This window comes from Micromonospora sp. DT46 (assembly GCF_049841735.1).
In the GTDB taxonomy this organism is placed as follows: domain Bacteria; phylum Actinomycetota; class Actinomycetes; order Mycobacteriales; family Micromonosporaceae; genus Micromonospora; species Micromonospora reichwaldensis.
On record NZ_JBNCKW010000007.1, the window covers coordinates 346,029 to 403,699 of the forward strand.

At 73.6% G+C, this 57,671-nt stretch carries 31 protein-coding genes, 1 tRNA gene and 4 pseudogenes (2 of these 36 cut by a window edge); 18 read left to right on the plus strand and 18 right to left on the minus strand.

Translation table 11 applies throughout. The annotated features are described in order from the left end of the window. The 6 genes and pseudogenes from ACLQ20_RS21440 to ACLQ20_RS21465 all read right to left on the minus strand — a co-directional run. A protein-coding gene (locus tag ACLQ20_RS21440) for an acyl-CoA dehydrogenase family protein (RefSeq protein ID WP_225851870.1) crosses the window boundary here: on the minus strand, positions 1–653 show its 5' portion. It extends 499 nt beyond the left edge of the window; only the first 653 of its 1,152 coding nucleotides appear in the window; its start codon is at positions 651–653; its stop codon lies off the left edge, out of view. A gap of 7 nt (positions 654–660) precedes the next feature. Next, positions 661–915 (minus strand): acyl carrier protein, encoded by a 255-nt coding sequence (locus tag ACLQ20_RS21445; protein WP_151452356.1) that lies wholly within the window; start codon positions 913–915, stop codon positions 661–663. Between the two features lie 10 nt (positions 916–925). Continuing rightward, entirely contained in the window at positions 926–1,771 is an 846-nt protein-coding gene (locus ACLQ20_RS21450; RefSeq protein WP_151452357.1) for a 3-hydroxyacyl-CoA dehydrogenase family protein, read from the minus strand. A 94-nt stretch (positions 1,772–1,865) separates the two neighbouring features. Next, entirely contained in the window at positions 1,866–10,910 is a 9,045-nt protein-coding gene (locus tag ACLQ20_RS21455) for a beta-ketoacyl synthase N-terminal-like domain-containing protein (RefSeq protein WP_425857424.1), read from the minus strand. Positions 10,911–10,957: 47 nt separating this feature from the next. Beyond that, positions 10,958–16,405: pseudogene (locus ACLQ20_RS21460) on the minus strand (type I polyketide synthase); the annotation flags it as partial. 37 nt (positions 16,406–16,442) lie between these two features. Then, positions 16,443–24,068 (minus strand): type I polyketide synthase, encoded by a 7,626-nt coding sequence (locus ACLQ20_RS21465; RefSeq protein WP_425857426.1) that lies wholly within the window; start codon positions 24,066–24,068, stop codon positions 16,443–16,445. Between the two features lie 510 nt (positions 24,069–24,578). Here ACLQ20_RS21465 and ACLQ20_RS21470 point away from each other — a divergent pair. Further along, complete coding sequence (locus tag ACLQ20_RS21470) at positions 24,579–25,943, plus strand: condensation domain-containing protein (RefSeq protein WP_425857428.1); 1,365 nt, start codon at positions 24,579–24,581, stop codon at positions 25,941–25,943. 86 nt (positions 25,944–26,029) lie between these two features. On the opposite strand, the gene ACLQ20_RS21475 is transcribed toward ACLQ20_RS21470, so the two are convergent. The 3 genes and pseudogenes from ACLQ20_RS21475 to ACLQ20_RS21485 all read right to left on the minus strand — a co-directional run. Beyond that, on the minus strand, positions 26,030–26,365 hold the full coding sequence (locus ACLQ20_RS21475) for a hydroxyisourate hydrolase (protein WP_151452362.1): 336 nt from the start codon (positions 26,363–26,365) through the stop codon (positions 26,030–26,032). A 646-nt stretch (positions 26,366–27,011) separates the two neighbouring features. Beyond that, positions 27,012–30,182, minus strand: coding sequence for an AfsR/SARP family transcriptional regulator (locus tag ACLQ20_RS21480; protein WP_425857431.1), 3,171 nt, complete (start codon positions 30,180–30,182; stop codon positions 27,012–27,014). 867 nt (positions 30,183–31,049) lie between these two features. Beyond that, a pseudogene (locus ACLQ20_RS21485) lies at positions 31,050–31,252 on the minus strand (IS5/IS1182 family transposase); the annotation flags it as partial. 465 nt (positions 31,253–31,717) lie between these two features. Here ACLQ20_RS21485 and ACLQ20_RS21490 point away from each other — a divergent pair. From ACLQ20_RS21490 to ACLQ20_RS21510, 5 genes are all read left to right on the plus strand, one after another. Continuing rightward, positions 31,718–32,089: an ArsR/SmtB family transcription factor gene (locus ACLQ20_RS21490; RefSeq protein WP_151452385.1), complete on the plus strand. Its 372-nt coding sequence runs from the start codon at positions 31,718–31,720 to the stop codon at positions 32,087–32,089. A 153-nt stretch (positions 32,090–32,242) separates the two neighbouring features. Continuing rightward, positions 32,243–32,740: a hypothetical protein gene (locus tag ACLQ20_RS21495; protein ID WP_425857432.1), complete on the plus strand. Its 498-nt coding sequence runs from the start codon at positions 32,243–32,245 to the stop codon at positions 32,738–32,740. 282 nt (positions 32,741–33,022) lie between these two features. Next, positions 33,023–33,244: a T6SS immunity protein Tdi1 domain-containing protein gene (locus tag ACLQ20_RS21500; RefSeq protein WP_225851872.1), complete on the plus strand. Its 222-nt coding sequence runs from the start codon at positions 33,023–33,025 to the stop codon at positions 33,242–33,244. Positions 33,245–33,522: 278 nt separating this feature from the next. Continuing rightward, positions 33,523–34,122 carry a HEAT repeat domain-containing protein gene (locus ACLQ20_RS21505; RefSeq protein ID WP_151452366.1) on the plus strand — a complete coding sequence of 200 codons (600 nt, stop codon included), beginning with the start codon at positions 33,523–33,525 and terminating at the stop codon, positions 34,120–34,122. A 251-nt stretch (positions 34,123–34,373) separates the two neighbouring features. Then, positions 34,374–34,835, plus strand: a complete 462-nt coding sequence (locus ACLQ20_RS21510) for a hypothetical protein (protein WP_151452368.1) — start codon at positions 34,374–34,376, stop codon at positions 34,833–34,835. A 581-nt stretch (positions 34,836–35,416) separates the two neighbouring features. Here ACLQ20_RS21510 and ACLQ20_RS21515 read toward each other — a convergent pair. Beyond that, a tRNA-Leu gene (locus ACLQ20_RS21515) sits at positions 35,417–35,500 on the minus strand. A 249-nt stretch (positions 35,501–35,749) separates the two neighbouring features. On the opposite strand from ACLQ20_RS21515, the pseudogene ACLQ20_RS21520 reads away from it, so the two are divergent. Next, positions 35,750–35,896 (plus strand): annotated as a pseudogene (locus ACLQ20_RS21520) (hypothetical protein); the annotation flags it as partial. 263 nt (positions 35,897–36,159) lie between these two features. On the opposite strand, the gene ACLQ20_RS21525 reads toward ACLQ20_RS21520, so the two are convergent. Continuing rightward, positions 36,160–36,819 carry a hypothetical protein gene (locus ACLQ20_RS21525; RefSeq protein ID WP_425857583.1) on the minus strand — a complete coding sequence of 220 codons (660 nt, stop codon included), beginning with the start codon at positions 36,817–36,819 and terminating at the stop codon, positions 36,160–36,162. 297 nt (positions 36,820–37,116) lie between these two features. Then, complete coding sequence (locus tag ACLQ20_RS21530) at positions 37,117–38,121, minus strand: hypothetical protein (protein ID WP_425857584.1); 1,005 nt, start codon at positions 38,119–38,121, stop codon at positions 37,117–37,119. A gap of 85 nt (positions 38,122–38,206) precedes the next feature. Here ACLQ20_RS21530 and ACLQ20_RS21535 point away from each other — a divergent pair, with 85 nt between their 5' ends. From ACLQ20_RS21535 to ACLQ20_RS21570, 8 genes are all read left to right on the plus strand, one after another. Then, positions 38,207–39,001 (plus strand): fibronectin type III domain-containing protein, encoded by a 795-nt coding sequence (locus tag ACLQ20_RS21535; protein WP_327031245.1) that lies wholly within the window; start codon positions 38,207–38,209, stop codon positions 38,999–39,001. A 155-nt stretch (positions 39,002–39,156) separates the two neighbouring features. Further along, positions 39,157–41,790: a fibronectin type III domain-containing protein gene (locus tag ACLQ20_RS21540; protein ID WP_425857435.1), complete on the plus strand. Its 2,634-nt coding sequence runs from the start codon at positions 39,157–39,159 to the stop codon at positions 41,788–41,790. 27 nt (positions 41,791–41,817) lie between these two features. Then, the gene (locus ACLQ20_RS21545) at positions 41,818–42,813 is read left to right on the plus strand and encodes an AAA family ATPase (protein WP_358118633.1); all 996 of its coding nucleotides are present in this window, start codon (positions 41,818–41,820) and stop codon (positions 42,811–42,813) included. A gap of 12 nt (positions 42,814–42,825) precedes the next feature. After that, a complete protein-coding gene (locus tag ACLQ20_RS21550; RefSeq protein WP_425857436.1) occupies positions 42,826–43,980 on the plus strand; it encodes a DUF58 domain-containing protein in 1,155 nt (384 codons plus the stop codon). Positions 43,981–44,114: 134 nt separating this feature from the next. After that, on the plus strand, positions 44,115–46,514 hold the full coding sequence (locus tag ACLQ20_RS21555; RefSeq protein WP_425857575.1) for a DUF3488 and transglutaminase-like domain-containing protein: 2,400 nt from the start codon (positions 44,115–44,117) through the stop codon (positions 46,512–46,514). 197 nt (positions 46,515–46,711) lie between these two features. After that, entirely contained in the window at positions 46,712–47,374 is a 663-nt protein-coding gene (locus ACLQ20_RS21560; protein ID WP_151456881.1) for a GNAT family N-acetyltransferase, read from the plus strand. A 148-nt stretch (positions 47,375–47,522) separates the two neighbouring features. After that, positions 47,523–48,590 carry a DUF2855 family protein gene (locus ACLQ20_RS21565; RefSeq protein ID WP_425857438.1) on the plus strand — a complete coding sequence of 356 codons (1,068 nt, stop codon included), beginning with the start codon at positions 47,523–47,525 and terminating at the stop codon, positions 48,588–48,590. 527 nt (positions 48,591–49,117) lie between these two features. Then, positions 49,118–50,878, plus strand: a complete 1,761-nt coding sequence (locus ACLQ20_RS21570) for a substrate-binding and vWA domain-containing protein (RefSeq protein ID WP_327028966.1) — start codon at positions 49,118–49,120, stop codon at positions 50,876–50,878. 59 nt (positions 50,879–50,937) lie between these two features. On the opposite strand, the pseudogene ACLQ20_RS21575 reads toward ACLQ20_RS21570, so the two are convergent. Beyond that, a pseudogene (locus ACLQ20_RS21575) lies at positions 50,938–51,225 on the minus strand (dehydrogenase); the annotation flags it as partial. Here ACLQ20_RS21575 and ACLQ20_RS21580 point away from each other — a divergent pair. Beyond that, a complete protein-coding gene (locus ACLQ20_RS21580; RefSeq protein ID WP_425857576.1) occupies positions 51,139–51,495 on the plus strand; it encodes a DUF2855 family protein in 357 nt (118 codons plus the stop codon). The pseudogene ACLQ20_RS21575 and the gene ACLQ20_RS21580 sit on opposite strands and share 87 nt — an antisense overlap. Before the next feature lie 153 nt (positions 51,496–51,648). Here ACLQ20_RS21580 and ACLQ20_RS21585 read toward each other — a convergent pair whose 3' ends face one another. Further along, the gene (locus ACLQ20_RS21585) at positions 51,649–52,074 is read right to left on the minus strand and encodes a hypothetical protein (RefSeq protein WP_151456878.1); all 426 of its coding nucleotides are present in this window, start codon (positions 52,072–52,074) and stop codon (positions 51,649–51,651) included. Positions 52,075–52,279: 205 nt separating this feature from the next. Between ACLQ20_RS21585 and ACLQ20_RS21590 the strand changes: the two genes are divergently transcribed. Beyond that, positions 52,280–53,527: a sensor histidine kinase gene (locus ACLQ20_RS21590; RefSeq protein ID WP_225852445.1), complete on the plus strand. Its 1,248-nt coding sequence runs from the start codon at positions 52,280–52,282 to the stop codon at positions 53,525–53,527. 48 nt (positions 53,528–53,575) lie between these two features. Here the strand turns inward: ACLQ20_RS21590 and ACLQ20_RS21595 are convergent, their stop codons facing one another. From ACLQ20_RS21595 to ACLQ20_RS21605, 3 genes are all read right to left on the minus strand, one after another. Then, positions 53,576–54,277 carry a response regulator gene (locus tag ACLQ20_RS21595; RefSeq protein ID WP_425857441.1) on the minus strand — a complete coding sequence of 234 codons (702 nt, stop codon included), beginning with the start codon at positions 54,275–54,277 and terminating at the stop codon, positions 53,576–53,578. A gap of 198 nt (positions 54,278–54,475) precedes the next feature. Then, positions 54,476–55,267 carry an SDR family oxidoreductase gene (locus tag ACLQ20_RS21600; RefSeq protein ID WP_425857443.1) on the minus strand — a complete coding sequence of 264 codons (792 nt, stop codon included), beginning with the start codon at positions 55,265–55,267 and terminating at the stop codon, positions 54,476–54,478. After that, on the minus strand, positions 55,264–56,238 hold the full coding sequence (locus ACLQ20_RS21605; RefSeq protein WP_425857577.1) for an LLM class F420-dependent oxidoreductase: 975 nt from the start codon (positions 56,236–56,238) through the stop codon (positions 55,264–55,266). Before ACLQ20_RS21605 ends, ACLQ20_RS21600 begins: the two co-directional genes overlap by 4 nt. Before the next feature lie 126 nt (positions 56,239–56,364). On the opposite strand from ACLQ20_RS21605, the gene ACLQ20_RS21610 reads away from it, so the two are divergent. Beyond that, on the plus strand, positions 56,365–57,249 hold the full coding sequence (locus ACLQ20_RS21610; RefSeq protein WP_425857444.1) for a DUF1028 domain-containing protein: 885 nt from the start codon (positions 56,365–56,367) through the stop codon (positions 57,247–57,249). 48 nt (positions 57,250–57,297) lie between these two features. Here ACLQ20_RS21610 and ACLQ20_RS21615 read toward each other — a convergent pair whose 3' ends face one another. Next, positions 57,298–57,671, minus strand: partial view of a maleylpyruvate isomerase N-terminal domain-containing protein gene (locus ACLQ20_RS21615; protein WP_151457265.1) — the 3' portion only. Its footprint extends 295 nt past the window's final position; only the last 374 of its 669 coding nucleotides appear in the window; its start codon lies off the right edge, out of view; its stop codon occupies positions 57,298–57,300.

Consider the following 57,671-nt stretch of genomic DNA (forward strand, 5'->3'; position numbering starts at 1 on the left):
CCGAGTAGCACGTCGGTGAAGGTGATCTCGGCCAGCATCGACGCCCGGGTGCCGAGCATGTCGTGGATCGGCCGCACCGACACCCCGGGGGTGTCCCGCGGCACCAGCAGCGCCACGATGCTCGACGCGGTCCGGGCGAAGACCAGGAACAGGTCCGCCCGCTGGCCACCGGTGGTCCAGGTCTTCACCCCGTTGAGCAGCCAGTCGCCGCCCCGGGCGACCGCGGTGGTGGCCAGGTTGGAGGTGTCGCTGCCGGCGCCCGGCTCGGAGAGGCAGAACGCCCCGAGGGTACGCCCGCTGGCCAGCTCCGGCCCCCAGCGCGCCAACTGTTCGGCGTTGCCCCAGCGCTGCACCGCCCAGGAGGCCATGGTGTGCACGGTGAGCAGGCTGCGTACCGAGGAGCAGCCCCGGCCCACCTCCTCGTGCACCTCGCCGAGGGTCACCAGGTCCAGCCCGGCGCCGCCGACCGCCGGGGGCAGGAACGGCGCCCAGAGCCCGGCGTCGCCGATCCGCTCCAGCAGTTCCTCGGGGATGGCGCCGGCCCGGTCGTAGGCGTCGGCGTACGGAGAGATGTGCTCGTCGACGAAGGCACGGGTGCTGGCCCGGGTTACTGGTCCGGTCAGCAGCAGCGGCGCCTGCATGAGACTCGTCATCGCCGCACTACCCGACCGTCACGCCGCGACGCTGCCGGTCCACCAGCGCGGTCATCGCGCTGACGGTACGGAAGTTGTCGATGCTCAGCTCGTCGTTCGGGATCGTGAACTCGAAGGTCTTCTCGAGGAACATCACCAGCTCCATCGCGAAGAGCGAGTTGATGTAGCCGCAGGCGAAGATGTCGTCGGTCTCGCCGATCTGCGCCTGCGGGAAGCGCCCCTGGATGAAGGACAGGATCTGGGTGTTGACCGTCTCCGACATGGTGTCGTCCTCAGCTCTCGTAGTTGTAGAAGCCACGGCCGGTCTTCCGGCCGTGCAGTCCGGCGTCGGTCATCTGCTTGAGCAGCGGGCACGGGCGGTACTTGCTGTCCGCGTAGTGCTCGTAAAGGACCTCGACGCTGTAGAGGATCGTGTCGACGCCGATCAGGTCGGCGGTCTCCAGCGGACCCATCGGGTGCCCGAAGCAGCCCCGGAACACCTCGTCGACCGACTCGGCGGTGGCGACGCCCTCGTGGACCAGGAACGCCGCCTCGTTCACGGTCAGCATCAGCACCCGGTTGGAGACGAAGCCGGAGGCGTCCTTGACGTCGACCGCCTTCTTCCCCATCCCGCTGAGCAGCTCCCGGGTGCGCTCGATGGTCGACGCCGAGGTGTGGAAGCCGGGGATCATCTCCACCACCGGCTTGGCCGGTACCGGGTTCATGAAGTGCACCCCGATGACCCGCTCCGGGTGCTTGCCGACTGCGGCTACCCGGGTGATCGGGATCGCCGAGGTGTTCACGATGATCACCGTCTCCGGCGGGCACACCTCGTCGAGGCGCTGGTGGACCTCGCGCTTGATGTCCCAGTTCTCGGTGACGTTCTCGATCACGGCCGAGGCCTTGTCCAACGCCTCGACCCCCACCGCGGTGGTGATCCTCGCCAGGATGGCGTCCGGGTCCAGCGCCGGTCCGCCCATCAGCCGGCTCATCCGGCAGTTGCGGGCGATCACGGCCCGGGCCCCGGCGAGGATCTCCTCGGTCCGGTCGACCAGGACGACCTCGTACCCGTACTGGGCCAGATTCTGTGCCACTCCGACGCCCATGACGCCGGCGCCGACTACGCCGATGACGGTCATGACTTCTCCCTTTCCGTACCCTGGTTGACTGAACTTGCCGAGCACCCGCCGCCGACGGGTCGCGTGCGCTGGTTGGCGGAGACGGACACCGTCGTCACGACGCGCGGCGGCGGGCCGCCGCGGTCTTCAGACCGGACCGGCGCAGCTGCGCCCGCAGCTGACCGTCGTCCTCGGCCGCGGCGGCGGCCCGGGCGGCGGTGCCGTCGATGACTCGCGCGAGCGCGGCCACCGTCGGTGCCTCGTAGAGGATGTGTGGCGGCAGTTCCGCCTCGGCGAACCGGCGGCGCAGCGTGTTGAGCAGCGCGATGCCGAGCAGCGAGTTGCCGCCGAGTTCGAAGTAGTTGTCGGCGACGCCGACCCGCTCCAGCTTGAGCGAGTCGCACCAGACCTCGGCCACGCCCAGCTCGGTCGGCCCGGTCGGCTCCTGGTAGCGGGTCACCAGTTCCGGCCGCGGGTGGCGCGCCTCGGAGCTGGCCGTGCCGTTCGGCGCGGTCACCGCTTCGACGTTGAACCACCGGCTGAACCGGACCATGGTGGCCAGGTCCTGGGTCGCCGCGACCAACTGCGACTCCCCCGAGGCGAGCGCCCGCAGCAGGGTGCGCCAGCCCTCCTCGAAGGTGATGCCGAAGCGGGCCCGGTTCGCCGAGAAGAACGCCTGCACCTCGCTGTCGAACCCGCTCAGCCCGCCGTCCCAGGCGTTCCAGGCCCACTCGCCCCAGTCCACCGAGAGGGTGGGGCGTCCGGCGGCGGTGAGCATGTTGGCGTAGCGGTCCAGATAGGCGTTCGCGGCGCAGTAGTCGACCTGGCCGGGGCCACCACCCGTGGCGGAGGTGATCGACGAGAAGAGCACCAGGAAGTCGAGCCGGATCTCGTCGTCGGCACCGACCCGCAGCGCCTCGACGATCGCCCGGGTGCCGGCGACCTTGGGCGCGAGCACCAGGTCGGAGTCGGTGGGCAGCTTGAACTGCATCAACCCGGTGCCGGGTACGCCCGCGGTGTGCAGGATGCCGTGCAGCGCGCCGAAGCGCTCCCGGGCGGTGTCGACCGCCCGCCGGACGTCGGTCGGGTCGGCGACGTCACCGACCACGATCTCGACCTCGGCCCCGGCCTCGACGAGCGCCTGGACCCGTTCCACCCGGCTGCGGGTGCTCTCGTCGACCTTTTCGGAGCCGGCCAGGATGCCGGCCCACCGCTCGGTCGCCGGCAGACCGGTGCGCCCGAACAGCACCAGCCGGGCCCGGCAGTCCTGCGTCAGCCGCGCGGCCAGGCCGAGCCCGATGCCGCCCAGCCCACCGGTGATCAGGTACACCCCGCCGTCGCGGAGCACCTGGCGGGCGGTGTCCAGGTCGGCCGGCGGGATCGACTCGTAGCCGCACACCCAGCGCCGACCGGCGCGGATCGCCACCGTCGGCTCGGTCCGCGGGCGACGCAGCTCGGCGACGACCGCGCCGGCCGGGGTGGCCGGCTCCACGTCGACCAGCCGGGTGCTGACCGACGGGTACTCCAGCGGGATGACCAGGGCCGGGCCGAGCACGGTGGCGCTGGCCGGCCGGGCCTCGGCGCCGTCGAGCACCTGCTGTGAGCCGGTGCTGACGATGTCCAGAGCCCACCGGTCCAGGCCGAGTTCGGCCGCCGCACGGGCCAGTGCGACCAGGGTGTGCAGGCCCAGCGACACGGTCCGGTCGTCGTCCGGCAGCTCGCCGAGGGTCCACAGGTGCACCACCCGGTCCAGTCCGACCCCGGCCGCCCGCAGGGCGCGCAGCATGGTGAGCGCGTCCGTCGGGTCTCCCGGCCGGACGGTGTAGCCGTCGGCGGCCGCGTGGTACTCCGTGCCGGCCCGCACCACGGTCAGCCGCGCGCCGGTGGCCGCCGCGGTCCGCTCCAGCTCGGCGAGCACCCCGTCGGCGGTGGCGCCGGTACCGGCGTAGACCAGCCACGAGTCCGGCTGCCGTTCGTCGGCGGCCGGGGCTGCGGTCTGCCGCCACACCGGCAGGTGCAGCCACTGCTCCTCGGGCAGCCGCGGGATCCGGCCGATCTCGGCCAGGCTGGTCGGTTCGGCCGGCAGCTCGGCGCCGCCCTCCCGCCCGGCGGTCATCGGCGTCTGCTCGATCCAGTACCGCTGCCGCTCGAACGGGTAGGTGGGCAACGGAATCCGGCCGGGGGCGGCCCGGTAGACCGGGGTGGCCCCGTCGCCGCGGCCGTGGTGTGCCGCCCAGTCGATTTCGACGCCGGTCAGCCAGAGCCGGGCCAGCGCGTCGGTGAGCACCAGGTCGGCGGGGCGCGGGTCGCTGCCGGCCGGCAGCGTCGCGGTGATCAACGGCCAGCGCTGCGGCGGGCAGCCGGCGGAGCGCACCAGCGCGCCGAGCGACTGGCCGGGGCCGATCTCGACCAGGGCCAGTTCCGGGTCGGCGAGCAGCACCTGCACACCCGCCTCGAACTGCACCGGCTGGCACATGTGCCGGGCCCAGTAGGCCGGGTCGCGCACCAGCGCGGCGTCGGCCAGCGCGCCGGTGACGTTGGAGATGTAGGGCAGCCGGGGCGGGTTGAGCCGGATGTTGGCGGCCACCCAGGCGGTCAGCTCGTCGCTGATCCCGGCCAGCATCCGGGAGTGGAACGCGTGGCTGGTCTCCAGTGGCCGGCACGGGATCTCGGCCTGACGCAGGTCGGCGGCGAGCTGGTCGAGCGCGGCGGTCGGACCGGCGACCACCACCGTCTCCGGCCCGTTGATCGCGGCGATGTCCAGCCCGCGCTGCTCCAGCCGGAACCGGCGGCGCAGCTCGTCGGCGGCCAGCGGTACCGCGGCCATCGAGCCGGTCTCCAGCGCCCCGATCAGCTTGGCCCGGTGCACCACCAGGGCGATCGCGTCGGGTAGCGACAGCACCCCGGCCAGGCAGGCCGCGACGTACTCGCCGAGGCTGTAGCCGAGCATCGCGGTCGGCCGCAGCCCCCAGGCCAGCAACGTGCTGGCCAGCGCGTAGTCCACGGCGAAGAGCAGCGGCTGGGCCACCTCGGTGCGGCGCAGGGCGGCGGTACGCGGGTCGGTGCCGCCGCCCCGGCCGAGCAGCGCCGCCAGGTCGGAGCCGCCGCCGCGGGGCCCGGTCAGCAGGTCGGTGAGGTCCAGTTCGGGCAGTGCCGCGGCGATCGGGGCCAGGCACTCGTCCAGCGCGGCGCGGAACACCGGTTCGCGCCGGTACAGCTCACCGACCAGTCCCGGGTACTGCTCGCCGACGCCGGCGAGCAGGAACGCCACCGGTCGGCCCTGTACCGCCTCCACCCGGCCCATCGGGGGCGGGGCACCGTCGCGTCCGGTCAGGGTGCCGACCGTCTCGTCCAGGGTGGCGGTCACCGCCACCCGCCGGTGCTCGAAGGTCTTGCGTCCGACCTGCAACGAGAACGCCACGTCGGCCAGCCTGGCGTGCGGCTGGCAATCCAGATGCTCGCCGAGGCGCCGCACCGCGCGGTCCGCCGCGCTCGCGGTCCGGGCCGACACCGGCACCACCTGGTACCGGCGGGTGTGCGCCGGGCCGGTCAGCTCGTCGGTCTCCGGCACCTCCGGGCGTACCGGTGGCTCCTGCACGACGACGTGCACGTTGGTGCCTCCCATCCCGATGGAGTTGAGCCCGGCGATGCGGGGCCGGCCCTCGGTGGCCGGCCACTCGGCGAGGTCGACGTTGACGTAGAACGGGCTGTTCTCGAAGTCGATCGCCGGGTTGGCCTGGGTGTAGTGCAGGGTCGGCGGGATCACCCGGGACTGCAGGGACAGCGCGGTCTTGATCAGGCCGGCGGTACCGGCCGCGTGGTTCATGTGCCCGACGTTGGTCTTGACCGCGCCGATCGGGCAGTACTGCCGCTGCTCGGTGCTGCCGAACGCCCGGGTCAGCGCGGCGACCTCGATCGGGTCACCCAATTCGGTCGCGGTGCCGTGCGCCTCGACGTAGCTGATCTCCTCGGGGCTCACCCCGGCGTCGGCCATCGCGTCGGCGATCACCCGGGCCTGTCCGGCGACGCTCGGCGCGGTGTACCCGACCTTCAGCGCGCCGTCGTTGTTCATCGCCGAGCCGCGGATGACTCCGTAGACGTGGTCGCCGTCGCGCAGCGCGGCGTCCAGCCGCTTGAGCACCACGACGGTGGCGCCGTCGCCGAACATCGTCCCGCTGGCCTGCGCGTCGAAGGTGTGCACGTGCCCGTCGCGCGACTCCATGCCGCCCGGGGTGGACAGGTGGCCCTGCTTGTCCGGCACCCGGATCGACACGCCGCCGGCCAGCGCCATCTCGCAGTCGCCGCTGCGCAGGCTGCGGACCGCCAGGTGCACCGCGACCAGTGAGGTGGAGCAGAAGGTCTGCACCGCGACGCTCGGGCCGTGCAGGTCGAACAGGTACGACACGGTGGTGGTCAGGGCGTCCTTGTCGTTGCCCATGATGAGCTCGTACTCGCTCAGGTCCTCGTGCATGCTCAGCTGGCCGAGCGCGCCGAGCAGGTAGGTGCTGATGTTGGTGCCACCGAAGACCCCCACCCGCCCCCGGTGCTCCGGCCGGCAGTAGCCGGACTGTTCGAGCGCCTCCCAGCAGACCTCGAGGAAGAGCCGCTGCTGCGGGTCGGTCAGCGCGGCCATCCGCGGGCTGATGCCGAAGAACCCGGCATCGAAGCCGGCGATGTCGTCGAGGATCGGACGGGCCGGTACGTAGGCCGGGTCGTGCGCCAGCTCGGCCGGCACGCCCGCCTCGACCAACTCCTCCGGGGTGAAGAAGCTGATCAGCTCCTCACCGGCGCAGAGGCTGCGCCAGAAGGCGGCCACGTCCTCGGCGCCCGGGAACCGCCCGGCCATCCCGACGATGGCGATCCGCCGGTCCAGCTGCTCCCCGTCGAGCACCGGCGCGGTCGATGCCGCCAAGACCAGTTCGGCGCCGCCGGGCGCGGCCGGTGCGGCGACCGGCACGGGTGCCACCGGCGCGACGACGGCGGCCGGCGCGACGGCCGGCTCTCCGGTCCGGGCCGGCGCCGCCGGGGCCGGGCCACGCTGCTGCTCGAGCAGCGCGCTGAAGGACCGGACGGTCGGCGCCTCGAACAGCGACACGGTCGGTACCGCCACCGCGAACCGGTTCTTGACCAGCCCCAGCAGCCGGGGCACCAGCAGCGAGGTGCCGCCGAGGTCGAAGTAGTTGTCGTGGATGCCGACCGGCTCGATGCCGAGCACGTCGGACCAGAGTTCGGCCAGCGCCCGCTCGGTGCCGGTCAGCGGCGGGGTGTAGGGCTGCGGCAGATCCGGGCGCGGGTGGCGGATCGCATCCCCGCCGACCGGCTCGACGGTCGCGCCGCCGAGGAGGGGCAGCCGGTCGTCCAAGCCGCCGGCGGCGACCACCACGGCGGGCAGCGCGGTGCCGACCAGCCGGTCGAAGGCGGCCAGGGCCTCGGCGTCGCTCATCGAGTGGCTCGCCATGCTCGCGCCGATCCCGTCGCGCAGCCGCTGCAGGGTGCAGGCCCAGGTGTCCCAGCCGGCGGAGATCCACCGGCTGCGTCCGTCGGCGCCGGCGTGTGCGAGCGCGGTCAGCGCCGCGTTCGCCGCGGCGTAGCCACCGAAGGTCACCCCGCCGAGCAGGGCCGAGGTCGAGGAGAAGAGCAGGCACCAGTCCGGTACCAGCCGGTCGTCCAGTCCGGCGACGATCCGGGCGATCACCCGGGCGCCGTCCACCTTGGCTCCGAACTGCCGGGCCACCGCGGCCCCGTCGAGGTCCCGCAGTGCCACGAAGGTGTCGGTGCCGGCGTCAGCCGCCGCGTGCACCACGCCGTCGATCCGGACGTCGGTGAAGAGCGCCCGCATGGCCGCCTCGTCGGTGACGTCGACACGCGGGGTGCGCACCGTCGCGCCGAGCGCCCGCAGGGCCGCCACGGCGGCGTGCCGGGGGTCGTCCGGGTCGTCGGGCAGCCCACGCCGGCTGGTCAGCACCAGCCCGGCCGCGCCGTTGCGCACCAGGTGCCCGGCGATCGTGAGACCGATGTCGCCGAGACCGCCGGTGATCAGGTAGGTGCCGCCGCTGGCCACCGGGTGGGTCTCCAGCGGCGTCGCCGGTGCCTCGTACGTCGGCAGGTACCGGTTGCCGCCCCGGTGGGCGACGAGCACCCCGTCGGAGCGGCGGCCCAGCTCGGCGGCGAGGGCGTCGGCCATCGCGCCGGGGCCGTACTCCGGGTCGAGGTCGACGTTGACGCTCTCCAGGTCCAGGTACTCCTGATTGGCGACCACCGGCAGCACCGCGACCGCGGCCTGGGCCGGCGCGGTGCCACCGACGGTCACCCCGGCACTGTCCGGCACCGCCTGGCCGCCCTGGGTGACCACCATCACCCGGGTACCGCTGCGGCCGCTACCGCCGCAGGCGGCGAGCACCGCCGAGGCGCCGTGCACCGCGGCGGCGGCCGCGTCGGCCGGCACCGGCTGCGTCATCGACAGGTCGACCACCGTGTTCGGGCCGGCGCCGAGCAGCGCGACGAGGTCGCCGGGGCAGGTCGCCAGCACCACGTCGCCGCCGGAGCGGCGCAGCCGGGTGGCCAGTTCGTCGGCCACCTCGGTGGCGGCACCGGCACCGGCCGTCGCGAGCAGCACGTACCGCCCGGCGGTCGGGACGGTGGCGGCACCGGTGGGCGCCGCTCGCCATCGCTGGGTCAGCAACCGCACGTGCTCGTCGCCCGGGGCAGGCTCGGCCTCGACCGCCTCGGTGCCCGGCCGGGCCACAGCCGGGCTGGCCGGTCGCTCGAACCAGTGCCGCTGCCGCTGGAACGGATAGGTCGGCAGGTCCGCCAGCCGGGCCGGGCCACCGCGCAGCGCGGACCAGTCGAGGGTCACCCCGATCTCCCACAGCCGCCCACAGGTGTCCAGCAGGCTCGCCACGTCGGCCGCGTCCCCGCCGGTCGCCACCGCGGGCAGGGTGCCGAGCAGGACGGTGTCCGGCTGATCGGGGAGCTGGCTGGCCAGCAGGTCGCCGAGGACGGTACCCGCGCCCAGCTCCACCAGGACGTCGACGTCCCGCGGCAACTGCCGGGCCAGGTCGGTACCGTCGGCCGCGACCGTGACCACGGGGATCGCCGGCGCCTGCCGGGTCACCGGGTCGGACACCTCGGCCGCCTGGGTGCCGCTCGCCGTGTCGTCGGTCGGCCGGGCCCGCAGGCTGGTCAGCCGAAGCGCGTCGGTGAGGGTGAGCACTCCGGCCAGGCAGTTCCCGACCTGCTCGCCGATCCCCTGGCCGACCAGCACGTCCGGCCGGACCCCGCGGTGCAGCAGCAGCTGGGCGAGCGCGTACTGGACGACGAAGTGGAACGACTCGGCCAGTTCCGGCCGGTCGGCCTCGGCACCGGGTCCGGCGTGGAGGAACGGCCGCAGGTCCAGCCCGCAATGCTCGGCGGCGATCTCGACGCAGCTGTCCACCGCGGTCGCGTAGGCCGGCTCACGCCGGTAGAGCCCGCCTCCGAGCCCGCGGTGACCGGCACCGGAGTCGGGCAGCAGGAAGGCCACCCGCGGCCGGTCACGCAGGCTGCGCACACCGGCCGCGCCGGCCGCGGCGGTGAGCCGCCCGGTGGCGTCGGCGGTGTCCGTGGCGAGGACCGCCCGGCGGAAGCGGTGCTCGGCCCGCCCGCTCTGCAGGGTGTACGCCAGATCGGCGACGGTGCAGCGGTCCAGCGTGCCGCCCAGCGCGCCGAGCTGCTCACGCAACGCCGCCGGGTGGTGCGCGGAGACCGGCAGCAGGTACGGGCCGGGTGCCTCGGCGACCGGCTCGGCCTGCGGGGCGGCCTCCAGCACCAGGTGCGCGTTCGTGCCCGACCAGCCGAACGAGCTGACCCCGGCCAGCCGGGGCCGGTCCTGCTCGGGCAGGTCCAGCGTCGTCGTCGCCGGCCGCACGGTGTCGCTGGCCAGGGCCGCCTCGGAGGGGTTGACCAGGTTGAGGTTCGGTGGGACCACACCCTGCTTGAGCACCAGCACCGTCTTGATCAGCCCGGCGATGCCGGCCGCCGCCTGGGTGTGCCCGATGTTGGTCTTCACCGCCCCGACGTGCAGCGGCGTCGCCGGGGACCGGCCGCCGAAGACGTCGCCCAGCGCGCCGAGCTCGATCGAGTCGCCGAGCCGGGTGCCGGAGCCGTGCGCCTCCACGTAGCAGATCTCGTCCGGGCTGGTCCGCGCGGCGGCCAGCGCCCGGCGGATGACGTCCACCTGGGCGCCCCGGTTCGGCGCGGTCATCCCGTTGCTGTGACCGTCCTGGTTGACCGCCGAGCCGCGGATCACCGCGTGGATCCGGCGGCCGTTGCGCAGCGCGTCGGAGAGCCGCTCCAGCACCACCACCCCGGCGCCCTCGCCCATCACGTAGCCGTCGGCGTCGGCGTCGAAGGTCTTGTTCAGGCCGTCCCGGGAGAGCATCGAGGTGGCGCAGGCGTTGACGTACAGGTCGGGTTGGATGAGCAGGAAGCCGCCCGCGGCCACCGCCAGGTCGCACTCGCCGCGGCGCAGCGCCGCACTGGAGAGGTGCACCGCGACCAGCGACGACGAGCACGCGGTGTCCAGGGTGACGGTCGGGCCGCGCAGGTCGAAGTGGTACGCGAGGCGGCCGGCGACCACGCTCGCCGAGCTGCCCTGCCCGGCGTACGGGTCGGTGAAGGCGGCGGCGCCCTGCAGGTCGGACTGCAACCGGCCGTACTGGGTGGTGTCCGAGAAGCCGATCATCACCGAGGTGCGGCTGCCCGCCACCCGGGCCGGCGGGGTGCCGGCGTCCTCCAGCGCCTCCCAGGTCAGCTCCATCAGCAGCCGCTGCTGCGGGTCCATCCGCAGCGCCTCCCGGGGTGGCGAGCCGAAGAACCCGGAGTCCCAGCGGGTGATGTCGGAGAGGAAGGCTCCGCGACGGGTGTAGACGCCGTGGTCGGCGACGTACGGGTCGAGGTCGTACCGGCCGTCCGGCGCGTCGTCGAGCACCGCGCTACGCCCGTCGCGGAGCAGTTCCCAGTAGGCGTCCACGTTCTGCGCGCCGGGCAACCGGCAGGACAGGCCCACGATGGCGATCGGCTCGTGCCGGCCGGCATCGGCCTCGGCGAGCTGCCGGCGCGCCTCAGTCAGGTCGACGGTGACCCGCTTGAGATATTCGCGGAGCTTGTTCTCGGCTGCCATCTGTCAAATCCCCTGTCCTAGCGCGTGGGTGGTGAGAAGCTGGATCGTCAGAGCTGGGTGTCGATGTACTGGAAGATCTCCTCGTCCGAGGCGGCATCCAGCTGCGCCTTCGACGCCTCCGCGCTGGTCCCCAGGCCGAGCCGGAGCAGGGCCGCCTGCAACGTCGCCACCACCCGGTCCCGCTCCCCGGTGTCGTCGTCGGCGAGTTGCGCGGTGATCCGGTCGAGGGTCTCGGTCAGCACGTCGTTGACCGCCGGCGCCGCCGGCGCCAGCTCGCCGAGCAGGTAGTCGGCCAGCGCGTCGACGGTGGGGTGGTCGAAGACCAACGCCGCCGGCAACTGCACGCCCAGCTCCGAGTTGAGCCGGTTGCGCAGTTCGACCGCGGTCAGCGAGTCGAAGCCCATCTCGCTGAAGGTCCGGTCCATCTCCACCGCGGCGGCCGAGCCGTGCGCCAGCACCCGGGCGACGTGCGAGCGCAGCGCCGCCACGATCTCCGCCCGGGCCTCGTCGGTCGGCAGGGCGGCGAGCCGGGCGACCGGGCCGAAGGCGCTCGCCGCGCTGCCGCCCTGCGGTCGCAGGGCGGGCTGGACCAGGCCGCGCAGCACCACCGGGATGTCGTCGCCGCTCTCGGCCCGCGAGCGCAGCGCCGCCAGGTCCCAGCGGCAGGCCACCACCAGCGGGTCGCCGGTCGTTGCTTCGCGCAGCGCCGTGTCGAACAGGTCCAGGCCCTGCTCGGCCGAGATGGCCGCCACGCCGGCCCGGGACAGCCGGGCCTCGTCGGCCGCGGTCAGCTCCGCGGCCATTCCGGTCGACATCGACCACATGCCCCAGGAGATGGAGAGCGCCGGCAGCCCGGACGCCCGCCGGTGGGCGGCGAGCGCGTCGAGGAAGCTGTTCGCCGCCGCGTAGTTGCCCTGCCCCGCGTTGCCGAGCACCCCGGCGATCGAGGAGAACAGCACGAAGGCCCGCAGGGGCAGGTCGGCGGTCAGCTCGTGCAGCAGCCAGGCGGCCTGGGCCTTGGGCCGGAAGACCGACTCCAGCCGCTGTGGCGTGAGCCCCTCCAGCAGCGCGTCGTCGAGCACCCCGGCGGCGTGCACCACGGCGGTCAGCGGCCGGTCGGCCGGCACCGAGGCCAGCAGTTCGGCCAGCGCCGGGGCGTCCGCGACGTCGCAGGCGGCGACCCGGACCGAGGCGCCGAGGCCTTCCAGCTGGGCGACGAGTTCGGCCGCGCCGCTGGCCGCCGGACCGCGCCGGGAGGTCAGCAGCAGATGTTGTACGCCGAAGCGCTGCACCAGCCGGGTCGCGACCAGTGCGCCGAGACCGCCGGTACCGCCGGTGACCAGCACCGTCCCGTCCGCCAGGTCCAGCTCGTCCACCGGGGCGGGCGACCGACGGCTGACCCGCGGCACCAGGATCTTCTCCGCCTCGACCAGGCACTGCGACTCGCCCTTGCCGACCGCGGCGGCCAGCCGGCCCCACGGCGCGTCACCGGCGTCTACCCGCAGGTCGGCCAGCACGAACCGGCCGGGGTGCTCGACCTGCGCGGCGCGGACCAGTCCCCACACCGCGCCGGTGCGCACCGACCGCGGGTCGGCCAGGAAGACCAGCCGGGATCCGGCCAGCCGCTCGTCGGCGACCCACTGCTGCATGGCCTCCAGCGCCCGCCCCGTCAGCTCGCGGGCGGCGGTCGGCACGTCCGGCTCGGTGCCGGCGCCGGAGAAGACCGCGAAGTCGCACCGCTCGCCGCCGGCCACCGCGGCGGCCAGCGCGGCCACCGCCGGGTGACCAGGCAGCCCGGCCACCGGCTCGCCGAGGTACCGCCAGGTCGGCGCCTCGTCGGCGCCGGCGACCGGCAGGTCCACCCAGTCCAGGCCGAAGAACCCGGCCGGCCCGGTGGCCCGGCCCATCGCGGTGACAATCGAGGCGATGGAGACCGGCCGGACCCGCAGCTCCTCGATGGCGAGTACCAGCCGGCCGTCCGCGTCGGCGGCCTCGACCGCGAGCTTGTCCGCGCCGTCGGAGCTGAGCCGGACCCGCAGCGCCGAGGCGCCGTGGCCAGCCAGCCGGACCCCCCGGAAGACGAACGGCAACCGCAGCTCGTCCGAACCACCCTCGAAGATGTACGGGTGGAACGCCGTGTCCAGCAGCACCGGGTGCAGTCCGAAGCCCTCGGTCTCGGCGGCCTGCGGCAGGGCGACGTCGACGTAGAGCGCGTCGTCGGCCCGCCAGGCGGCCTGTACGCCGCGGAACGCGTCACCGTACTCGTAGCCGAGTTCGGCCAGCCGGTCGTACGCGCCGTCGAAGGCGATCGGGACCGCACCCGCCGGCGGCCACGAGGTCGCCCAGCCGCACCGGCCGTCGGTGCCGCCGCCGTCCGGGGCGAGGATGCCGCTGGCGTGTCGTACCCAGGTGTCGTCGCCGTCGGCGCGGGCGTAGACGCCCACCGTGCCGTCGCCACCGTCGGCCACCACCTGTAGCGAGAGTCCGCCGTCGGCGGGCAGCACCAGCGGCGCCTCGAAGGTCAGCTCCACCACCTCGGCCAGCCCGGCCTGGGCACCGACCTGGCCGACCACGTCGAGCAGGGCGGCGCCGGGCACGACCACCCCGCCACCGACCGCGTGGTCGGCGAGCCAAGGGAGCTCGGTCAGTGACACCCGGCCGGTGACCACCACCCGGGTACCGTCGGCGACGTCGACCGCGGCGCGCAGCAGCGGGTGGTTGACCGGGCGCAGCCCGGCCGAGGCGACGTCCGCGCTGGAGCGCCGGTGGATCAGCCAGTAGCGCTCCCGCTCGAAGGCGTAGGTCGGCAGGTCGACGGCGCGCCCGTCGGCCGCCAGGGCCGCCCAGTCGACGGGCACGCCGACCACGAACGCTTCGGCGAGGCAGCCGTGGAGCGCCTCCAGCTCCTCCTGCTTGCGGCGGTAGGTGGCGGTTACGACCGCCCGCTGGTCGGTGAGGCAGTTGCCGGCCATCCCGGAGAGCACCGGCAACGGACCGACCTCCAGGTAGACGTCGGTGCCGGCGGCCTCCAGCAGCTCGATCATCGGTGCGAAGCCGACGGTCTGGCGGATCTGGTCCACCCAGTAGTCGGGGTCGGTCCAGGACCGCTCCGGCCCGAGGTTGGTCTCGTAGGGCAGCTGGGCCGCGCCGAAACTGGTCGCTTTCAGCTCGCGGGCGAACTCGTCGAGCATCGGCTCCATCAGCGGCGAGTGGAACGCGTGGCTGACCGGCAGCCGTCCGGTGCGCTTGCCGAGCGCGCGCCAGTGCGCCTGCACGGCGAGGCAGGACTGCTCGTCGCCGGAGACCACCACGTCACCGGGGCTGTTGATCGCGGCGATCCCGACCAGGTGCTCCATCCCCGCCAGCGAGGCGCGTACCTCGGCGGCCGGTGCCGCCACCGCGACCATCGCGCCGTCGGCGGGCAGGTTCTGCATCAGCCGGGCGCGGGTGGCGACCAGGCGGGCGGCGTCGGCCAGCGTCCAGATGCCGGCCACGTGCGCGGCGGCGATCTCGCCGACGGAGTGCCCGGCCAGCCTGGTCGGGCGTACCCCGAGCGAGGTGAGCAGCCGGAAGGCGGCCACCTCGTAGACGAAGAGCGCCGGCTGGGTGTAGAGGGTCTGGTTCAGCGCCGCCGCGCCGGCCGTGTTCGGCTCGGCCCACATCACCTCGCGCAGCGGCCGCTCCAGGTACGGGTCGAGCGCCGCGCAGGCCTCGTCGAAGGCCGCCGCGAAGACCGGGAACGCCCGGTACAGGTCCCGGCCCATGCCGGGGCGCTGGCCACCCTGCCCGGTGAAGAGGAAGGTGGTCGACACCTGGCCCCGGGCGACGCCGGCCGGTACCACCGCGCCGGGCCGGCCGTCGACGTATCCGGCCAGCCGGTCGACGAGCTCGGCGCGGTCCCGGCCGACGACCACCGCCCGGTGGTCGAAACGGGCCCGGGTGTCGGCCAGCGAGAAGGCGATGTCGGCAGGCCGTACGGCGGCGTCGGCGAGCACCCGGTCGTGCAGTCGCCGGGCCTGCCGGCGCAGCGCGGTCGGGGTGCGGGCAGAGATCACCCAGGCGTGCGGGCCTGGGTGCCCGGCTGCCGGTGCGGGCGCCTGCGCCTCGGTGGGCTCCTCCAGGATCACGTGCGCGTTGGTGCCGCTGATGCCGAACGAGGACATCCCGGCCCGGCGCGGCTGCTCGTCCAGGCGGGCCCAGGGCCGCGCCTCGGTGAGCAGTTCCACCGCGCCGGAGCTCCAGTCGACGTGGTGCGTCGGCTCGGTGACGTTCACCGTCCGGGGCATCGTGCCGTGCCGCATCGCCATGATCAGTTTGATCAGGCCACCGACGCCGGCCGCGGCCTGGCTGTGCCCGATGTTGGACTTCAACGAGCCCAGCCACAGCGGCCGGTCGGCCGGGCGGTTCTGCCCGTAGGTGGCGAGGATGGCGGTCGCCTCGATCGGGTCGCCCAGCGGCGTGCCGGTGCCGTGCGCCTCGACCAGGTCGATCGCGGCCGGCTCCAGCCGCGCGTCGGCCAGCGCCCGCCGGATGACCCGCTCCTGGGCGCGCCCGCTGGGGGCGGTCATCCCGTTGCTCGTACCGTCCTGGTTCACCGCGATGCCGCGGATGACGCTCAGGATCCGGCGACCGTTGCGCCGCGCGTCGGAGAGCCGTTCGAGCAGCAGCACGCCCGCTCCCTCGGCCCACACCGCACCGTCGGCGTCGTCGGAGAACGCCTTGCACCGGCCGTCGGTGGCCAGGGCCCGCTGGCGGGAGAACTCGACGAACGGATCGGGTACCGCCATCACGGTGACCCCACCGGCGAGCGCCATCGGGCAGTCCCCGGACCGCAGTGCCTGCACGGCCAGGTCCAGCGCGACCAGCGAGGACGAGCAGGCGGTGTCCAGGGTGACCGCCGGGCCCTCCAACCCGAACGTGTAGGCCACCCGGCCGGAGAGCACGCTCGGCACGCTGGAGACCATCAGGGTGCCCTCGACGCTCGTCGGCATGTCACCGAGGAACTGGGTCGAGTAGTGGTCGTACATCATCCCCGACCAGATGCCCACCCGGTCGCCGCGCACCGTGGCAGGGTCGATGCCGGCCCGCTCGAACGCCTCCCAGGTGATCTCCAGGAAGAGTCGGTGGTGCGGATCGGTCGCCAGGGCCTGCCGGGGGCTCATGTTGAAGAACGGCGCGTCGAAGCCGGCCGGGTCGTCGATGAAGCCACCCCGGCGGGTGTACGAGGTGCCGTAAGCGTCCGGGTCCGGGTTGTAGAGCTTCTCCAGGTCCCAGCCACGGTCGGTCGGGAACTCGCCGGTGGCGTCCACCTCGCCGGCGACGACGTCCCAGAGCTGCTCCGGGGTCGTCACGGCGCCGGGGTAGCGACAGGCCATGCCGATGACCGCGATGGGCTCGTGGTGCCGTTCGTCGGCCACGGCCAGCTGCTGCTTCGCATCGGCCAGATCAGCGGTGACCCGCCTGAGATAGTCACGGAGCTTGTCTTCGATCGCCATGGCTGTCCCTCCCCTTCTTCGTGTGTCCGGTGTGGTTTCAGAGCTGGCTGTCGATGAAATTGAAGAGATCCTCGTCAGAGGCCGTGCCCAGGCGGGCCGACGTCAGTACCGGCGCCAGGGCCGGGGTGTCCGGTTGTTGGTCGCGCCCGCCGTCGAACCGGTGCAGCGCGGCCCGCAGCACGGCCGTCACCCGGTCCTGTTCGTCCGGGTCGGCGTCGGCCAGGCGGGCGGTGACCCCGTCCAGCGCCTCGCGCAGCAGCTCGTCGGCGGCCGGCGGGGCGGGCATCAGCTCGCGCAGGATCCAGTCGGCCACGTCCTCGGTGGTCGGCTCGTTGAAGACCAGCGTCGCGGGCAGCGGCAGACCGGTGTCGGCCGCGAGCCGGTCGCGCAGGTCCATCGAGGACAGCGAGTCCAGTCCGAGTTCGGTGAACGGCCGGTCGGCCTCGACGGTGTCCTGCGGGCCGTAGGCCAGCACCAGCGCCACGGTCCGCCCGACCAGGTCCAGCACCAGTTGGCGGCCCTCGGTGTGGTCCAGCCCCGCCAGCTGGTCGGCCAGCCTGGCGGCGGCCGCCGGGCCGGTGGCGCCGGGCACGACACCGGCGGCACCCGCCAGCACGGTGCCGGCCGGGCTGGCGGGCGCCGCCCGACGGCCGGCACCCAGTAGTTGCCGCAGGATCGCCGGTGACTCGCCACCTGCGTCCAGCCGGGCCCGCAGGCCGGCCGGCTCCCAGCGGGCGGCGACCACCAGCGGGTCGCCCTGCCCGGCGTCGCGCAGCGCGGCGTCGAACAGTTCCAGTCCCTGCCGCTGGCTCAGGCCGGCCAGACCCGCGCGGGCGAGCCGGGCCTCGTCGGCGGCCGAGAGACCCTCCGTCATCTGCGTCCGGACCCCCCACAGGCCCCAGGCGATCGAGGTACCCGGCAGGCCGAGGTCGCGCCGGTGACCGGCCAGGGCGTCGAGGAAGGCGTTGGCCGCGGCGTAGTTGGCCTGTCCGGCGTTGCCCAGCAGGCCGGCCACCGAGGAGAAAAGCACGAACATCCGTACCGGCAGCTCGGCGGTCAGCTCGTGCAGCAGCCAGCCGGCGTCGAGTTTCGGGCGGAGCACCCGGTCCAGCGCAGACGCGTCGAGCCGGTCCACCGTGGCGTCACCGAGCACCCCGGCCGCGTGCACCACGCCGACCAGCGGTCGCCGCGGCGGGATCGTGGCCAGCAGCCCGGTCAACGCCGCCCGGTCGGCCACGTCACAGGCCGCCACCCGGACCGACGCACCGAGCCCGGTCAGCCGCCGTACCAGCTCGGCGACGCCGTCGGCGCTCTCGCCCCGACGGGAGGTCAGCAGCAGGTCGCGCACGCCGTGCCGCTCGACCAGTCGGGCCGCGGCGAGCGCGCCCAGGCCGCTGGTGCCCCCGGTGACCAGGACCGTGCCCGAGCCGAGGTCCACCAGCGGGCCGGGCCGGGACTCCCGGCGGGCGAGCCGGGGCACCAGCAGCGCGCCGTCGGCCACGGCGAACTGCGGTTCACCGGCGTCCAACGCGGCGGCCAGCCGCTGCCACCGGCCGGCGGAGTCGCCACCGCCGGGCAGGTCGGCCAGCACGAACCGGCCGGGGTGCTCGACCTGCGCGGTCCGTACCAGCCCCCACACCGCGGCCGTGCCCACCGACCGGTGCCCGGCCAGGAGGACCAGCCGGGCGCCGGTGAACCGGGCCTCGCCCAGCCACTGGCGCAGCAGCCCGAGGACGTGGTGCAGGTGGGTCCGGGCCCGGCCCGCCGGTTCGAGGTCGTCCTCGTCGGGCAGCGGCACCAGCACGACCGGCGGCACCGTACCGGCGTCCGGCCCGGCCAGCGCGGCGAGGTCGTGGTGCCGAGAGACGGTCACCCCGGCGGCGTCCAGCTCGGCGCGGATCGCGTCGGCCGCTCCGGTGTCGCCGAGCACCGCCCAGCTCCGGCCGGCGAGCTGCGCCTGCGGCGTACCGGCGGGGACCCAGCGCAGGTCGTGCAGGCCCGGCCCGGAGGCGCCCGGTGCGGTCAGCTCGGTGCCCGGCGGCACACTGCGCATGCTGAGCGCGGCCACCGCACCGATCCGCTGGCCGGTGCCGTCGTGGAGGGTCAGCGCGACGGCGCCGTCCGCGCCGGGGCTCAGCCGGACCCGCAGCCGGTCGGCGCCGGCCCCGGTGACCCGCACGTCGGAGAAGACGAACGGCAGCCGGAGTCCGCCGTCGCCGGCCCCGGTGTCGAGCACCAGCGGGTGCAGGGCGGCGTCCAGCAGGGCCGGGTGGATGCGGTAGTCACGCGCGCCGCCGACATCGGGCAACCGCACCTCGGCGTACCGGTCAGCGCCGCACCGCCAGGCGGCGACCAGTCCCCGGAACGCCGGGCCGTACTGGTAACCGGCCGCGGCCAGGTCGGCGTACGCGGTGGCCAGATCGATCGGCTCGGCACCGGCCGGCGGCCAGACGGTGAGCGGTTCGGACGTCGGGTCGGCGGTCGCGGGGGCCACCGACCCGCTGGCGTGCCGGGTCCACTCGGCCTCGGCCTCACCGACCGGCCGGGAGTGGATGCTGAGCGTACGGCGACCGTCCGCCTCGGCCTCGCCGAGGCAGATCTGCAGCTCCGCGGCTGCCGCCTCGGCCAGCACCAGCGGGGCGTGCAGGGTCAGCTCGGCGAGCCGGTCGGCGCCGACCGCGGCGGCGGCGGCGAGCCCGAACTCCACGAAGGCGGTACCGGGCAGCAGCACCCGCCCGGCGATCATGTGGTCGACCAGCCAGGGCGTGTCGGTGTCGGACAGCCGCCCACCGAGCAGCAGCCCGCCGTTCTCGGCCACCGGCACCGCCGAGCGGAGCAGCGGGTGCCGGACCGTCTCGGTGGCCGGCTGGGGCGCGTCGGAGAGCCAGTAGCGCCGGCGCTCGAAGGGGTAGCTCGGCAGCTCGGGACGATGCGTCGGAAGACCGAGCAGCCGCGCCCAGCCGACCGGCTCGCCATCGACCCAGGCCCGGGCGGCGGCGCTGAGGGCGTCGGAACCGGCCCCGTCGACGCCCGGCTCGGCCTCGGCTGGCTGGCCGTCCGCCGCGACCGGCCCGGGACGGTTCGTGGCGACGCCGGTCAGCACCGCCGGGTTCGGCGTACCGGCGGCGAGATCGGCCAGTGCGGCGCACAGTCCAGGCCGGTCGGCGCCGAACACGACCGCCCGGTGCGGGAAGGCGACGCGGCCGGCCAGTACGGCGGCGGCGGCACCGAGATCCGCGTCCGGGGCGTCCGTGGCGTACCCGCGCAGCAGCTCGGCCAGCGCGCGCAGCGAGTCACCGGTCCGCGCGGAGAGCACCCAGGGCAGCGGGTCGCCGGTCGCCGGCCCGGCCTCGTCCGGGTGCTCGGCCGGCTCGGCCGACTCCAGGATGAGATGCGCGTTGGTACCGCTGATGCCGAAGCTCGACACCGAGGCGCGCCGCGGCCGCCCCGTCGCCGGCCAGGGTCGCTGCTCGGTCAGCAGCCTGACCCCGGCGGAGTCCCAGTCGACCTTGGTGGTCGGCTCCTCGCAGTGCAGCGAGCGGGGCAGTACGCCGTACCGCATCGCCTGCACCATCTTGATCACACCGGCCACCCCGGCGGCGGCCTGGGTGTGCCCGATGTTCGACTTCACCGAGCCGAGCCAGACCGGCGGCTGCCCGGTCCGGTTCTCGCCGTACGTCGCCTGGATCGCGTGCGCCTCGATCGGGTCGCCCAGCACGGTGCCGGTGCCGTGCGCCTCGACGACGTCCACGTCCTGGGCGCCGAGTCCGGCGTCGGCCAGTGCCAGCCGGATGACCTGTTCCTGGGCCAGGCCGTTCGGCGCGGTCAGCCCGTTGCTGGCGCCGTCCTGGTTGACCGCGCCACCGCGCAGCACCGCGAGCACCGGGTGCCCGTTGCGGCGCGCGTCGTCGAGCCGTTCCAGCAGCAGCACCCCGGCGCCCTCGGCGAAGGCGGTCCCGTCGGCCGAGGCGGCGAACGCCTTGGCCCGGCCGTCCACGGCCAGCCCGTTCTGCCGACTGAACTCCACCAGGTTGCCCGGGTTGGCCATCAGGGTCACCCCGCCGGCCAGGGCGAGCGGGCAGTCGCCGCGACGCAACGCCTCGAGCGCGAGCTGGATGGCGACCAGTGACGAGGAGCAGGCGGTGTCGACGGTGACCGCTGGGCCCTGGAAACCGTAGGTGTAGGCGATCCGGCCGGAAGCCACGCTCAGCGCGGTCCCGGTGAGCAGGTGCCCCTCGGCGGCCCCGGTCTGCAGGTGCAGCCGGGGACCGTAGTCGGTGGCCATCGCGCCGACGTACACCCCGGTCGCCGAGCCGGCGAGGTCGGCCGGGTCGATGCCGGCCCGCTCGAACGCCTCCCAGGCCACCTCGAGCAGCAGCCGCTGCTGGGGGTCCATGGCCAGCGCTTCGCGGGGGCTGACACCGAAGAACGCCGCGTCGAAGAGGTCCGCGTCGTGCAGGAAGCCGCCGTACCGGGTGGCGCAGGTGCCGGGCCGCCCCGGGCCGGCGCCGTAGAGGGTGTCCAGGTCCCAACCCCGGTTGGTGGGCAGCGCGGAGATCGCGTCGGTGCCGGTCGAGATCAGCCGCCACAGCTCTTCGGGGGAGTTGACCCCACCGGGGTAGCGGCAGCCCATGGCCACGACGGCGATCGGTTCGCTGTCCCGGCCGGCGCGGTGGCCGGCGTCGACCCGAGCTCCGCCGGTGCCCGCCCGGGGCTGGCCCAGCGCGGCGTGCAGGTGTTCGGCGAGCCGGTTCGGGGTGGGGTGGTCGAAGACGACGGTGGTGTGCAGGCGCAGCCCGGTCGCGGCGCGCAGCCGGTGCCGCAGCTCGACCGTGCTCACCGAGTCGAAGCCCAGCTCCTTGAAGGTGCGTACCGGGTCGAGTTCGGCGGCGTCACGGTGTCCGAGGACGGCCGCCGCCGTCGCCAGTACCAGGTCACGCAGTTCCCGCCGGGACGCCGCGGGTGGTGCTGTCCCGGCCGGCGTGGCGGCGGTCTGCGGCACCGCCGTGGCGACGTCCTGCCCATTCGGGCGCGCGGCGTCGCCGAGCCAGTACCGCTCCCGCTGGAACGGGTACGTCGGCAGGTCGACCGGCCGGGCGTCGGGCCGGACGCAGTACGCATCCCAGTCGACATCGGCCCCACCGACGTACGCCTGGGCCAGCGCGTGCCGCAGTCGGGCCTGGCCGCCGTCGTCGCGGCGCAGGGTGCCCACGGCCAGCGCGTCGGACTCCAGTTCCTCGGCGGTCTCCTCGATGCTGGCGGTGAGCACCGGGTGCGGGCTGCATTCGATGAACAGCGCGCCGCCGAGGCGCAGCGCGGTCCTGGTCGCCTGGTCGAACCGGACCGGCTGGCGCAGGCTGCGGAACCAGTAGTCGGCGTCGAGCTCGGCGGTGTCGATCGGCTCGCCGGTCACGGTGGAGACGAACGGAACGGTGGTGGAACGCGGCCGGATCGGGGCCAACGCCTCGACGATCTCGTCGCGCAGACCGTCGACCGCGGGCGAGTGCGAGGCGTAGTCCACCGGCACGTCTTTGGTCCGGTGCCCGTCCGCCTCGATCGCCTCGCGCAGCCGCCCGATCTGTCGCAGGTCGCCGGAGACGACCGCCGAGCGCGGCCCGTTCACCGCCGCCAGGCTCACCCCGGTGGTGGCCCGCAGCCGCTCGACGAGCAGGTCGACCGGGGCGCCGATCCAGGCCATTCCGCCGCCGCCGGAGACCGCGGCGATGGCCCGGCTGCGCAGCGCGACCACCCGCGCCCCGTCGGCCAGCGACAGCGCGCCGACCACGGTCGCGGCCGCGATCTCGCCCTGCGAGTGGCCGACGACCAGGTCCGGCTCGACCCCGTGCGAGCGCCAGAGCTCGGCCAGCGAGACCAGCACCGCCCAGAGCGCGGGCTGCACCACGTCGACCCGGTCCAGACTCGGCGCGCCGGGCACCTCGCGCAGCACGTCGAGCAGCGGGTAGTCGACGTACGGCGCGAGCGCCTGCGCGCAGGCGGTGAGCCGGTCGGCGAAGACCGGCGAGTGGGCGAGCAGTTCGCGGGCCATCGCCGGCCACTGCGAGCCCTGGCCGGGGAAGACGAACACCCGCCGGCCGGTGGCCACCCGGCCGGCGACGACGGCGTCGGCAGGGCGGCCGGTGGCGAGCGCGTCGAGGCCGGCGAGCAGCTCGTGCCGGCCGGCGCCGAGCACGACCGCCCGGTGCTCGAACCGCTCCCGGGTGCGGGCCAGCGAGTACGCGACGTCGGCCGGCTCGACCGACGGGTCGGCGGTGACGTGGCCGGACAACGCGGCGGCCTGGGCGCGCAGCGCCGGTGCGGTACGGGCCGACAGCAACCACGGCGCGTCGGCGCTCGGGGCGCGGTCCCGGTGCACCGCGCGGCGGGGCGGCGCCTCGGCCAGCAGCAGGTGGCAGTTGGTGCCGCCCATTCCGAAGGAGCTGACCCCGGCGACCAGCGGCCGGTCGGCGGCGGGCCAGTCGCGTTCGGCGCAGACCACCCGCAGGTTGAGCTCGTCGAGCTTGATCAGCGGGTGCGGGGCCTCGAAGTTGAGGCTGGGCACCAGTCGTCGGTGGCTGATGGCGAGGATGGTCTTGAGCAGGCCGGCGATGCCGGCGGCGCCTTCCAGGTGACCGATGTTGGTCTTGACCGAGCCGACCAGCAGCGGTCGGCCGGCCGGCCGGCCGGCGGCGAGCGCGGCGGACAGGGCCGCCGCCTCGATCGGGTCGCCAACCGGGGTGCCGGTGCCGTGCAGCTCCACGTACTGCACGTCGGCCGGGGCCACCCCAGCCCGGTGGCAGGCCAACCGGATCACCTCGGTCTGGGCGACCGGGTTCGGGACGGTCAGCCCGGCACCGCCGCCGTCGTTGTTGACCGCGCCGCCGAGGATCACGCAGTGCACCGGGTCGCCGTCGGCGAGCGCCGCGGAGAGCGCCTTGAGCACGACCAGCCCACCACCCTCGCCGCGGACGTAGCCGTTCGCGCGGTGGTCGAAGGTGTAGCAACGGCCGTCCGGGGAGAGCGCGCCGAACCGGCCGATCACCGCGCTGGTCTCCGGCAGCAGGTTGAGGTTCACCCCGCCGGCGATCGCCACCGTCGCGCCGCCGCGGCGCAGCTCGTCGCAGGCCAACTGCACGGCGAGCAGCGACGACGACTGACCGGCGTCAACGGTCAGGCTCGGCCCGCGCAGTCCGAACAGGTAGGACAGCCGGTTCGCGATCAGGCCACGCTGGGTGCCGGTGAGGGTGTGCGGGCCGAGGGTACGGGCACCGAGCCGGTCGTGCAGGTTCGCGTAGTCCGCCGCGATGGCACCGACGAAGACTCCGACGGCGGCGTCGCGCAGCACGCTCGGCGCGATCCGGGCGTGCTCCAGCGCCTCCCAGCACAGTTCGAGCATCAGGCGCTGCTGCGGGTCCATCGCCGTCGCCTCGTGCGGCGAGATGCCGAAGAAGCTGGCGTCGAACCGGTCGACCTCGTCGAGGAAGCCACCGCGGCGGAACTCGGACTGCTCGGCCCAGCGGTGCGCCGGAGCGTCGGCGACGGCGTCCCCGCCGGCACGCAGCAGCTGCCAGAACTGGTCGGCGTCCGCGGCGCGAGGCAGCCGGCAGGACATACCGATGACGGCCACCGGCTCCATGGCCGCAGATCCGCTGACCGAGGAAGACATCCGCTCACCCACCCGTCGCAGTGCATTCGTGGACAGCCACCGCCCCGGTTCGTTTCCGATTTACGGCCAGAAGGAACGCCGCACCGATCCGGTCATACCGAGGAGATGTTTCGCGCCGGCCGTTCTCCGACCTGGAAGACGCGCTTGAATCGTCTGCTCCGCCGGCGTGGGCGTCAAGGCTGGTACAGCCCTATTCCGAGTGGCAATTAAGCGACGGTAACAAGCTGCCAGAGTGCCGCTGTTGACCTGACCAAATGCCTTATGAGTAGGTCTTAACATGCGTATCGCACCGCCGATGGGATGCCGCCGGCCGTAGTGGCCGGTCCGGTTCCCGGACACGGATCACCGCGGAGGAGGTGATGAACATGCGCAGTGCCGGACACCGGTCGTTGGTCGTCTGCACCTGACGGTCGCCCAGCCTCGCCGGGTGACCGTCGCACCTCGTCGCCGCGCCCGGCGAGGCCCGGGTCTCGACCGGGCGCGGCCACCCCCGACCTCGAAGGAGTCAGCGTGGCGATCGACGCTCCACTCACCTACGGACAGCTGTCGACCTGGCGGTCGATGGAGACGTTCGCCACCGACCGGTTGATGGAGGTCAACGTCCCGGCGGCCTGGGACGTCCGGGGCCTCACCGCCGACACCGTGCTGGGCGCGCTGGGCGCGTTGGCGCGACGGCACGAGTCGCTACGGACCACCTATCACGTCGTCGACGACCAGCCGGTGCAGCGGATCCACGACCAGCTGCCGCTGCGGATCGAGCAGGTCGACCACGCCGTACGCGACCCGGCGGACCCGGCCGCCACCCTGCGCGCGCTGCACCAGGTGCCGTTCCCGGTGCTCGACGATCCCGGCTGGCACGGCCGGCTCGTCAGCGTGGCGGGGCAGCCGCAGTTCCTGGCCCTGTCGCTGTCGCACATGGTCGTCGACCTGTGGGCGATCCAGGAGCTGGAGCAGCAGTTCCGGGCCGTCGTGGCCGACCCCGGTGCCGGCTCGGCACCGGCGCCGCGCAGCCGTGAGCTGGCCCTGGCGCAGCGCAGCGATTCCTGGCAGTCCCGTCGCCGACGTGCCGAGACCTACTGGCGGCGGCTGCTGACCGACGGCCCCGTACGCAACCTGCCCGCACCGCCGACAGGCCGCGCGGCCGAGCGACGGATCCAGGCCACCCTCCGCTCACACCACCTCGCTGTGCTGGTGGCCCAGGCGGCGAAGGCGCACAGTGTCTCGCAGCAGAGCGTGGTGATGGCGGCGACCGCCGTCGCGCTCGCCCAGTTCGTCGACCGGGACCGGATCATGATGAGTCTGATGTCGGCGAACCGGTTCGATCCCGAGTGGCAGCCGCTGATCGGCACCCTCAACCAACTGGTCCCGCTGGTCTGCCGGGTCGATCCGGACAGCACGCTGGCGCAGTACCTGAAGCGGACCCACTTCAACGCGATGCTGGCCTACCGCAGCGGCAGCTACGACGTGGACCGGGCCGAGAAACTGGCCAAGGAGATCGGCAGCCCGGACGGCACCCGGTTCACGCACGACTGCTGGTTCAACTACATCTCCGAGCCGCCGCGCGAGGTGCCGGACGACGCCCGCTCCGCCGGTACCGCCGAGTTGAGCTGGGACGTTCCGCCGCGAAATGCCGGGCATCCGTTCTACGCCCGGGTGCACGGCGATGGGCAGCAGTGGATCGGCGTCACCCTGCGGGTCGATCCCGACGTGCTCGGCGCGGACGCGGTCGTGCGGGCCCTGCGGGTGATCGCCGAGACCGTGCGGCGCTCGGTCACCGATCCACAGGCCCGCCTCGGCAGCCTCGATGACGCCGGCACCGTCGTACCGGAGCCGGCGCTCTTTCCCGGCCAGGGCCCGGCACCGGCCGGTCGCTGAGCACCGGCGACCACTCCGCCGGCGCCACGTCGAGCACGGCCGGACCGGTACCGCGACCCGCGGCGCCGGTCCGGCCGCCGGCACCGTCAGCCGCAGCCCCGATAGCTCAGGTACGAGTTCGAGGTGACCATCAGCGGCAGGTGCAGGTCGGCGTCCGGGTCCGCGACGCGGAACTCCACCACCGCTCTCGGGTGCAGCGGTACGGCGCCAAGGATCGAGTAGTAGCCGTCCAGGTCGACCGCCAGCTGGTAGATGCCGGCGTCGATGGTCGGCTCGGTCCAGATGGCGAGCCGACCATCGGTTCCGGTGCGGCCGCTGGCCAGCTCCCGCCACCGCAGCCCGACCTGCCGGGTGAGCACGACGCCCACGTCTGCGGCGGCCATGCCGAACGAGCAGTCGACGACCTCGACGGAGAGCACCATGAGCTAGACCACCTCTCGTTGCCGGCAGCCGGTCCGGCTGCCGGTCGGCCGCCGGTGGCGTCCGCAGGGACGATGGTCGGTTACGCCGATATCGTTCGCTCATCGATTTGTTATCGATACCCGGGTGGACGACAAAAACTGGCCGTTCGTTGTCCCTCATGGAATGTTGGGTTGGTCGTCGGGACGGCGCCAAACCTCAGCCAGTGGCGTCACCTGGTGGGCTATGGCACCAACGCCGTCGGCGATACCGGACCGAAAACCAGCCTTTAGCGAGACCATAGCCAGCTTTTCTAGCGTCTGAGCCAATCCAGTTCGAGCCGTCGTAGGCAACGCCGGCTATCGCACAGAGAGTTGGTACCCATGGCGTTCAACGTTTCCCGAAGGTTCCTTGCCGGCGTCGTGCTCCTCGGCGCCGTGGCGGCCGGACCGGTGGCATACGTCGGCTTGTCCTGGGCCGCTCCGATCACCTCGGCCGATCCCGGCCACGGTCACGTGCCCGCCCCGTCGGCACCTCCCACGGCACCCCTGGAGCCAGCGCCCACGGCATCTCCCACCCCGCCCGCGGATCTGCAGCGCAACACGATCTGGGGCTGAGACCGGATGGCCGGGACGGTCAGGTACGACCATCCCGGCGCGGCGGCGGCTCTCAGGCCCGTGGGGCCGGCCCGGACCCGGTCGCCTCCTCGCCGCCGGCGGGCCGGCCGGCGTGAACAACGTCTGATCCAACCGGTGTGACGGGCCGATCGGCATCCGCGACGCCCAGTGCGGACAAATCCCGTCGCAGCTGCGCCTGCAGCGTGACCGCACCGCGCAGGCTGAGCCCGGACAGCACCGCCCTGGAGGACTCCCAACCGGCCCGGGCGGCGGCCCGCTCACCGGCGGCCACGTGGATCCGCCCGCGCAACGCCATCGCGCTGGCACCGAGCAGCGCGGCGCCTATCTCACCGAAGATCCGCACCGCGCGATCGGCGTGCTCGGCGGCCGAACCCAGCTCCCCGGCATCCAAGGCGACGTCGGCGAGCGCGTGTGCCACCCGACTCTCGGCCATCCGGTCACCGGCGGCCACCGCGAGCGCCTGGGCCCGGGCCAGCCGCCTGGCGGCGGACGCCAGGTCGCCACGTCGATGGTCGACCGCCGCCAGCCCGAGGATGGCGTAACACTCACCGATCTGGTCGCCGGCGGCCCGCACCGAGTCGAGCACCCCGCGGTAGGCCACCCCGGCTCCCTCAAGGTCCCCCCGGCGCAGCAGCAGCTCACCCAGCCGGTGCCGGACCTGCGCACCGACCCGGCGGTTGCCGACCTCTTCGCAGATCTGCCCGGCCCGGACCAGCAATTCGTAGGCCGCGTCCTGTTCGCCGTAGTCGAGGTGGATCTGAGCCAGGTTGTGCAGCACGTGCGCCTCGGCGATCCGGTCGCCGAGCAGCTGGAAGGCCTCCAGTGCCCGGCCCCAGCGGTCGCGGGCCGAGGCCAGGTCGCCGTTGACCCGGTCGAGGTAGGCCGAGTTCCGCAGCACCTGTGCCATGCCGAGCCGGTCGCCCAACTCCTCAAAGAGGGCGTAGGAACGCGTGAACTGCCGGGCCGCCGGTGCGCTCTGCTGGGCGAACATGTGCAGCGAGCCGAGCGAGTAGCGCATCGCCGCCTCACCCCGCACGTCGCCGGCGCGGCAGGCGGCGTTCAGCGCGACCTCGTGGGTCTGCCGCCAGTCGTTGAGGTACGAGCGGGACTCGAACAGCGTGACCGCGGTCAACGCCAGGTCCCAGGCGTGCTCCACCATCCCACTGGCGGCGGCCTGGGCGACGGCGGCGACGATGGTGGCGCGCTCCTGCTCGAACCAGGCCAGCGGATCCGCCAGCAACCGGTCCACCAACGGCGCCGGCAGCGGCCAACGGCTGGCTCCGCTGTTCGGGGCGAGGACGTCGTCGGAGTACTCCCGGCGGTGCGCCTCACCGGCCAGCGCCAGCAGCGCGCCGAACCAGCGTTCGAGAGCTGCCCGCCGCTGTTCGGGGCCCTCCTCGACGAACCTCTCGCGGGCGAACGGGCGGGTGATGTCGTGGAAGCGATATCGCAGCTGACCGGCCACCGGCCCTGGCTCGGTGTCGATCAGGTACGCCTCGGTCAGCTCCTCCAGCGCGTCCTGCGCCCGCAGATGGTCGGTCTCCAGCAGCGGCGCGCCCACCCAGGACGCGAAGCTGGGCGAATCCAGCAGGGCGAGTCGGCGCAGCAGGACCTTGGCGTCCGCGGACAGCCCCTCGTAGGTCACCGAGATGCTGGCCCGGACCCCCATCTCGCCGTGGTTGAGCTCGTCCAGGCGGCGGGACTCGTCCACCAACCGCTCGAGCAGGTCGGTCACGCTCCAGTGCGGCCGGGCCGCGAGTCGGGCGCCGACGATGCGCAGCGCCAGCGGCAGGTCGCCGCTGAGCCGGCACAACTCGTCGGCGGCCGACGGCTCGGCGGCGATCCGTGTCGGACCGACGATCCGGGTGAGCAGCTGCACGGCGTTGCCCCGGCTGAGCGCGCCGAGTTCGACCCGGTTGACCGACGGCAATCCGGTGAGCCGGCGACGGCTGGTCACGATCACAGAGCACTTCGCGGTGCCCGGCAACAGCACCGCGATCTGCTGTTCGGTCATCGCGTCGTCCAGCACGACCAGGATCCGACGCCCGCCGAGCAGGTCGCGGAAGCGCTCGGCCCGTTCCTCGATCCCGTCCGGCATCGCCGCACCGCTCACGCCGAGGGCCCGCAGGAAGCGTTCCAGGATGTCCGCAGGATTGGCCGGACGGTCACCGACCCGCAGCCGGGCGAAGAGCTGCCCGTCGGGGAACTCCGGGGCGAGCTGGTGCGCGACGTGGACGGCCAGCGTGGTCTTGCCCGCCCCGCCCGGTCCGACGATCACCCCGACCCGCACCACCGGCCCATCGGCCTCAACCTGCCCCTGCTCCCCCAGCTGGGCGCGGATCGCGCCGACGATCGGGGCCCGGCCGGTGAAGTCCGGAATCGCCGCCGGCAGCAGGCTCGGCACCAACGACCGCACCTGCGCTGCCGGGGCGATGGTCGCCGCGACAGCGGAACCGTGCGGCGGGAGCGGAATCGGACACTCGCCCTCGAGAATGGCCTGGTGCAGTCGACGCAGCTCCTCGCCGGGGTTGATGCCGAGCTCGTCCATCAGCACCTCGCTGGCGCGGCGGTAGCCCTCCAGCGCCTCGGCCTGCCGGCCCGAGCGGTACAGCGCCATCATCAGCTGGGCACGGAAGTGCTCCTGGAGCGGGTGCCGGTCCACCAGTTCGATCAGCTCGCCGACCAGCTCGTAGTGCTTACCAGCCTGGAGTTCCAGGTCGATGCACTCGCCGTGCATCGCCAACCGGCGCTCGTTGAGCCGGCTGACGTAGGAGGTGACCACCCGGCTGTCCATCCCGGACAACGCGGGACCACGCCAGAGGGCCAACGCGCCGCGCAGCAACGCGGCAGCGGCGAGCGGGCCACCGGTGTCACGAGCCTCGGCCACCCGGGCGTCGAAGACCCGCAGGTCGAGTTCGTCCGGACCGACGTTGAGCAGATAGCCGGGGCTACGGGTGTCGATCAGGTCCCGCCCGCTGACCGCCTGAAGCCGCCGACGTAGGTTGGAGATGCAGATCTGCACCTGACCGCGTGCCGTCGACGGCGGGTCGTCCCAGACCGCGTCGATCAGCCGCTCCACCGGGATCACCTGGTTGGCCTCGAGTAGCAGCATCGCCAGGATCACCCGGTCGCGCGGGCCACCGAGCTGCACGGTTTCGGTGCCATGAACCACCTCCAGCGGTCCCAGGATGCCGTACTTCACCGAACGTCCCTCCGTGCCCTGCGCGATCGCAGCCGAGCCCGCGTTTGGTCGTCGGCCAGCGGCCACTCGACGACCGGGCCGCCGCGCGGTCCCACCCGGAGAGGAAGCCGCAGCCAATGGACCGACCCGCCGCGCGGGAACACCGAGCGCTCCCACCCTTTCCGGAAATAGCCCTAACCGTCCGCGCAATACTCGCCAGCTGCATGAATACCATGGGTTGAAACAAGGATCATTTGCCAGCCACGCCACCGTGACTCGCACAGTCTCGGTCCACCGCGTCTCTTGAAAACATCATCCAAACGGACAGCTTCCCCTCATCTGCATCGAGCGCCGGCAAAACGATAACTATCAGTCACGCCCGACGCCCTGGCAAAGCATCCAATACCGCTACCGCCAATTTGACCGCAAAATCTGCATAGTTACCAAAGTGGACGAAAACCTGGCAGGTCACCCTCTTCGGCGCCGAACCCGGGGCGACACTCCCGCCTCCGGCCCACAGTTGGCCCGGCGAGCTGGCAGGAAAACCTGGGATACGTCCGAATCCCAATCGGAATAGTGAGGAGGGACAACACGCGAGGCAGCGGGCACGAATGGAGCACGACTCTTCCCGGCACCACCCACGGACCGACACCGGCCACTGCCCGATTAATGCAAGCGAATACGCCTTCCCGACACGAGGCCCGACGGTCACCAGGAATGAGTCCGCAGGGCGCGCCGCAAAAAACGGCCGAACCGGGTTGACTCCGGAGCCATGACAATCGCAGCACGGCGCACCCGCTCCGAACTGGGCGAAGCCCCATTGGATAATTGCCGATGACAGGCGGAACAGGCAGCACGAACCGTCGTCCGGAGCGGAACGGCAGCCGACTGCCGCATCGTCAGGTTCGTACGCCAGTACGCGGCGACCAGCAACACCCGATCCGGCAGGTCGAGGGCCCACTGTCAGCCCGGCCGGCCGTCGGCGATGCCGTCACCGCCACGCTCGGCGACCAGCCGGACCAGCGTGCGGAACCGGGCGGCTACAGCCCAGTGAACGGAAAGATCCACGCCGAGCGGGCTACCGAGATCACCTGCCCCCATCGTCCTCAACAGACAGACATCAGGGATACGAGACATCCCTTGATCTTCTTCCCCAGACAAGAGGAATGATCGATCAAGGGCTGTCCTCATGATCAGCCGGGGTCGACGCCACCGCCCAGCAGGTTAAAGATCAAGTTAGGCCACTCGGAAACTACCGACAGCCGCGATCCGGTCCACCCGGCCACCCCATACCTGGCCGCCATCGAACGGCGTCCCCGAACACCCCGCCGATCTCCGCCTTGAACTCCGGCCGTGAACGCCCTGCGAGGCCGGCGCGGGTTCTTCCCATGCCTTCCATGATGAACATCCTCCCGAGGGGCTCAGAGCCCCTGATCTGGGATGTCCGTCAAACCGGGTCAGGCCCACAAGCCCTCTGCCCGCCCCCGACGACCACCACATCATTCACCGTGATCCAGCCCTCGTTTCGCCGGCCTACCGGTGGCGTTGCTGCAACGATGCAAGACGTGGGAACTGCGAAAACTACGACGCCTGCCATCTCGCCCCTTGCCGGCGAGCCGATCAAGCGCGCCGATGCCGAGCGGCTCGCGGGAGTGCTGAAGGCATTCGCCGACCCGGCCCGGCTGCGACTGCTCAGCCTGATCCAGTCCGCTCCGGAGGGCGAGGCGTCCGTCAGTGACCTCACCGCGCCGCTCGGCCTCTCCCAACCCACGGTGAGTCACCACCTTCGGATCCTCACCGAGGCCGGCCTACTCGAGCGTGAAAAGCGCGGCGTCTGGGCGTACTACCGCCTGGTGCCGTCCGCGATCGCCGCGATCGCCGACCTGTTGACGCCACCCCGCAAGCGGGCGACGAAGAAGACCCGCTGACTGGCACCGTCGAAAACCGGCGCCATGCCGCCTGACCCGGCACCGACCCCAAGCACATTGATCGGCACGCCACGAGACCGCAGCAGGTGACGGCCGAGGACGGCGAGTGGAGGCATTGCTGCGCATGATGGCCCGCAAGGGTATATGCCCGAAATGACAGACCAGAACTTCATGAACTTCTTCGTCGAGCAGGCCGCATCTGATGCGGCTGTTGTACTCGCCTGCTCCCGGGCCTGCGGCCTACCGCTGGAATCGGAGGCTTGTCTCCAGGAGGGATCGGTCGGATTGGTGCAGGTCATCCCTTACCCGGAAGGCTTCGAGATGGGGCTGTGCATCATCTGGCCGCCATCGACGCCCGTGTCCCTTTCCCAGGCAGCAGTGGCGCAAGACATCGCCCGCGAACTGCGCCAGCGTGTGCTTCTCGACGTGGAGGATCCGGCCGCCGTATCGGGAGAGCGGTGGATGCTCGCGACACCGGACGGTGCGCCAGGCGGTCACCGTACGCCTGCGGATGGACAACCAGAGCACGTCGTCTCGGCAGACGCCCGGCCCCACCCCGTCAGCCACCGCCCCGGTGTGCCGCCGGGTGTGGGCGTGCATCCACAGTTGCTGGCGTCACCGGCGATGTCCGCCGGATCAGTGTGCGGGTAGCCGATCAGGCGTTGTCGTGAGTGAGCGACGATGACAGGTCTTTGGTGCGCGCCAGCTTGATCGAGCAGGATCTTCCTCTTCTGCTCCGGGACAGCGGCCGTGGCAGCGTCGGCCACCCAGCACACCGGCGGCTCAGCGGAGCCGACGAGCTGGACCAGCGCCGCCGCGAGCTCGGCCGGGGGAGGTCGCGGAGGGTGTAGCCACATGGTGGGCGGCCGCCGAGGCAACGGTCTTCGAGGAGAGCCTGGGCGGACTCAACACCACGCTGCGCAACTTCCTTTCATGGTCGATTTGGATGGCCCTGAGGAACTCTCCGACAACCTCCACTGGGACCTCTTCCCTGAGGCGGTCGCGGTGCACGGCGAGCTGCATTGCGACGAGTCGTTCATCTTCGTGCCGCTGCTGTCGACGGGTGGACAGGCGAAGGTCCAGAACCTGCATAAGCGCAAGACCATCGCGGCGATCCAGGTCGCCGTGGACCTCCAGGGCGTCATCGGGCACTGACACCTGCACCCGAGGACACCACCGCCTGTATTCGGCTGCGCCCGTGGGCGACCTCCCCACCATGCACGAGAGCCTGCTACCGCCAGTAGGACCATGGACATCGAGCAGGCACTGGGCGAACGCTGTCCCACCACTGGGTCCTGTCTCGCGGATCATGTTCGGCTGCAAGCGCCCGCACGGCCCGCTCAGCGTCCGCATCCGGTTTCCCCGGGCGGCCGGGTTGCCGTGGCTGTGGCACCCCATCATGCAGTCGACAAGATCAATGGCATCATGGGCCGATGAACGATGGTCTCGATGCCGTGATCGTCAAGGTTCTCGACGGGGAGCCCGGGGCCGACGAAGCCCTGATCGCTGCCGGGCCCACCGGAGCGAAACGCGTCTTCGACCTCTACTACGGCACGGCCAGGGCGAACCTGGTCACGAAATCCACCGGCCGGGAGCTGGGCGACAGCTGGTCGGCCGCCCTGCACATCGCCGCCTCGGTCGCGCCCGAGGAGTTCCTCGCCCAGCTGCCGAACCGCGTCGGCACCACGGACATCGTGATCCTCGGCGACATCAACGACCCCCGCGCTACGCACATCCTCTGCGAGCAGGCTCGGCACAAGGACTTCCTGCACCGCGTCAACGCCGTCAGGGCACTGGCCAAGCACACCGGCCCGGCGAGCCGGGAGGCGGTCGAGCAGGCCCTCGCCGATGAGAACCTCGTGGTACGCAGTGCGGCGATCCGCTGCGTCGCCGACACGGATCCCAGCCGAGGCACGACCTTGTACGAGGCATTCCTGGCAGAGCCGCGCCTCACCCCACTCCTGCGGCAGGAGGCGCGGTGGTCGTTGTCCTACCTGCGTGAAGGCAGTCCTATACCGCTCCACCCGTGGTGAGGCCGGCCAGGTTGAGCCCGGCGGAGACGGCGAGGTCCTCGTCGACCTTCGCGACGAACGCGTCGACCAGAGCACGACTTCGTCACCGCGCAGACGATCAGCGCCATCCCGGTCCCGCGCCAAAGTAGTGCGACGGCCTGTCGGCCGTTCCCGTCGGTGTTCGCGGGTGGAACCATTCTCCCAAGTTGGACCTTGGCAGGGTCAGGTTGCCCTGTTGGTCGCGCTAGCCCAACACCTCGAAGGAGCCACCCATGGGATCCGACATCCACGCCTACGTCGAAACCCGCACCAACGGCACCTGGGCCTACGCCGGAGACAACACCTTCCCCGACAACGAGTTCCCCAAGGAAAAGCAGTGCCCGTTTGACGGCGCCCGCGACTACGGCCTGTTCGGATTCCTCGCCGACGTCCGGAACTACTCCGAGTCGCCGGTCATCGCCGAGCCGCGCGGCCTGCCCGCCGACGTGTCCGCCGAGGTTCGCGCCAAAAGCGACGACTGGAACGTTGACGGGCACAGCCACACGTGGCTGACCCTTGCTGAACTGCTGGCGTTCGACTATGACCAGACGTTCGCCGATCAGCGTGGTGAGGGTGAGCCGCAGGTGAAGACGGTTCGCGGGTTCCTCCACGACTGGTACTTCGGTCGGCTCGACCTGCTGGCGAAGCTGGGTGCCCCGGAGGACGTGCGCATCGTGTTCTGGTTCGACAACTAGCCGGTGGAAGCCCTCATGGCCCAACTCGACCCCGCGCCGGAGGCATCCCGATGACCAACACCCTCGCCCCCGCCGAACGGGCCGCCGGTCTTTCTGACGTACCCCCGCATTGCCGCCGCCTGCTTCTCTTGTGGGGCGCCGGCAGCAATAGGTGCCCCTGACCGGTGAGAGCGAAAACTCCACCAGGATCCCGACGCACGACAATGACGCCAGCTCTCTCGCGGATCTCCAGTCGGGCACCCGGCTCCCAAGCCAGGGCACGCACGATGCCTCGATCACGGATCCGGTCACTGGCATCGACCGACGCGAGACGGTACACCTTGGCCTCGGACCGCTGCTGCGCAAGCGCTGGCATCGGCACGGAGCCCGACGCAGCGGTGCATGGGCGTCACGCGGGTTGCTTCGACCACGGGCCGGCAGAAGGACTGGAGGGATGACAGAAGCCAGAGAAGACTCAGCCACAGCGACCACCACCGCCAACCGACACAGGGCCGGCGAAGTTGGTCGCGAAGATCAGATTCACGTGGTCAAGGAGCCCTGACCACCAGTACGTAGAAGACGGCATGGATGCCGCAAGTTTGTGTCCGAGGGGGGACTTGAACCCCCACGCCCTATACGGGCACTAGCACCTCAAGCTAGCGCGTCTGCCATTCCGCCACCCGGACCTGCTCGTCCAGCCTACCGTGTCGACCGAGGCGATCTTCCACCCGTCGGCCGCCCTGGTGGGCCGCACGGGGAGTTACTGTACACGGCCCGGGTGGATCATGCACATCAGCTTCCGGCCGATGGGTCGCCGCAGGTCGGACGGGTGACCGGACCCGTATGAGCCGCAGCCAACCGGTGGACCTGGGTAGCGTCCGACAGGCCTCACGCGGCAGCATGGCCACGTGTCCCATCCCTCTCCCCTGGCCGCCGTGCAGCACCGGGCCCTCGCCCTGCGCGCCGCGGGCGATCTCTACTCCGCCCGTCGACTGCTCAACGACGCCGTCGGCTCCGCCCGGCCGCCGTACGGCAAGGACCACCCGGATGTGCTGAGCACCGCGCACCTGCTGGCCCGCCTGCACCGGGAGGCGGACGACCCGGGTGCCGCCCGGCGCGTGCTGGAGGAGGCGTTCGCCGCCGGCGAGCGCCTCTGGCCGCCGTCCGACCCGCTGATGCTGGCGCTCTCCTTCGAGCTGGCCGCGGTGGCGGACGAGCTGGGCAACCGGCACGAGGCGCGCCGTAACTACACCCGCGTCGCCGCCCTCGGGCCCGCCGTGCTCGGCGCCGACCATCCTGCGGTACGCACGGCACGGCAGTATCTCGGCGACGCCGCTCCCGCCCCTCAGCCCGCCCCGCCGGCCGCGCGGCCCGCCATGTCCGCGCTCTCCGAGCCGACGATGTCGCTGGCGGTGCTCTCCACCACCTGGCGGCCGCACGAGCCCGCCGCGGCCGGCCCCCCGCAGCCGCCCGTCGCGCAGCCGACACCGCACGTCGTGAGCGGCCCCCCGGCCGCCCCGTACACCCCGCCGATCCCGCCGCCGCCACCCGTTCCGGGCGTACGCGGCGTGGGACGGGCCACCCCCGTCGCCCCGGCGCCGCACCCTGCGGCGTCCCCGCAGCCGCCCCACTCGGCCGGCCACGCGGCGCAGATGCCGCCCGTGCCGCCGCAGCCGTATCCGGCCCCGCCGCAGGCCCAGGTTCCGCCTCCGCCGGTGGTGCCCGCCCCGCCCCGGCAGGCGTGGGCCCCGCCGCCGCCACCCCATGTGCCGGCGCCGCCGCAGACACCGCATGCCCCGGGGCGGGGCCAGGCCACCCCGTACGCCGCCCCGCCGCAGCGGATCCCGCCACCACCGACGATCCCGCCGCCGCCGGTCGTGCCCGCGCCACCGGGGCCGGCCCGTGCCGTCGTACCTCCGCCGCCGGCCGTGCCGCCCTCGGCGCAGCCGCCGTACGCCCCGGCGGTGCCCATCCCGCCGCCCCCGGTCGTACCGTCGGCGTCCACCGCCGCCCCGACGCACCCTCAGGTGCCGCCGCCCCCGGTCGTCCCGGCGCAGCGCCCCGCACCGGCGTCACCGCAGTCTCCCTGGGCGCCTGCCCCCGGACCGACCCCACCGCCGGCGATGCCAGGTCCCGCCACGCCTGCGCCGCAGCGCCCGCCGCGTCCCGCCCCGCCCGCGTCGGCCGGGGTGGCCTCCGTCGTTCCGGCCCCAAGGACGGCGCAGCCGCCGGCCCCGCCGGCGACGGCGGCCCCGGTGTCGTCTCCGCCTGCCGTGCCGCCACCCGCTCCGCCGCTCCCGCGTCACGCGGCCGCCGCTCCCGTCGTCACCGCGCCGCAGCCGCCCGCCCCACCCGTGCCGGCCACGCCGCAGCCACCCGCCCCATCCGTGCCGGCCACGCCGGTCGCGCCGGTCGCGCCGAAGCCACCCGTCCCTTCCCCGGTCGGCGCCGAGCCGGCCGCGCAGACTAGGGCTGCGGTGCCCCCGACGGGACCCGCCGGTGCGCCGCGACACCGGCCCGCCGACGAGGCGTCCCCGAGCGTCGGCCCGTCGGCCGGGACGGCGGCGCCCGGAGCCGAGTCCCCGTCGACCACCAAGCCGCCCGCAACGACAGCGGGGCCCGCCGCCGAACCGTCCTCCACTACCGGTGCTACCAGCGCCGCGACACCCGGACCGGGCGCGCCGGCTCCCGAGCCTGCCGCGCCGGACGTCCGGTCCTCGCCGCTGACCGGCTCCGTCGACGAGGCCCCGCGCGCATCCGCGCCCGAGGCGACCGCCCCGGCGTCGGAGGCGGCGGCGGCGCCGGAGCGCCCGGCGGGGCCGGCGCCCGGATGGGCCAAGCCGACCATCCAGGTCAAGCAGATCGAACCGCTGCTCGCCGAGGAGATCGCTCGCGCCGCCGGTGCTCCCGCCGGACCGGATGCTCCGGTCAGCCCCGCCCGATCATCCGAGACGCCACCGCTCGACACGCCACCGGCAGCGGCACACGCCGCGCCGATCAGCGCACCGCCAGTCAGCACACCACCGGTCAGCGCACCGCCGTCGTCCTCCGTCAGCGCACCACCGACGCCTCCGGTCAGCGCGCCGCCCGCGCACCCGACGAGCAGTCCGCCCGTCAGTGCACCGCCCACGCCCCCCGTCAGCGCACCGCCGGCGCACGCGACGAGCAGCCCACCCTTCAGCGCGCCGCCCGCGCATCCGACGAGCAGCCCACCGTTCAGCACACCGCCGCGGGGCGTCAGCACGCCGCCGGTTCCCCCCTTGCCGCCGATCCCGCCCCCACCGTCGGTGATGCCACCGCCGGTCAACGCGCCGCCCGCTCTTCCGCAGCAGTTCAGCGCGCCCCCCGGGATTCAGCCGCCGGTGAGCGCCCCACCCGGGGGCCAGCCGCCGGTGAGCGCGCCACCGTGGAGCATGTCCGCGCCGCCGTGGAGCAGCACGGCTCCCCCGCAGGCGCTCACGGGCGCGACCACCGACGCCGACAGCGACGCCGAGCAGCCGGACGTCGAGGAGGAGCTGGAGCGGGCCGAGTCGCAACGGCAGCGGGAGGAGGTGGAGCAGCCGGAGCCGGAGCGGGAGCGGGTCGACGACCTGCCGCCGGCGTACCTCGACATCGACGAGACGTTCCCGATGAAGGCGCAGCCCGTGCGGACCCGGTCGACGGCCGAGCACCCCGCGCAGCAGCAGGCGCCGGCCTTCCCGCCGCCGCCGGCGTACCCGATGATGCCGGAGCCCGAGGAGGGCGGCCGGAACCGCACGGCGGTCATCGTCGCGGTCGTCGTCGCGGTTTTGGCCGTGGTGGCGCTCGTCGGCGTGGGCGTGCTGGTGCTCAACCGGGACGCGGCGCCGCCGGCGGGACCCGGCTCCCCGTCTGCGGCCGCGCCGTCCGCGTCGGCGGCCGGTCCCCCGCCGGGCGGGCTGACGCTGAAGGACGACTCGGCGACGATCACCCTGAACTGGACGGACCCGGCGGGCGGCGGGGTGCCGTTCATGGTGGCCGGCGGCCGGACCGGCCAGGCGCTGGGCGTGATGGCCACGGTGGACCCGGGCCGGACCAGCTACACGGTCAACGGGCTGAACTCGCGGGTGGACTACTGCTTCACGGTGCTGGCGGTCTACTCGACGGACTCGTTCGCCACGTCCGGGCAGGTATGCACGGAACGGGAGGGCGACACGCCGTCGAGCTGACCGGACACCACGGCGCGGCGCACACGCTCGGTGTCCACAGGGGGACGGTGCGGGTTCCCATGCCCCCGACCCGGCCATATGATGGCACCCGGCTCAGGGGAGGGTCGCCGTCATGGCGTGCCACCTGCCAGGGACGACACGGGAGGCAGCCGGTAGTGGCCACCATCGACGACGCCGGGCACGCCGGCACCGGCCCCCCGCGTCCCCGGCCCCGCCGGATGCGGGGCGGGGTCGTCACCATCGCGACGGTGGCCGCGCTGCTGGCCGCCATGGGGCTCACCGTCCACGGCCTCGGTGCGGCGGACAACGCGGTGGCGAGCCACGACGCGAGTTCCTGGCTGTGGAGCGCCGCGCGCAGCGAGCTGGCCCGCGTCAACGGGATCACCGCGCGGGTCGACACCCGCGTCGGGGTCCCGGGCGCCCGCCGGCACCCGGTGCAGGTCACCCAGACCGACCGCCTGCTGGTCCTGCGGGACCTGAACACCGGGCAGGTCAGCTCGTTGGACCTGGCCACCCTCCAGATCACCGCGACCACCCGGACGACCCCGGGGCTCGGCGTCAACGTCGCCCTGCACGAGGACGCGGCGTTCGTCGTCGACGCCGTGCAGGGTGTCGTCCGGCAGCTCGACCCGCGGTCGCTGACCCCGATCGGCGAGCCGGTGCGCTACCCGCCGGGCATCACCGGCGGGTCCTTCGACGGCGAGGGGCGCCTGTGGATCGCGGTGCCCAGCGAGGGCACCGTCTCGGCGGTCACCGCCGCGCCGCTGCCCTCCGCGCCCGCGTCGGCGGCCCCCGCCGGGGCCGGCCTCAGCCCGAAGAAGGTCGAGACGTACGACGTCGCGGACGCCAGCCACGAGCTGGTCCTCTCCACCCTGGACGACGGCGTCGCGGTGCTCGACCGTACGGCGGGTGCTTTGGTGCGGGTGCAGGGCGGCAAGGTCCGGACCACGCCGCTGACGATGGCAGCGCCGGGCGCGCTGCCGGCGCGGACGAGCGGGCCGGACGTGCCCGTGACGGTGCCCGGCGAGCGGCGGGTGCACGTGGTCGACAGTGGTGGCGCGGTCCGGGCGTTCACGGTGCCGGGCGCGGGCGACCAGCTCAGCCCGGCCGTGGCGTGGGCCGGGCGGTACTACTGCGCCGACGAGGCGTCCGGCACGGTCTACGCGTTCGACTCCGGCGGCCAGCTCGTCGACACCATCCGGGGCCGGGGCACCGGGCCGCTGGAGCTGGAGGTGCGGGAGAACCACCTCTTCATCAACGCCCCCGACTCGGCGACCGCGCAGGTGGTGGACGACAAGCACCAGGTCCGCGAGGTCGACAAGTACGCCAACGACGTGCTCGGCGGCGACCCGCCGCCGGCTCCCCCGCCGCCGCCCCCGCCGAAGAAGCCCGAGGTGGGCAAGCCGGGCGCCCCGCGCGGCGTCACCGCCGCCGCCGGCAACGCGCAGGCCCGGGTGAGCTGGCGGCCGGCTCCGGCCAACGGGGCGGAGATCGTCCGGTACGTGGTGCAGGGCGCCGGCCAGCGCGTGCAGGTGGGCGCCAACCAGCGGGCCGTGGAGATCAAGGGCCTGACCAACGGTGAGACGTACCGGTTCTCGGTGCACGCGGTCAACGCGAAGGGCGACGGTCCCGCGCGCACCAGCAACCCGGTGACGCCGACGGCCGCGGTGCCGGACCCGCCGGCCGCCGTCACCGCCCAGGAGCGCCCGGACGGCACGGTGCTGGTGAAGTGGCCGGCCGCCAACGGGCAGGGCAACAGGATCGCGAAGTACGTGGTCACGGCCACGTCGGCGGGCACCAACGCCCCGGCCGGCGAGTCCCGCAGGACGGAACTGGTGGCGCCGGCGGGCGAGTTGGAGTACGGCACGCAGTACGCGTTCACGGTGGTGGCGGTCAACGACCGGGGCGCGGGCTCGGCGGCCTCGCCGGTGAGCAACACCGTCGTGCCGTACGCGCCGCCGGAGCGGCCGACCGACTTGCGACCGACCACTGTGGCCGACCGGCCGGGCTCCGTCGCGGTGCAGTGGTCCCCGGCGGTGGCCAACGGCCGGCCGGTGACGAAGTACGTCGTGGACGTGGGCGGGCGCAGCAGCGAGGTGACCGACACCCGGGCCACGGTGGACGGGTTGGGCAACGGCCAGAACGTCACCGTGAAGGTGCGGGCGGTCAACGAGGCCGGCCCCGGCCCGGAGGCCACCGCCACGGCCCGTACGGTGGCCGAGCCCCGTGTCACCGTGACCGGTTCCTCGGCGACCGCCACGTCGGCGACGGTGACGTTCACCGTGGACGCCGGCGGCGGCAAGGCGACCTGCTCGCTGAGCACGGGCGGTGAGCCGGCGAAGACCGGCAACTGCTCCAGCATCACGATGACGGGCCTGACCCCGGGCACGGCGTACACGTTCACCGTGACCGCGAGCAACGCCGCCGGCAAGGGCACCGGCACCCGCGCCCAGACGACCGACGCCCTCTACGGCATCGCGACCTGCAAGAACGGGCCGGACGGCGAACAGCGCACGTACTGCGACAGGGACGTTGACGGCCGCAACGGCAACGAGGTCTTCAAGGTCACCCGGCAGGACAACGACCAGCAGGCCGGCTGGGCGAAGCCCGGCACCCGGCTGAAGGCGTACTGCAAGAAGTCGGGCGAGAACGTCGATTCCTGGATCTACAACAACCAGAAGCAGAGCACCTGGTGGGTGCAGGTCGACTACAAGGGGAAGAACTACATCCCCTGGGCCTGGCTCAACCTGGAGGGCGGCGACGACATCAAGGACCTGCCCACCTGCTGACCCACCCAGGCAAGGAGCACCACCCGCGTGAACACCCCAGACCCGCTCACCCAGCCGGAGGTGCAGGGCTTCGCCGCCCTCGCCGCCCGGCTGGCCGAGAACGTCAACGCGGTGGTGCTGGGCAAGCCCCAGGTGGTCCGGCTGGCGCTGACCGCGCTCTTCGCCCAGGGGCACGTGCTGCTGGAGGACGTGCCGGGGGTCGGCAAGACCACCCTGGCCCGGGCCGTCGCGGCGACCGTGAAGGGGCAGTGGCGGCGCATCCAGTTCACCCCTGACCTGCTCCCCTCCGACGTGTCCGGGGTGACGATCTTCAACCAGGCCACCCGGGGCTTCGAGTTCCACCCGGGCCCGGTCTTCGCCAACATCGTCATCGCCGACGAGATCAACCGGGCGTCACCGAAGACCCAGTCGGCGCTGCTGGAGGTGATGGAGGAGCGCACCGTCACCGTCGACGGCGTCCGGCACCCGGTGCCGCAGCCGTTCCTGGTGGTGGCCACCCAGAACCCGGTGGAGATGGACGGCACGTACCGGCTGCCGGAGGCCCAGCTCGACCGCTTCCTGGTGAAGCTCTCCGTCGGCTACCCCGACGAGGCGGTCGAGGTGGAGGTGCTGCGCGGGGCGACGGTCCGCTCCCCCGAGGCGCTGACGGCGGTCACCGACACGGCCACCGTCGGGGAGATGGTCCGCATGGCCCGCCGGGTGCACATCGCCGAGCCGCTCTACGCGTACGCGGTGCGGCTGGCCGCGGCCACCCGCACCCACCCGCAGGTGCGGGTCGGCGTCAGTCCCCGGGGTGTGATCGCGCTGACGAGGGCGGCGTGCGCGTACGCGCTGATCGACGGGCGGGGCTGGATCATGCCGGAGGACCTGAAGACCCTGGCCGAGCCGGTCTTCGCGCACCGGCTGCTGCTCACCCCCGACGCGCAGGTGCGCGGGGTGACCGCCGCCGAGGTGCTGCGCCAGGCGGTCGCCTCGGTTCCGGTGCCGCTCCCCTCGGGCCAGCCGGCCCCGGTCCAGGGCTGACCGGCGACGCCGGTGTCCGCGCTCACCGCCCGGTGTGTCGGGCTGCTCGTCGCCGCCGTCGTGCTGCTGGGCGTCGGATTCCGCTTCGCGTACCCGGAGTTGACGCTGCTCGGGGCGGCGGCCGGCATCGCCGTCGGGTACGCCGTGCTGAGCGCGGCGTGGCGGCCCCGCCTTGAGGTGACCCGCAGCGCCGACCCGGACCGGGTGGCGCGCGGCGAGCCGGCGGCGATGACCCTGACGGTGCGCAACGCGGGGCGGCTGCGGGCGGCGAGCCTGGTGGCCGAGGACCGGTGCGGGGACCGGGCGGTTCCGGTGCCGCTGCTGCGGCTGCGACCGGGCCGGGACACCACGGTCCGTTACGAGGTGCCGACCGCCCGCCGGGGCGTGGTGCCGGTGGGGCCGCTGCGGGTGACCCGGCGCGACCCCCTCGGCCTGGTGGCGCTGGCCCGCCCGTACGGCGGCACGGTGCCGGTCTGGGTGCACCCGCGCGTGCACCCGCTGAACGCGGTGCCCACGGGGGCGGGGCGCAGCCTGGACGGCCGGGTGGACAAGGTGCCGCACGGCTCGATCACCTTCGACTCGCTACGCGAGTACGTGGTCGGTGACGAGTTGCGCCGGGTGCACTGGCGGACCAGCGCCCGGGTGGGCGAGCTGATGGTGCGGGAGAACGTGGACACCAGCCTGCCCCGGATCGTGGTGCTGCTGGACAACCGGGCGGCGGCCCACCCGGAGCGCCTGGACGGGGTGGCCGAGTCGTTCGAGTCGGCGTGCGAGGCCGCCGCCTCGGTGCTGGTGGCCGCGTACCGCGAGGATCTGCCGGTGGTGCTGCTGCTGGTCGCGCCGGAGTCGGCGGGCGGTGACGCGGCGGCGCAGGGGCCGCTGGACCGGCTCGCGGCGGCGGAGCTCGCCGACGGGGGTGACCTTCAGCCCGCCACCACCCGGCTGCGGCGGGAACGGCTCGGCGACACGCTGGTCTTCCTCACCGGGCCGGGTGGCCGGGACGACCTGGGGACGGTGGGCGCGCTGCGGGCCGCGTACCCGTCGGTGGTGGTGGGGGTCTTCGGGGCGACGGAGCCGGCGCCGTCGGGCGCGGCCGGCCTGGTGGTGATCGACGCCGCGGACGGGGCGGCGTTCGCCGCCGAGTGGGACGGGGTGCGCAGGTGGTGACGGTGGCCGGCGGCGGTCCCGACGGTCAGGCGGGGCGGGGCACCGGCGGCGTCGCGACCGACGCCGCCGGGCCGTCCGGGGTCGGCGGCGGAGCTGGCGACCCCGGGTCGGCCGGCGGCGGTGGGGTCGCCCGGGTGGCGCGGGCGCTGCGGGCCGTCCCGGTGCCGCTGGCGCTGGTCGGGATGATCGGCCTGGCCGGCGCGGTACTCGGCCGGGTCTATGCCGGCCCGCTGCTGACCTGGCTGGTGCTCGGGGCGGCGGTCGGCTCGGTGCTGGTCAGCGTGGCCGCCCGCCGGCTGCCCTCGTGGCTGGTCGCACCCGTCTCGGTGCTCGCGATGGCGGGCTGGACGGCCTGGTCGCTGCGGCTCACCGCGACCCGCGCCGAGCTGCCCGGGGGCCTGGCCGAGGTGACCGCCGACGCCGCCGCGAACGGCATCCCCCGGCTGCTGACGGCGATGATCCCGGTGGAGCCGACCCCCGACACGGTGCTGGTGCCGCTGGTCGCCGCGTGGCTGGCCGGTCTCGCCGGGGCGGAGGTGGCGATGCGGGCGGGTCGGGTGCTGCTCGGCTACCTGCCGCCGGTGCTGCTCTACGCCGCCGCGCTCTACGTCGTCGGCCCGAACGCCGATCCCGCGATCGGGCCGACGCTGGCCCTCGTGGCCGTGGCGGTGCTCGGGCTGGCGGTGCCGCCACGCGGGGCGGCCGGCGCCGACGCGGCCGCCGGGCTGGCCCCGGCGGTCCGCGCGGCCGTCCGGGCCCGGCTCGCCGCCGCCTCCGCCGCCGGCCTCGCGGTGGTCGTCGGCCTCGTCGCGCTGCTCGGTCCGCTGCTCGCCGGCCAGGTCGACGGCCGGCCGGTGGACCCCCGGCGGTACGTCGAGCCGCCGCAGGTGGAGACCCTCGACGAGAACCCGCTCATCCGGATCTCCGGCTGGGCGCTGAACCCGGGCCAGCAGTTGCTCGACGTGCGTACGCAACGGTCGGGCCCGCCGGATTCCGCGCCGGCCGAGGAGCCGGGGGCCGCCCCCGGGCCGGGCGCCGCCGCACGCCCGGTGCCGATCCGGCTGGCGGTGCTCAGCGACTACGACGGCGTGACCTGGCGGGTCGGCGCCACGTACCGCAACGCGGGGCGGATCCTGCCCGTGACGGCGCCGGCGGCCGACAGCACCGTGGAGACGGTACGGCAGGAGATCACCGTCGCCGGGCTGAGCGGCCGGCTGCTGCCCGCCGTCGCCACCCCGCGCCAGGTCACCGGCGCCCGGGTGGCGTACGACCCGACGACCGGGACGCTGATCCGCCCGGAGGGCCTGACCCCGGGGCTGCGCTACGACGTGACGTCGGCGCTGGAGACGCCCGACTCCAACCTGCTCGCCACGGCGGACGTGCCGGCCGGCGAGGAGGTGGCCCGGGTGCTGCGGGTCGCCGACGGGGTGCCGGAACCGTTGCGCCGGCTCGCCGCCCAGCTGGCCGAGTCCAACGGCGCCCCGTACGCGCGGGCCGCCGCCGTGGAGCAGTTCCTCGCCGAGCACTACCGCCTCGTCGCGGACGCGCCCAGCGGGCACGCGTACCCGAACCTGAACTTCTTCCTCTTCGGACCCCGCAACGCCGGCGGGCAGCGGGGCACCTCCGAGCAGTTCGCGGCGGCGTTCGCCGTGCTGGGCCGGCTGACGGGGCTGCCGACCCGGGTGGTGGTGGGCTTCCGTGCCGCCGGCGACGGTCCGGTCCGGGCCGGCGACGCGTACGCCTGGCCGGAGGTGCTCTTCGAGGGGCTGGGCTGGGTGCCGTTCGACCCGCTGCCCAGGCCCGACGAGGAGCCGCGCCCGGTGGAGGAGGACTTCCGCCCCGCGCCGGAGGAGCCGCCCCCGTCGGAGGTGCCGGAGCCCACGGTCGAGCCGACCGTGTCGCCGGAACCGGCCGCCGCGCCGGGCGGGCGGGCCGGCTCCGGTGGACCGTCGACGGCGCTGCTGGTCGGCGGCGGGACGGGCGGCGTGCTGCTGCTGGTCGTGGTCGCGCTGCTCGCGCTGCTGCTGATGCGCCGGGCGCTGACCCGGGCGCGGCTGGAGCGGGGCGACCCCGGCCAGCGGATCGCCGGCGCCTGGCGGGAGGTGACCGACGCGCTGCGGCTGTCCGGGCACCCGGTCGGCGGGAATCTCTCCGCCTCCGAGGTCGCCGCCCACGCCCGCCGGGCCGTCGCCGATGCCCGCGCGAGGCGGTCCGGGCACGCCCCGACGACGGCCGGCCCCTCCCCCGGTCCCGCCGGCACCGCCCCGGGAGGCACCGCCCTGAGCGGCCCCGGACCGGGAGGCACCGGACCGACGGGCACCATGACGGCTGCCGGCGACCTGGACGCCCGGGTGGACGAGCTGGCGGGGCTGCTCAACCAGACGGCGTTCGCCCCGGGCACGACCACTGCGGAGCAGGCCGCGCGGGCCACCACGACGGCCCATGACTACGTCGCCACGCTGCGCGCCGCCCGCCCCTGGTGGCGCCGGCTCCTCTGGTCCGTGCGCCCCGGTCCCCTCCGCTGGCGCCGCTAGGCCCCCTCCGCGACGTGGCGCCGTCCGCCGGGCCCCGCTGATCACCCGCGACGACACTCCTGCGGCGCCAGCGGCTGCGACGCGTCTACGTCGCATGATTCCGTGCACAACGGTGGCCGCCGGTGCCACCACCACATCCATGGGGCGCCCTGTCAGACCGTCATGTCGGGACCAATGTCCGCTGGTACGGTCTCGGCGTGCTCGACGGTCTGTTCACCTTGCACGAGAACTCGCTGATCGCCTCATGGCGACTGCTCGCCTCGGTGGATCCGGAAGGCGAGGTCGTCGACGATCAGGACGCGGTGACCATGTCGCATTCGCATCCGGCCCTGTGTAACGCACTGTTGCGCTCGCCGAGGGGGCTCGACCGGATCCGAAAGGTGTTCGGCGAGCGTCACCATGCGGTGTGGGTGCGGCAGCCCGGCGACGGCCTCGAAGTAGTGGGGTATCGGCGCAACGAGTGCACGGTGCCGATGGTGCTTGAGCTTGCCGGCTGGGATCGACCACCTGCTGTGCCCGTGGTGGCGGTGGCGCCGGGTGACGTGGCGCAGCACAGCGGTGTGGGCCGGTCGATGCTCGCGGACCTTCCGCACACCTACGGCCATGCGACCGAGCGGTGGGAGTCCTGGGCGATCACGATGACGACCGGTGCCGTAGCGAACATCTCGTTCGTCACTACCCGTGAGGAGTTCCAGCGGCGCGGCCTCGGCCGGGCCGTCATGACGCGAGCGCTGCTGGACGCACGGTACCGGGGCGAGAGGTACGCGACCCTGCAGTCCACCCCGGCCGGATTGCGGCTCTACCGGGGGCTCGGGTTCCGTGACGTCGGAGTCTGGCAGGAATGGGTTCCGGCGCCCTGATTGCCCGCGCGGTCACGACGCATCCCCGCTACCGGCCACAGGTGCGGCACCTTCGTACGGCCGGTTGCCACGTCCACCCGGACCGCGAGTGGGATTTTGCACTCGCAGTGCACTTGTCTCGGCCTCCGGGGCTGCCTAGCGTCGCATCATGCCTGCTTCCTGGACCTTCGCCGTTGCCCGTGACGACCTGAGCCGGACCACCCTCGTCGAAGGCACGACGCCCACCCTCGCCGACGGCGAGGCACTGTTGCGAGTGGACCGCGTCGGCCTGACCGCCAACAACGTCACCTACGCGGTGCTCGGCGACTCGATGCGGTACTGGGAGTTCTTCCCGCCCGGCCCCCGTGGGCTCGGCCCGCAGTGGGGACTCCCGCCGCTGTGGGGCTTCGCCGAGGTGGTCGAGTCCACGGTCGAGGGGGTCGCGGCGGGGCAGCGGGTCTACGGCTACCTCCCGCCGGCGGGTCACCTGGTGGTGCGGCCGGACCGGGTGGACGCCTCCGGATTCCGCGACGCGAGCGCGCACCGGGCCGACCTGCCCTCGCCGTACAACGTGCACCGGGCGACCACCGGCGACCCGGCGTACCGGGAAGACCAGGAGGACCTGCTGGTCCTGTTCCGGCCGCTGTTCTTCACCTCCTTCATGCTGGCCGACCAGGTCGTCGACAACGACTTCTACGGGGCGCAGTCACTGGTGCTGTCGTCGGCATCGAGCAAGACCGCGTACGCCGCCGCCTTCGAGCTGCACGGCCGGGGCCCGCGCCTGGTCGGGCTCACCTCACCCGGCAACCTCGCGTTCACCCGGTCGCTCGGGTGCTACGACGACGTCGTCTCCTACGACGACATCCACGCCCTCGACGCCGTACCGACCGCCTACCTCGACCTGTCCGGCGCGCCCGCCACCCGGGCCGCGCTGCGGGAGCACCTCGGCGACCGGCTCGTGCGCGACGTCGCGGTCGGACTCACCACCCAGATCCCGAACGCCGACGCCGCCGGAGAGGTGTTCTTCGCCCCGGTGCAGATGCGCAAGCGCCGCCAGGACTGGGGCCGCGACGGGCTCGACCAGCGGTTCACCGACGCCTGGCAACGGTTCACCGGGGTCGTGGGCGAATGGCTCGACGTCCGGACCGGATCCGGGCCCGACGCCCTGGAGCGCGCCTGGTCGGAGGTCCTCGCCGGCCGGACGCCGCCGCGTGTGGGTCAGATCGTCCAGTTGTGAGCGGTGTCCCGGCCCCGGACGGGCTGCGGGCAGACAAGCCACTCACCGCTTTTCTGGGCGAGGGGTCCACCGTCATCGCTGCCGCCGCTCCCGCCCCGGGTGCGGCACAGCCCCCTGGGCCGCGTACCGCTCCTGAATGGAGGGTGCGGGACGCGACAGGCCGGACCTGCGGGCCGTGCCGTCCCCGACATCGCCGTCCGTCGAACCGCCGAGACGGCACGACACGCCGGAGGCGAGTGGCTTTCGGGCTGGCGGGCCGTGACACCATACCTCTGTCGTCCGTCGCCTCGGCGCGGCTCGTCGAGGTTCCGGTGGAGTCACAATGGCTGGGCCGAAGGGGCAGCGATGCCGGGCACGCCGCCGGGTTCGTGTGATCCGCGCACGGCGGGGCCCTGCCAGCTCATCGGGCGGCCGGGCGTGGGCGGCCGGGGCGCCGTCCACCCGGGCAGGGACGGACACGGCTACCGGGGAGCGGTCAACCCGGCAGGCCATCGCCGACGCCACCGCCGCACCTCTGGAGGGAACCGATGGTTTCAGGTCGACCGACTGCCCGGCCGTGGCTGCCGTACGCCGTGGCCATCGTGGCCGGATCCGCGGTCATCGCGGCGGCCTACCTGATCGCCCGGCCGGCGGCGGACGCCGTGTGCACGCCGCTGGAGGTCAGCGCGTCGATCGAGAAGGACGTGCTGCTCGGCGAGCTGGCGGAACGCTACAACAAGAGCGATCGGCGAGTCGGCGACCGGTGCGCCGTGGTGACCGTGCACGGCCTCGCCTCCGGTGCCTCGACGGACGCGCTGGCCGGCGACTGGGCGGCCGAGCAGCCCGACCTGCCACGGCCGCAGGTGTGGTTGCCGACGTCGAGCCTGTGGACCGGGCAGTTGAAGTTGCTGGACGAGGCCGCCGGACGCCCGGCGCAGACCCCCGGCCGGTACCCGTCGATCGCGAACAGCCCGCTGGTGATCGCCATGCCCCAGTCGAAGGGAAAGCACCTCCAGCAACAGGGCCCACTCGGCTGGGGTGAGGTCCTCGGCTCGTCCGGGCGCACGGGCTGGGCCACCTTCGGCCGCCCCGACTGGGGGCGGTTCAGCTTCGGCAAGGTCAACCCGAACCTGTCCACCTCCGGGCTGGCGGCCACGATCGCGAGCTACTACGCGGCCATCAACCGGGCCAGCGACCTGACCGAGAGCGACGTCGCGAATCCGGCGGTGACCCAGTTCGTGCGCCGCATCGAGGCCAACGTGTCCCACTACAGCGACGACATCGTGGACCTGTTGAAGGACCGCGCCGAGGCGGACCTGTCCAGCGCCGACACGGCGGCCCCGACGGACATGAGCGCGGTGGTGACGCAGGAGGAGCTGGTCTACCAGTACAACGAGGGGAAGCTGAGCCCGACCCCGGGCAAGAAGCCGAGGGTCCCGCTGGTCGCGCTGTATCCCAAGGAAGGCACGTTCAACCTCGACCACCCGTACGTGGTGCTCCCCTCGGCCAGCCCGGAGCAGCGTGACGCCGCCGCCGACTTCCTGAAGTTCCTGCAGGAGCCGCCGCAGCAGCAGAGCTTCAGCCGGCACGGGTTCCGCGACCACGAGCGGAACGCGGCTGGCCCGTTGATCGCCGCCGTCGGCGGGCGGAGGGCCGAGAACCTCACCTACTTCGACCCGCCGGATCCCGCCGTGGTCAAGGCGATCCTCACCGGCTGGGGCACGCTGCGGAAGAAGGCCAACATCCTCGTGGCCGTCGACACGTCCGGTTCGATGAACGCGAAGATCGGTGACCAGACCAGGTTCCAGGTGGCGACCAGGGCCGCCGCCAAGGGCTTCGGCCTGCTGAACTCCGAGGACAAGGTCGCGCTCTGGTCGTTCTCGTCCGAGACCCCGCAGCGGCCGAAGTCGCCGTACAGCGAGGAGGTCCGGCTGTCACCCTTCAACCAGAAGGCGCTCACCAAGGAGCTCAACAATCTCCACGTTGAGGGCGGCACCGCGCTGTACGCCACCGTACGGGCGGCACACCGGCACATGCTCGATCACTACGACCAGTCCCGGATCAACGCGGTGGTCGTGCTGACCGACGGCACGAACGAGTACACCAAGGACAACAACCTCGGCCGGCTGCTGAAGGATGTCGCGTTGGATCCGGAACGACCGATCAAGATCTTCTGCATCGCCTTCGACGAGAAGTCCGACTTCGGGAAGCTGGACCAGATCGCCAAGGCGTCCGCGGGCAAGGCGTTCGACGCCCGCGACCCGGCGAAGATCGACGACGCTTTCGTCAAGCTCGTCAGCAGCTTCTAGCGCCGCGCAACCACGCCCGGCACGCGGTGCGCGGCGAGGCGGATCCGCGCGGCCGGGTTTCAGGACCGCAGGCGGCGGACGAGTTTGCGCAGGCCGGACTGCCAGCCGTCCGGGTCCTCCGCCTTGCGGCGGGCGTAGTCGGCGACCTCGGGGTGCGGGAGGATCAGGAAGCGCTCCTCGGCGATGCCGGCGACCGCCGCGTCGGCGACCTGGTCGGCGGTGAGCACCGCGCCGGAGGCGGCCACGACCCGCGCGCCCAGGTGACCGGCGGCCAGCCCGTCGGCGAGCATCGGCGTGTCCACGCCCTGCGGGCACAGCGCGCTGATCCGGACGCCCTGGTCGCGGAAATCGCGGTCGGGCTCACCACCCAGCCTCCGAACGCCGACGCCGCTGAGGAGGTGTTCTTCGCCCCGGTGCAGATGCGCAAACGCCGCCAGGACTGGGGCCGCGACGGGCTCGACCAGCGGTTCACCGACGCCTGGCAGCGGTTCACCGGGGTTGTGAGCGGGTGGCTCGACCTCTGGGTCGACGCCGGCCACGACGCCCTGCGACGTGCCTGGTCGGAGACGCTCGCCGGCCGGACGCCGCCACGTGTGGGTCAGATCGTCCAGTTGTGAGCGGCGTTCCACGACGTCGCCCCGGTCCCGGCTGCGGCCGGGACCGGGGTTTGGCCCGCGCGGTCAGGCGCACCACGGCGCGGCGACAGTGGCCGGGCCCGCCACCTGTCGCCGCGCCGGATCCGTGCGGGTGCCGCCGCCTGCGCCGGTCGTTCAGGAACGATAGAAGATCGTGCTGTAGCTTCCACAGATGTTGGCGCTCAGGGAATTGTCGGTGCATTCTTTGATCTCGACCCGCGTGACATTCGAGGCAAAGTTGTAGGTCCTGGTGACCGTCGAGTTCGTGCCGTTGTCGTTGGCGAGTTCCTCGTAGCGCGTTCCACCGTCCCGGTAGTAGGCCGCGAGCCGCGCCTTCGCGTTGCGGTCGTTCGCCACGGTGTCCTTGACCTGCACCTTGACGTACAGTCGGCCGTTGTCACCCCACCACCAACTACCGTGCACCCAGGCGCCGGAGACATCCGCGCTCGTGTTGCTCATCGACCATTCGGTGGCTGCCTGGGCCGGGGCCGGAGAAATCACGACCGTACCGACCAGAGCGGAAATTCCCAAGAGGGCGGCGGCGAAACGACGCTTCTTCAATTCGTACTCCCTTTAGTGGTTGGCTTGCACCTGAGACGTTAATTCGCACGGCGTCCGTCCACATCGTCCCGCTGATTGATCCCCTACCACGACCGCTGCGGTATCCGGATCGGCTGACTACGGCAGCGGTTGTACGGCACCATCCGCGGGACACCGGCCCTCGTCGCCACCGCTCGACCTCGCACCGACCACTTAGGATCTACCGGTGCCACACCGCGAGCGGCTCCGGCAACGACTGCACGACGTGCCCGCGACGGTCGTCGACGCGGCGGTCGCCACCGGCATCGTGGCGGTCACCGCCTGGATGGGGCGCGACTACCAACTGCCCGGCTTCCGCGAGTTCGACGGCACGGCACTGGTCCTGACCTGCCTGGCCAACATCCCGCTCGCGGCACGCCGCCGCGCCCCGATGACCGTCCTGCTGACCTGCTGCACCGTGGTGGCGTGGTTTCTCACCCTCGGCTACGTGCCCAGCCTGAACCTGTTCGGGCCGCTGCTCGCGATGTACACCGTGGCCGCGACGCGTCCCACCCGCACCGCCCTGCCGGGGGCCGCGGCCACGGCCGGGGTGACCTTCTACAGCGGCATGGTGGTCGAGGTCTACACGCTGTGGACGGCGCTCGCCCAGGCGCTGGTGGCGACCCTGGTGGCCTGGCTGTTCGGGGCCGGGGCCCGACGGCTGGCCGACCGCAACCGGCGACTGCTCGCCCTGGCGGAGGAACTGCGCCGGGAGCGGGAGGCCCGGGCTCGCAGCGCGGTCCTGGCGGAACGGATACGTATCGCCCGCGAGCTGCACGACGTGGTCGCCCACCACATGTCGGTGATCTCGGTGCAGGCCGGCCTGGCCCGGTACGTCCTCGCCACCGATCCGGCGACGGTGGGCGCGGCGCTGGACACCATCACCGACAGCAGCCACGAAGCGCTGGAGGAGATGCGCCGGATGCTCGCCCTGCTCCGAGTGTCCGACGCCGACCCGCGAGGCGAGGGCGACGGCTGCGACCCCGCACCGGGGCTGGGTCGGCTCGACGAACTCGTCGAGCGGATCAGGGCCGCCGGCGTCCAGGTCGCGGTGGTGGTCGTGGGTTCGCCCCGCCCACTGCCACCGGGGACGGACCTCTGCGCGTACCGGGTGGCGCAGGAGTCGTTGACGAACGTCCTGAAGCACGCGCGCGGGGCCCGGGCGAACGTCACGCTCGACTACGGCCAGCCGGAGCGGCTGACCATCCGGGTCGCCGACGACGGCCCCGGCGCTCCTGACGGGCCGGCGCACGGCCACGGTCTCGCCGGCATGCGCGAGCGGGCACGACTGTACGGCGGAAGCCTGCACGCCGGCACCGCCCCGGGCGGCGGCTTCACCGTCACCCTCAGCCTGCCCGTCGGAGTCGTCCCACCCGGCAGGCACGAGCCGGGGGTCACCGGTCGGCGGCCGTCGCCTCCGGCCCGGCCCGCCTAGCCTGCCTGCTGTCACGTCCGGTCCAGGAACTCCAGGACACCCATGCATCTATGGCGGATTGGTGAACCCCCTCTCACCTGGCCGGACCAGACCGGACTCGTACGCCAGGACCACCGCCTGCGCCCGGCTGGCCAGGTCGAGCTTGGCCATGGTCCGGTTCAGATGGGTCTTGACGGTCGCCTCCGCGATCACCAGGCGCCCGGCGATCTCCGAGTTGTCGAGGCCCGTGCCGACCAGCCGCAGCACCTCCCGCTCCCGTCCGGTGAGGACGTCGAGCGCCGGCAGCGCACCGGGCCGCGGCGCGGCGGAGGCGGCAAGTGACTCGACGAGTCGATGGACCACGCGGGGTGTGAAGAGCATGTCCCCGCGCGCCACGGTGGCGACGGCGGCCAGCAGCCGCTCCGGGGGCGTGTCCTTGAGCAGGAAACCGCTGGCCCCGGCCCGCAGCGCGGCGTAGACGTACTCGTCGGTGTCGAACGTGGTCAGCACGAGGACGCGGGGCGGGTCGTCGCCGGCCGCGGCGATGATCTCACGGGTGGCCGCGATCCCGCCGACGCCAGGCATCCGGAGGTCCATCAGGACCACGTGGGGCCGGGTGGCGGCGGCCACGACCACCGCCTCGGCGCCGTCGGCGGCCTCACCCACCACCCGCATCCCCGGGGCGGCCCGGAGCAGGGCGGCCAGACCGGCGCGGATCAGCACCTGGTCGTCGACGACGAGAACCCCCACCGACCTACTGCTGCGGGACATGAGCCTCCTGGTCCTTGCGGTTCGACGCCAACAGCGGGCGGGTTCGACGCCGACAGCGGGCAGGTTTGGTCCGAATCGCGGGCGGGCGCGGCCCACGCCCACGCCCACGCGCGCCGCGCGCTTCGGTCACACGCGCCGCCGGGAACCGGCCCGGTCGGACCTCCGCTGTCGCCGGTCGACCCTGCCCGACGACAGCGGCTACGCCCTCAGCCGACGGACGAGTTTGCGCAGGCCGGACTGCCAGCCGTCCGGGTCCTCCGCCTTGCGGCGGGCGTAGTCGGCGACCTCGGGGTGCGGGAGGATCAGGAAGCGCTCCTCGGCGATGCCGGCGACCGCCGCGTCGGCGACCTGGTCGGCGGTGAGCACCGCGCCGGAGGCGGCCACGACCCGCGCGCCCAGGTGACCGGCGGCCAGCCCGTCGGCGAGCATCGGCGTGTCCACGCCCTGCGGGCACAGCGCGCTGATCCGGACGCCCTGGTCGCGGTAGGTGACGGAGAGCCACTCGGCAAAGCCGACGGCGGCGTGCTTGGTGGTGGCGTACGGGGCGTCGCCGACCGAGGTCAGCACGCCCGCCGCCGAGCAGGTGTGCAGCAGGTAGCCGCCGCCCCGGGCGAGCATCGCCGGCAGCACCGCGCGGGCCGCGTAGACGTGGGAGAGCACGTTGACCCGCCAGGCGCGGTCCCAACCGGCGTCGTCGACCTCCATCCCGCCGCCGGAGGTGACGCCCGCGTTGGCGCAGAACAGGTCGATGCGCCCGTACCGCTGCTCGGTGTCGGCGACCAGCGCGCGGACCTGCTCCTCGTCGGTGACGTCCAGCCCGACGGCGCGGGCGACGGGGCCGAGGCCCTCGGCCACCGCGCGGGCCGCCTCGGCGTCGAGGTCGGCCACCACCACGGCGGCGGCACCCTCGGCGGCGAAGCGACGGGCCAGGGCGGCGCCGATCCCGCCGGCCCCGCCGGTGATCACCACCACCCGGTCGGTCAGGTTCACCGCGACCCACCCCCACCCAGGCGCGCGATCAGGTCCCCCAGCGCCGCCGCACCACCCGCGGCGAGTTCGGGGGTGGGCAGCAGGGCCAGCACCGGTACGTCCACACCGGCGTCGGCGTAGCGGCGGACCTGCTCGCGGCAATGCTCCGGCGAGCCGTGCAGCACCAACGCATCGACCACGTCGTCAGGCACCGCCGCGCCCGCGCCGCGCCGGTCCCCGGCGGCCCAGGCCCGCCACATCGGCCCGAGCACCTCCTGGCGGCCCAGCCAGCGGTGGAACTCGGCGTACGCGGGAACGGTGAGGTAACTGGTGATCAGCCGGCGGCCCAGGGCGCGGGCGTGCGCGGCGTCCTCGGTGGGGCAGACGAAGATCCGCGCGACCACCTCGAAGCCGGTGCGCCGCTGGCCGACCTCGGCGAGGGCCCGGGGCACGTCGGTGGCGGCGAGCCAGTTGAGGATGACGCCGTCGGCCTCGGCGCCGGCCAGCCGCAGCATCCCCGGGCGCAGCGCGGCGAGCAGCACCGGCGGCGGCACGGCCGGCTTGCGGTCCAGGGTGAAGCGGCGCACGGCGAAGGTGTCGTACTCCTCGTCGACGGTCTCCCCGGCCAGCGCCGCGCGCAGGAACCGCAGCACGTCGCGGGTGCGCCGGAACGGCTCCTCGAACGGCACGGCGTTCCAGTTGCCCACGACGACCGGCGAGGACGCGCCGATGCCGAGCGCGAACCGGCCCGGGGCGGCGTCGGCCAGCGCCGCCGCGCTCATCGCCAGCAGGCCCGGGCCCCGGGTGAAGACCGGCGTGATCGCGGTGCCCAGGCGCAGCCGGGGCTGCCAGGCGGCGGCGAGTGCCAGCGGGGTGAACGCATCTGCCCCGTTGACCTCCGAGGACCACACGTCGGTGAAGCCGGCCCCGTCGAGGGCCGCGTAGATCGCGGCGTGCTCGGCGAGCGGGATGCCGTCCAGCGGCACGGTCATGCCCCATCGCGTCGTCATCGGTCGATCGTGCCCGCTCGCCGGGCCACAGAGCAAGATCCCGTCGACGATCCCACATCCATCGAAGCCTGGGGATATGCACGCAGCGGAGGGAGCTACTCTCCATGCGTGACCTTCTCGCTCGTCGCCCGCTCCGCCGACGGCCGCCACCACGGCGTCGTCGTGGCCAGCCGGTTCCTGGCCGCCGGCGCGCTGGTGCCGGCCGCCGAGGCCGAGGTCGGCGCGCTCGCCACCCAGGCGCACGTCAACCTCGCCTACCGCCCGCAGGGGCTGACGCTGCTGCGCACCGGGGTGGCCGCGGCCGACGTGGTGGCCGGGCTGGTCGCCGCCGACCCGGACCGGGACCACCGCCAGCTCGGCGTGGTCGCCGCCACCGGCGTGGGCGCGACCTGGACCGGGCCGAGCTGCCATCCCTGGGCCGGCGGTCAGGCCGGCGACGGCTGGGCGGCGCAGGGCAACATCCTGGTCGGCCCGCAGGTGATCGACGCGGTCCGGGACGCCTGGCTGGGCGGGGCCGCGCTGCCGTTCCCCGACCGGCTGCTGGCCGCGTTGCGCGCCGGCGACCAGGCCGGCGGCGACCGGCGCGGCCGGCAGAGCGCCGGGCTGCTGGTGGTCGAGCGCGGCGGCGGGTACGACGGCACCGGCGACGTGCTCGTCGACCTGCGGGTCGACGACCACCCCGATCCGGTGACCGAGCTGGGGCGGCTGCTCTCGGTGCACACCCTGCTCTTCGGCCGGCCCGACCCGGCCACCCTGCTCGACCTGACGGGCGCGGTCGCCGCCGAGGTCGGCGCGCTGCTGGGCGCGCTCGGCCACCCGGTCGACCCGGCGCGGCCGGAGGAGGCGCTCTTCTCCTGGGCCGGCCTGGAGAATCTGGAGGAGCGCCTGGTGCCCGGCCGGATCGACCCGGTCGTGCTGCACCACCTGCGCAGGGCCGCCCCGCACGTGCCCGCCCCGCGCCCGGAGGCGGACCCGCTCGGCGCCGACGCCTGACCCGCCCGCCTGACCCGCCCGCCGGACCGGGCCCGGGGCCCGCCCGGGTCAGCCGCCGAAGGAGAGCCAGCGGAAGCCGGCGGCGTCGACGACGGCCCGCTCGCGGTCCGTGAGGCCGACCCGGCCGGTCGCCTTGCGGATCAGCGTGAGCCGGTCCCAGCCCAGCCCGGGCGGGACCGCCCGCCCGCCGGTGAGCAGGTCGGCGACGACCTCCGCCGCCGTCGGCGTCAGCCACGGCCGCCGCTCCAGCGCCGCCGCCAGGTCCAGGCCGTGCACGCCGACCTCCACCACGCGGGTACGCAGGAACTCGGCGAGCGCCATCGCGTCGCCGTGCCGGGTGCGTACCACCCGACCCGGCGGTGCGGCGTCGACGGCGTCGAGGGCGGCCCGCCAGGCCCGGTCGAAGTCGGCCACCAGGGCCG

Coding starts and splice junctions, on each gene's coding strand:
- ACLQ20_RS21445 (WP_151452356.1), bottom strand. CDS start 915: ATGTCGGAGACGGTCAACACCCAGATCCTGTCCTTCATCCAGGGGCGC.
- ACLQ20_RS21450 (WP_151452357.1), bottom strand. CDS start 1,771: ATGACCGTCATCGGCGTAGTCGGCGCCGGCGTCATGGGCGTCGGAGTG.
- ACLQ20_RS21455 (WP_425857424.1), bottom strand. CDS start 10,910: ATGGCAGCCGAGAACAAGCTCCGCGAATATCTCAAGCGGGTCACCGTC.
- ACLQ20_RS21465 (WP_425857426.1), bottom strand. CDS start 24,068: ATGTCTTCCTCGGTCAGCGGATCTGCGGCCATGGAGCCGGTGGCCGTC.
- ACLQ20_RS21475 (WP_151452362.1), bottom strand. CDS start 26,365: ATGGTGCTCTCCGTCGAGGTCGTCGACTGCTCGTTCGGCATGGCCGCC.
- ACLQ20_RS21490 (WP_151452385.1), top strand. CDS start 31,718: ATGCAAGACGTGGGAACTGCGAAAACTACGACGCCTGCCATCTCGCCC.
- ACLQ20_RS21495 (WP_425857432.1), top strand. CDS start 32,243: ATGACAGACCAGAACTTCATGAACTTCTTCGTCGAGCAGGCCGCATCT.
- ACLQ20_RS21500 (WP_225851872.1), top strand. CDS start 33,023: ATGGTCGATTTGGATGGCCCTGAGGAACTCTCCGACAACCTCCACTGG.
- ACLQ20_RS21505 (WP_151452366.1), top strand. CDS start 33,523: ATGAACGATGGTCTCGATGCCGTGATCGTCAAGGTTCTCGACGGGGAG.
- ACLQ20_RS21510 (WP_151452368.1), top strand. CDS start 34,374: ATGGGATCCGACATCCACGCCTACGTCGAAACCCGCACCAACGGCACC.
- ACLQ20_RS21565 (WP_425857438.1), top strand. CDS start 47,523: ATGCCTGCTTCCTGGACCTTCGCCGTTGCCCGTGACGACCTGAGCCGG.
- ACLQ20_RS21570 (WP_327028966.1), top strand. CDS start 49,118: ATGGTTTCAGGTCGACCGACTGCCCGGCCGTGGCTGCCGTACGCCGTG.
- ACLQ20_RS21595 (WP_425857441.1), bottom strand. CDS start 54,277: ATGTCCCGCAGCAGTAGGTCGGTGGGGGTTCTCGTCGTCGACGACCAG.
- ACLQ20_RS21605 (WP_425857577.1), bottom strand. CDS start 56,238: ATGACCGTGCCGCTGGACGGCATCCCGCTCGCCGAGCACGCCGCGATC.